Annotated in this window: 52 protein-coding genes (1 of these 52 running past the window's edge); 32 read left to right on the plus strand and 20 right to left on the minus strand. The window is 33.8% G+C overall.

Annotation, left to right across the window (positions count from 1 at the left end):
- A partial coding sequence (locus tag DUZ96_RS03390) for an endonuclease (protein WP_181855218.1) occupies nucleotides 1–2,178 on the minus strand: 2,178 nt, incomplete at its 3' end.
- Between the two features lie 284 nt (nucleotides 2,179–2,462).
- On the opposite strand from DUZ96_RS03390, the gene gmd reads away from it, so the two are divergent.
- The 18 genes from gmd (at nucleotide 2,463) to DUZ96_RS03480 (ending at nucleotide 22,732) form a co-directional block, all read left to right on the plus strand.
- Nucleotides 2,463–3,578 carry a GDP-mannose 4,6-dehydratase gene (gene gmd / locus DUZ96_RS03395; protein ID WP_114300556.1) on the plus strand — a complete coding sequence of 372 codons (1,116 nt, stop codon included), beginning with the start codon at nucleotides 2,463–2,465 and terminating at the stop codon, nucleotides 3,576–3,578.
- 1 nt (nucleotide 3,579) lies between these two features.
- Nucleotides 3,580–4,503 carry a GDP-L-fucose synthase gene (locus DUZ96_RS03400; protein ID WP_309484644.1) on the plus strand — a complete coding sequence of 308 codons (924 nt, stop codon included), beginning with the start codon at nucleotides 3,580–3,582 and terminating at the stop codon, nucleotides 4,501–4,503.
- A gap of 179 nt (nucleotides 4,504–4,682) precedes the next feature.
- Nucleotides 4,683–6,020, plus strand: a complete 1,338-nt coding sequence (locus DUZ96_RS03405; RefSeq protein ID WP_114300558.1) for a flippase — start codon at nucleotides 4,683–4,685, stop codon at nucleotides 6,018–6,020.
- A gap of 21 nt (nucleotides 6,021–6,041) precedes the next feature.
- Entirely contained in the window at nucleotides 6,042–6,800 is a 759-nt protein-coding gene (locus DUZ96_RS03410) for a hypothetical protein (protein ID WP_114300559.1), read from the plus strand.
- Entirely contained in the window at nucleotides 6,793–7,635 is an 843-nt protein-coding gene (locus tag DUZ96_RS03415) for a nucleotidyltransferase domain-containing protein (RefSeq protein WP_114300560.1), read from the plus strand. The genes DUZ96_RS03410 and DUZ96_RS03415 overlap by 8 nt, the downstream gene beginning before the upstream one ends.
- Before the next feature lie 74 nt (nucleotides 7,636–7,709).
- Nucleotides 7,710–8,453, plus strand: coding sequence for a class I SAM-dependent methyltransferase (locus DUZ96_RS03420; RefSeq protein WP_114300561.1), 744 nt, complete (start codon nucleotides 7,710–7,712; stop codon nucleotides 8,451–8,453).
- Between the two features lie 20 nt (nucleotides 8,454–8,473).
- Entirely contained in the window at nucleotides 8,474–9,436 is a 963-nt protein-coding gene (locus tag DUZ96_RS03425; RefSeq protein WP_114300562.1) for a hypothetical protein, read from the plus strand.
- A 34-nt stretch (nucleotides 9,437–9,470) separates the two neighbouring features.
- Nucleotides 9,471–10,535, plus strand: coding sequence for a glycosyltransferase family 4 protein (locus tag DUZ96_RS03430; protein ID WP_181855219.1), 1,065 nt, complete (start codon nucleotides 9,471–9,473; stop codon nucleotides 10,533–10,535).
- On the plus strand, nucleotides 10,535–12,427 hold the full coding sequence (asnB, locus tag DUZ96_RS03435) for an asparagine synthase (glutamine-hydrolyzing) (protein WP_114300564.1): 1,893 nt from the start codon (nucleotides 10,535–10,537) through the stop codon (nucleotides 12,425–12,427). Before DUZ96_RS03430 ends, asnB begins: the two co-directional genes overlap by 1 nt.
- 21 nt (nucleotides 12,428–12,448) lie before the next feature.
- Nucleotides 12,449–13,564 (plus strand): glycosyltransferase family 4 protein, encoded by a 1,116-nt coding sequence (locus DUZ96_RS03440; protein WP_114300565.1) that lies wholly within the window; start codon nucleotides 12,449–12,451, stop codon nucleotides 13,562–13,564.
- The gene (locus tag DUZ96_RS03445; protein ID WP_114300566.1) at nucleotides 13,557–14,756 is read left to right on the plus strand and encodes an O-antigen ligase; all 1,200 of its coding nucleotides are present in this window, start codon (nucleotides 13,557–13,559) and stop codon (nucleotides 14,754–14,756) included. Before DUZ96_RS03440 ends, DUZ96_RS03445 begins: the two co-directional genes overlap by 8 nt.
- On the plus strand, nucleotides 14,737–15,855 hold the full coding sequence (locus DUZ96_RS03450; protein ID WP_114300567.1) for a glycosyltransferase family 4 protein: 1,119 nt from the start codon (nucleotides 14,737–14,739) through the stop codon (nucleotides 15,853–15,855). Before DUZ96_RS03445 ends, DUZ96_RS03450 begins: the two co-directional genes overlap by 20 nt.
- On the plus strand, nucleotides 15,852–16,739 hold the full coding sequence (locus tag DUZ96_RS03455; protein WP_147267048.1) for a putative capsular polysaccharide synthesis family protein: 888 nt from the start codon (nucleotides 15,852–15,854) through the stop codon (nucleotides 16,737–16,739). The genes DUZ96_RS03450 and DUZ96_RS03455 overlap by 4 nt, the downstream gene beginning before the upstream one ends.
- Nucleotides 16,724–17,482, plus strand: a complete 759-nt coding sequence (locus DUZ96_RS03460) for a WecB/TagA/CpsF family glycosyltransferase (protein WP_114300569.1) — start codon at nucleotides 16,724–16,726, stop codon at nucleotides 17,480–17,482. Before DUZ96_RS03455 ends, DUZ96_RS03460 begins: the two co-directional genes overlap by 16 nt.
- A gap of 198 nt (nucleotides 17,483–17,680) precedes the next feature.
- Nucleotides 17,681–18,442, plus strand: coding sequence for a polysaccharide biosynthesis/export family protein (locus DUZ96_RS03465; RefSeq protein WP_114300570.1), 762 nt, complete (start codon nucleotides 17,681–17,683; stop codon nucleotides 18,440–18,442).
- Nucleotides 18,443–18,444: 2 nt separating this feature from the next.
- Nucleotides 18,445–20,790, plus strand: coding sequence for a tyrosine-protein kinase domain-containing protein (locus DUZ96_RS03470; RefSeq protein WP_181855220.1), 2,346 nt, complete (start codon nucleotides 18,445–18,447; stop codon nucleotides 20,788–20,790).
- Nucleotides 20,791–21,006: 216 nt separating this feature from the next.
- Nucleotides 21,007–22,110, plus strand: coding sequence for an MraY family glycosyltransferase (locus DUZ96_RS03475; protein WP_114300572.1), 1,104 nt, complete (start codon nucleotides 21,007–21,009; stop codon nucleotides 22,108–22,110).
- Between the two features lie 202 nt (nucleotides 22,111–22,312).
- Nucleotides 22,313–22,732: a CBS domain-containing protein gene (locus DUZ96_RS03480; protein ID WP_114300573.1), complete on the plus strand. Its 420-nt coding sequence runs from the start codon at nucleotides 22,313–22,315 to the stop codon at nucleotides 22,730–22,732.
- Nucleotides 22,733–22,757: 25 nt separating this feature from the next.
- Here DUZ96_RS03480 and rpe read toward each other — a convergent pair whose 3' ends face one another.
- The 4 genes from rpe to rpsO form a co-directional block, all read right to left on the minus strand.
- Complete coding sequence (rpe, locus tag DUZ96_RS03485; protein WP_114300574.1) at nucleotides 22,758–23,420, minus strand: ribulose-phosphate 3-epimerase; 663 nt, start codon at nucleotides 23,418–23,420, stop codon at nucleotides 22,758–22,760.
- 193 nt (nucleotides 23,421–23,613) lie between these two features.
- The gene (locus DUZ96_RS03490) at nucleotides 23,614–24,477 is read right to left on the minus strand and encodes an RNA polymerase sigma factor RpoD/SigA (RefSeq protein WP_114300575.1); all 864 of its coding nucleotides are present in this window, start codon (nucleotides 24,475–24,477) and stop codon (nucleotides 23,614–23,616) included.
- Between the two features lie 145 nt (nucleotides 24,478–24,622).
- Nucleotides 24,623–26,881 (minus strand): polyribonucleotide nucleotidyltransferase, encoded by a 2,259-nt coding sequence (locus DUZ96_RS03495; protein ID WP_114300576.1) that lies wholly within the window; start codon nucleotides 26,879–26,881, stop codon nucleotides 24,623–24,625.
- A gap of 197 nt (nucleotides 26,882–27,078) precedes the next feature.
- A complete protein-coding gene (gene rpsO / locus DUZ96_RS03500) occupies nucleotides 27,079–27,348 on the minus strand; it encodes a 30S ribosomal protein S15 (protein WP_114300577.1) in 270 nt (89 codons plus the stop codon).
- Nucleotides 27,349–27,545: 197 nt separating this feature from the next.
- Between rpsO and DUZ96_RS03505 the strand changes: the two genes are divergently transcribed.
- The gene (locus tag DUZ96_RS03505) at nucleotides 27,546–28,391 is read left to right on the plus strand and encodes a hypothetical protein (protein WP_114300578.1); all 846 of its coding nucleotides are present in this window, start codon (nucleotides 27,546–27,548) and stop codon (nucleotides 28,389–28,391) included.
- A gap of 169 nt (nucleotides 28,392–28,560) precedes the next feature.
- On the opposite strand, the gene accD is transcribed toward DUZ96_RS03505, so the two are convergent.
- The 3 genes from accD to DUZ96_RS03520 form a co-directional block, all read right to left on the minus strand.
- Nucleotides 28,561–29,418: an acetyl-CoA carboxylase, carboxyltransferase subunit beta gene (gene accD, locus DUZ96_RS03510; RefSeq protein WP_114300579.1), complete on the minus strand. Its 858-nt coding sequence runs from the start codon at nucleotides 29,416–29,418 to the stop codon at nucleotides 28,561–28,563.
- 217 nt (nucleotides 29,419–29,635) lie between these two features.
- Nucleotides 29,636–30,703, minus strand: coding sequence for a class II fructose-bisphosphate aldolase (gene fbaA, locus DUZ96_RS03515; protein ID WP_114300580.1), 1,068 nt, complete (start codon nucleotides 30,701–30,703; stop codon nucleotides 29,636–29,638).
- A 116-nt stretch (nucleotides 30,704–30,819) separates the two neighbouring features.
- Complete coding sequence (locus tag DUZ96_RS03520; RefSeq protein ID WP_114300581.1) at nucleotides 30,820–33,378, minus strand: BamA/TamA family outer membrane protein; 2,559 nt, start codon at nucleotides 33,376–33,378, stop codon at nucleotides 30,820–30,822.
- A gap of 125 nt (nucleotides 33,379–33,503) precedes the next feature.
- Here DUZ96_RS03520 and DUZ96_RS03525 point away from each other — a divergent pair, with 125 nt between their 5' ends.
- A complete protein-coding gene (locus DUZ96_RS03525; protein WP_114300582.1) occupies nucleotides 33,504–34,238 on the plus strand; it encodes an RNA methyltransferase in 735 nt (244 codons plus the stop codon).
- On the opposite strand, the gene DUZ96_RS03530 is transcribed toward DUZ96_RS03525, so the two are convergent.
- Together DUZ96_RS03530 and ubiE are read right to left on the minus strand one after the other, a co-directional pair.
- Entirely contained in the window at nucleotides 34,225–34,941 is a 717-nt protein-coding gene (locus DUZ96_RS03530) for a porin family protein (protein ID WP_114300583.1), read from the minus strand. The genes DUZ96_RS03525 and DUZ96_RS03530 overlap by 14 nt on opposite strands.
- 1 nt (nucleotide 34,942) lies before the next feature.
- The gene (ubiE, locus tag DUZ96_RS03535) at nucleotides 34,943–35,674 is read right to left on the minus strand and encodes a bifunctional demethylmenaquinone methyltransferase/2-methoxy-6-polyprenyl-1,4-benzoquinol methylase UbiE (RefSeq protein WP_114300584.1); all 732 of its coding nucleotides are present in this window, start codon (nucleotides 35,672–35,674) and stop codon (nucleotides 34,943–34,945) included.
- A 129-nt stretch (nucleotides 35,675–35,803) separates the two neighbouring features.
- On the opposite strand from ubiE, the gene trkA reads away from it, so the two are divergent.
- The 3 genes from trkA to DUZ96_RS03550 all read left to right on the plus strand — a co-directional run bounded on the left by trkA (nucleotide 35,804) and on the right by DUZ96_RS03550 (nucleotide 39,067).
- On the plus strand, nucleotides 35,804–37,153 hold the full coding sequence (gene trkA, locus DUZ96_RS03540; protein ID WP_114300585.1) for a Trk system potassium transporter TrkA: 1,350 nt from the start codon (nucleotides 35,804–35,806) through the stop codon (nucleotides 37,151–37,153).
- Nucleotides 37,154–37,155: 2 nt separating this feature from the next.
- Entirely contained in the window at nucleotides 37,156–38,658 is a 1,503-nt protein-coding gene (locus DUZ96_RS03545; RefSeq protein ID WP_114300586.1) for a TrkH family potassium uptake protein, read from the plus strand.
- A 160-nt stretch (nucleotides 38,659–38,818) separates the two neighbouring features.
- Complete coding sequence (locus DUZ96_RS03550; protein WP_114300587.1) at nucleotides 38,819–39,067, plus strand: hypothetical protein; 249 nt, start codon at nucleotides 38,819–38,821, stop codon at nucleotides 39,065–39,067.
- Between the two features lie 77 nt (nucleotides 39,068–39,144).
- Here the strand turns inward: DUZ96_RS03550 and DUZ96_RS03555 are convergent, their stop codons facing one another.
- Both DUZ96_RS03555 and DUZ96_RS03560 read right to left on the minus strand, forming a co-directional pair.
- Nucleotides 39,145–40,329, minus strand: coding sequence for a pyridoxal phosphate-dependent aminotransferase (locus DUZ96_RS03555; RefSeq protein ID WP_114300588.1), 1,185 nt, complete (start codon nucleotides 40,327–40,329; stop codon nucleotides 39,145–39,147).
- A 17-nt stretch (nucleotides 40,330–40,346) separates the two neighbouring features.
- Nucleotides 40,347–41,447 (minus strand): acyl-CoA desaturase, encoded by a 1,101-nt coding sequence (locus DUZ96_RS03560; protein ID WP_114300589.1) that lies wholly within the window; start codon nucleotides 41,445–41,447, stop codon nucleotides 40,347–40,349.
- A 145-nt stretch (nucleotides 41,448–41,592) separates the two neighbouring features.
- Here DUZ96_RS03560 and rsmG point away from each other — a divergent pair, with 145 nt between their 5' ends.
- Nucleotides 41,593–42,219, plus strand: coding sequence for a 16S rRNA (guanine(527)-N(7))-methyltransferase RsmG (gene rsmG / locus DUZ96_RS03565; RefSeq protein ID WP_114300590.1), 627 nt, complete (start codon nucleotides 41,593–41,595; stop codon nucleotides 42,217–42,219).
- A 9-nt stretch (nucleotides 42,220–42,228) separates the two neighbouring features.
- Here the strand turns inward: rsmG and DUZ96_RS03570 are convergent, their stop codons facing one another.
- Together DUZ96_RS03570 and DUZ96_RS03575 are read right to left on the minus strand one after the other, a co-directional pair.
- Entirely contained in the window at nucleotides 42,229–43,911 is a 1,683-nt protein-coding gene (locus DUZ96_RS03570) for a DUF6029 family protein (RefSeq protein WP_114300591.1), read from the minus strand.
- A 37-nt stretch (nucleotides 43,912–43,948) separates the two neighbouring features.
- Nucleotides 43,949–44,431: a TlpA disulfide reductase family protein gene (locus DUZ96_RS03575; RefSeq protein ID WP_114300592.1), complete on the minus strand. Its 483-nt coding sequence runs from the start codon at nucleotides 44,429–44,431 to the stop codon at nucleotides 43,949–43,951.
- Nucleotides 44,432–44,537: 106 nt separating this feature from the next.
- Here DUZ96_RS03575 and DUZ96_RS03580 point away from each other — a divergent pair, with 106 nt between their 5' ends.
- Nucleotides 44,538–45,620: an Omp28-related outer membrane protein gene (locus DUZ96_RS03580; RefSeq protein WP_114300593.1), complete on the plus strand. Its 1,083-nt coding sequence runs from the start codon at nucleotides 44,538–44,540 to the stop codon at nucleotides 45,618–45,620.
- Between the two features lie 94 nt (nucleotides 45,621–45,714).
- Here DUZ96_RS03580 and pruA read toward each other — a convergent pair whose 3' ends face one another.
- The gene (gene pruA / locus DUZ96_RS03585; RefSeq protein ID WP_114300594.1) at nucleotides 45,715–47,340 is read right to left on the minus strand and encodes an L-glutamate gamma-semialdehyde dehydrogenase; all 1,626 of its coding nucleotides are present in this window, start codon (nucleotides 47,338–47,340) and stop codon (nucleotides 45,715–45,717) included.
- Between the two features lie 36 nt (nucleotides 47,341–47,376).
- Here pruA and DUZ96_RS03590 point away from each other — a divergent pair, with 36 nt between their 5' ends.
- A complete protein-coding gene (locus DUZ96_RS03590) occupies nucleotides 47,377–48,495 on the plus strand; it encodes a DUF6695 family protein (protein WP_258774306.1) in 1,119 nt (372 codons plus the stop codon).
- Here the strand turns inward: DUZ96_RS03590 and apaG are convergent.
- A complete protein-coding gene (apaG, locus tag DUZ96_RS03595; protein ID WP_114300595.1) occupies nucleotides 48,492–48,878 on the minus strand; it encodes a Co2+/Mg2+ efflux protein ApaG in 387 nt (128 codons plus the stop codon). The genes DUZ96_RS03590 and apaG overlap by 4 nt on opposite strands.
- Nucleotides 48,879–49,183: 305 nt before the next feature.
- Nucleotides 49,184–50,434: a DUF5103 domain-containing protein gene (locus DUZ96_RS03600; RefSeq protein ID WP_114300596.1), complete on the minus strand. Its 1,251-nt coding sequence runs from the start codon at nucleotides 50,432–50,434 to the stop codon at nucleotides 49,184–49,186.
- A 163-nt stretch (nucleotides 50,435–50,597) separates the two neighbouring features.
- Between DUZ96_RS03600 and DUZ96_RS03605 the strand changes: the two genes are divergently transcribed.
- The 6 genes from DUZ96_RS03605 to nqrF are packed head-to-tail and all read left to right on the plus strand — an operon-like array spanning nucleotide 50,598 to nucleotide 56,671.
- Nucleotides 50,598–51,950 carry a Na(+)-translocating NADH-quinone reductase subunit A gene (locus DUZ96_RS03605; protein ID WP_114300597.1) on the plus strand — a complete coding sequence of 451 codons (1,353 nt, stop codon included), beginning with the start codon at nucleotides 50,598–50,600 and terminating at the stop codon, nucleotides 51,948–51,950.
- The gene (locus tag DUZ96_RS03610) at nucleotides 51,950–53,158 is read left to right on the plus strand and encodes an NADH:ubiquinone reductase (Na(+)-transporting) subunit B (protein WP_114300598.1); all 1,209 of its coding nucleotides are present in this window, start codon (nucleotides 51,950–51,952) and stop codon (nucleotides 53,156–53,158) included. The genes DUZ96_RS03605 and DUZ96_RS03610 overlap by 1 nt, the downstream gene beginning before the upstream one ends.
- Before the next feature lie 2 nt (nucleotides 53,159–53,160).
- Nucleotides 53,161–53,958: a Na(+)-translocating NADH-quinone reductase subunit C gene (locus tag DUZ96_RS03615; protein ID WP_114300599.1), complete on the plus strand. Its 798-nt coding sequence runs from the start codon at nucleotides 53,161–53,163 to the stop codon at nucleotides 53,956–53,958.
- Between the two features lie 2 nt (nucleotides 53,959–53,960).
- Nucleotides 53,961–54,605 (plus strand): NADH:ubiquinone reductase (Na(+)-transporting) subunit D, encoded by a 645-nt coding sequence (locus tag DUZ96_RS03620; protein WP_114300600.1) that lies wholly within the window; start codon nucleotides 53,961–53,963, stop codon nucleotides 54,603–54,605.
- A gap of 31 nt (nucleotides 54,606–54,636) precedes the next feature.
- Entirely contained in the window at nucleotides 54,637–55,359 is a 723-nt protein-coding gene (gene nqrE, locus DUZ96_RS03625) for an NADH:ubiquinone reductase (Na(+)-transporting) subunit E (protein ID WP_114300601.1), read from the plus strand.
- Nucleotide 55,360: 1 nt separating this feature from the next.
- On the plus strand, nucleotides 55,361–56,671 hold the full coding sequence (nqrF, locus tag DUZ96_RS03630; protein ID WP_114300602.1) for an NADH:ubiquinone reductase (Na(+)-transporting) subunit F: 1,311 nt from the start codon (nucleotides 55,361–55,363) through the stop codon (nucleotides 56,669–56,671).
- 61 nt (nucleotides 56,672–56,732) lie between these two features.
- Here nqrF and DUZ96_RS03635 read toward each other — a convergent pair whose 3' ends face one another.
- The 3 genes in view from DUZ96_RS03635 to DUZ96_RS03645 are tightly spaced (at most 58 nt apart) and all read right to left on the minus strand, a layout consistent with a single transcriptional unit that may run on beyond the window.
- Entirely contained in the window at nucleotides 56,733–57,182 is a 450-nt protein-coding gene (locus tag DUZ96_RS03635) for a Na(+)-translocating NADH-quinone reductase subunit F (protein ID WP_114300753.1), read from the minus strand.
- Between the two features lie 58 nt (nucleotides 57,183–57,240).
- Nucleotides 57,241–57,618 (minus strand): cupin domain-containing protein, encoded by a 378-nt coding sequence (locus DUZ96_RS03640; protein WP_114300603.1) that lies wholly within the window; start codon nucleotides 57,616–57,618, stop codon nucleotides 57,241–57,243.
- A 2-nt stretch (nucleotides 57,619–57,620) separates the two neighbouring features.
- On the minus strand, nucleotides 57,621–57,671 hold the 3' portion of the coding sequence (locus tag DUZ96_RS03645) for a DASS family sodium-coupled anion symporter (protein ID WP_258774307.1). Its footprint extends 1,401 nt past the window's final position; only the last 51 of its 1,452 coding nucleotides appear in the window; the start codon falls outside the window, past its right edge; the stop codon is at nucleotides 57,621–57,623.

Raw genomic sequence — 57,671 nt, forward strand, 5'->3', positions numbered from 1 at the left:
AAGGGTACCACCATCGCTGGTAGCGGCACGGTAACCCGTACCTGCGGTTATAACCGTACTGGCATCAGCCACAATATTATAATTGGTATAGTTGCCCGTTGTTTTATCAAAGGGTGCAAAGGCACGCAAATCGCCAGAGGCTAAAAGATTAGCATTGGCAGCATCATTGGCAAAAGCACCAAAGGTTTGCCCGCTCAGCGGTGCAGTGATCAGGTCGTTATCGTTGCTGTTACCATCATTGGTATAAGCATTGACCGCGCGGTTGTAGATAACAGTTCCTGCTATGATTGTGTTGTCTACAATAAAACTAGCATAGGCTGTACTTGTTGAATTTAAAATTAGGGTTCCTTGATTTTCAAGGGTAGAGGCTATAATACCTTTACCCGGACTTACTGCTACACTAGCATTAGATTCTAGTAAAAGTGAGCTTAGGTTTATATCATCTGTAATGGTAATGGTTTCATTACTACGTATTACTGCATTTTTAGATCCTGTAGCCATTGAGGGTGGGTTATTCCAGGCACCATTAGCATAGACCAAATAGTCTAAAATCTGTTCGTTACCCATGAGACCAGGGGAGCCAAAATCAGTATCAATGTTTTCAGAAGCGGTTGCCGTACGCCATAAGTTAAAGGTATTATTGTTTTCAGTAGTACTACCTATATAGATCATTGCAGCGCCAGTAGGATCTGGCCAGTTTATACCTCCGTCATATGCTACACGGTCTACTTCATTAGTATTAGTATCTGTGAGAATAATTTCATCAGCACCATTAGATAAGTCTATTCCGGTATATTCATAATCTACAAGAACACCACCATTAGTGTTTGAATCATTGTTCCTTCCAAGAACAATAAAATCTTCACCAGGAATTATTAAATCACCCACAATGCTATGCGAATCACCGTCATTATCACTAATGGTCCATCCATTTAAGTTTACAGAAGTGGTTTCAGCATTGTACAGTTCAAAATATTCACCATCGCTATCAAAAACTGCATTGGGGTTTTGCATGATCTCGGTGATTACTATATTGGGGATATCATTATCTATTATGGTAATGGTATGCTGCAATACCCTCAAAATAGCATTACCAGAGCTAATAGCTAGATTTAAAATAAGGGTTTCGGTATCATAGTCTGCATCGTCATTAATATCTAATGCTATATGCTGTGTGCCATCTGCTGTAAATGAAAGACTGCTTGTTATAAGGTTATAATCCGTTTCTTCTGCGCTAGATGCGCCATCAACGCTTACTGTTACAGACGCAGGGGCTTCATAATTAGAAAAAGTAACAGGTATTACAATAGTGTTGCTCGTATCCGTCTCTATGGTTGTAGAGTTATTGGTGACAAATCCTACACTTGGGCCTTGCGTATTTCCCCAAGTATCTGTAACGCCTGCAGGGCCACCCCAAATAATCGTAGCGAGGTAAGGATTGTCTATAAAAGGGTTTCGGTTGCCTTGATATCCATAAATAATCTCGTTTCTATTAATCTCATAGGCTGATACAGGATCATCCTTGTTCCATTCTAAAAAAATATCTGGGATATTAGCGTTGTAACTTTTAGGACCATACCCCACGGCATTGGCTAGGCACTGGACAGGATAGCGCGTGTACATATACATAATAATACGCGCCACATCCCCTTTATATTCATCACCAGGGTAAAATCCGTTTGTAGTTAAACCAGCATTACCGCTTCCTTCTTCGTATACATTGTTGTTTCTGGTAGAATTCATTTGAGTATCTGCAGCACGCAGGTTATGTACATCTGTCCCTGGGCCAGCACTACCGGTTTCTAGGATAGGATTGGCCAAAGATTTAGGGTACACATGTTCACGGTTCCAATAGCCGTTACAAAGGCCAACAAAATTACATATTAAACTTTTATCCCTAAGCCTATCAGTTTCTGGATCATTGTCATTATCATTATAACCGTACAGCAATAGCACATCTGTAGTGGTAAGGGTATCGGATTGTTGAAGTATATCCCAAGTATCGGTGCTGTTAGAGCTGTATGGGAATGCGGTTTGTACTGAAATTAGAGCGGTAAGGTCGTCTTTCACAGACGCACCTGTTTGGTTAAAGTCTATGCTATTATAGTATTCTGGTATTTGTGCCAGGAGCGCATTGACCAGAAATAGAAAAAGTATACTTAGCGCTTTACTTTTCATAGATGTAGGTTAGTATTTTAAACAATTTGGGTTGTTTAGTTCAGCGAAGATAAGAAAATATTAAATCTTACGACTTTATATTCTAGTCATACTCCGATAGAGCCTATGATTGGATTGATAATTTTCTTTTTATCGAGGGGTTTATTTTTTTACTTCAAGATTAATTTTCGTTTATAAAATCAAAGCTATGTTAATTAGTTTAGTTGCTATTATAATGTAAGTCCATTAAAATATTTTAGCTTTGTCGAGAATCAAGGTTTCGATGTAAAATTTAACTTTTTATAATGAGCAAAGTAGCATTTATTACTGGAGTCACAGGGCAAGATGGTGCCTATTTGAGTGAATTTTTGCTGAAAAAGGGTTATCAAGTGCATGGATTAAAGCGACGATCTTCCCTTTTTAATACTGATAGAATCGATCACTTATATCAAGATCCGCATGTCGACGATAGAAATTTTTTCTTGCATTATGGTGATATGACCGATAGTACAAATCTTATCAGATTAATCAAGGAGATTCAACCTGATGAAATCTATAATTTGGCGGCGATGAGTCATGTGGCAGTATCTTTTGAAATACCCGAATACACTGGTAATGCGGATGGACTTGGGACACTTCGAATTTTAGATGCAGTACGCCTATTGGGTCTAGAAAAGAAAACACGAATTTATCAAGCTTCAACTTCTGAACTCTATGGTAAGGTACAAGAAGTACCACAGTCTGAAACAACGCCATTTTATCCACGCTCTCCTTATGCTGTTGCTAAAATGTATGCCTTTTGGATTACGGTAAACTATAGGGAAGCTTATGGCATGTTTGCTTGTAATGGTATTTTATTTAATCACGAATCTCCTATACGAGGTGAAACGTTTGTTACGAGAAAAATCACTCGTGCGGTTTCAAGAATTGCTCTTGGATTGCAGGATAAATTTTACCTTGGAAATTTAGATGCACAGCGCGATTGGGGTCATGCTAAAGACTATGTTAGAATGATGTGGATGATACTACAGGCAGATGAGCCTGAGGATTGGGTAATAGCAACAGGTAAGACTACTAAAGTTAGGGAGTTCGTGCGTATGAGTTTCGCGGAGGTTGGTGTTGAGTTAGAATTTCAAGGAAAAGCAGAGGATGAAACGGCAATTGTTGTAAAATGTAATAATCCTAATTATCAGATAGAAATAGGAAAAGAAGTCTTAGCTGTAGATCCACGGTATTATAGACCAACGGAGGTAGATTTATTAATAGGTGACGCTAGTAAGGCAAAAGAGAAGTTAGGATGGGAATGTAAATATGATTTAAAAGGCTTGGTTAAGGATATGATGCAAGGTGACTTAAAGGTTATGCAAGAACAGCAGTTTCTTGAAGATGGAGGCTACAAAACCATGAATTACTATGAATAGTATTAATAAAAGCACCAAAATATATATTGCAGGACATAGAGGTATGGTTGGTTCTGCAGTTTGGAGAGCTTTAGAGCGTGAAGGACATACTAATCTTATTGGTAAAACAAGTAAAGAGTTAGACCTTAGAGATCAAAACAAGGTGTTAGACTTTATAGAGCATGAGCGACCTGAGATAATCATTGATGCTGCTGCAAAAGTTGGTGGAATTTTAGCCAATAATGACAACCCATACCCTTTTTTAATGGAGAATTTGCAGATTCAAAATAATTTAATAGATGCTGCTCATAAGCTTGATGTTAGTAAATTTATTTTTCTAGGCAGTTCTTGTATATATCCAAAATATGCTGCACAACCATTAAAAGAAGAGTATCTGCTCACCGATAGCTTAGAGCCAACAAATCAGTGGTATGCAATTGCGAAAATTGCTGGAGTTAAAGCTTGTGAGGCCATTAGAAAGCAATATGATAAGGATTTTGTGAGTTTAATGCCAACCAATCTTTATGGGCCAAACGATAATTTTGATTTACAGAGCTCACATGTGTTGCCTGCAATGATTCGAAAGTTTCATGAGGCTAAAGAGAATAATCACGCTCCAGTAATGCTTTGGGGAAGTGGTACACCTATGCGCGAGTTTTTGCATGTTGATGATTTGGCGGAGGCCGTGCTTTTTGCAGTTGAAAGTAACCTGCCTGAGCATTTATACAATGTTGGTATGGGAACAGATATTACTATAAAAATGTTGGCAGAAACCATACAGAAAACGGTAGGTCATCAAGGAGAGATTCATTGGGATAGTACTAAGCCAGATGGAACACCTAGAAAACTTATGGATAGCTCAAAACTGGAACAATTGGGTTGGAAATATAAAATTGATTTAGAAGAAGGGATATTAAGGACCTATGGATGGTATCTTAAAAACTAAATATAATTTGAATGCAAGAATTTTTGAGATTTGTTCGCGAGTACCTTGAGCCTGTTTTATACACTATTTTTTAGTTGTTTGATAAACGGTAAGGATATCCTATTTAAAAATTTCTCTAAAAATAGATTTGATAGAATGCCCCAGTTGTCAAATAAAATATTACTGTTAACAATCTTAGATTGATAAAAAAAATTACAAGACTAACCAACTTAGATCAAAATACCTCGGAGGTATTTAAGAAATCTATTCCTACTGCCTTTGTTAAGATCCTAGGGATGGTTTTGTCAATACTTATCAGTATTTTTTTAGGTAGGATGCTTGGAGCTGATGGTTTAGGTGTTATTAATCTATCTAATCGTATCGTAGCCATTTTACTAGTAGTATGTTTATTTGGGATGCGTCAGGTTTTGATTAAGGAAATCGCTATTGGTTACAGTGGAAATGATAATAAACGGATTGGCGATTCATTAAAAACGGCATATTTCTTCAATTTAATTTTATCGATTTCAGTATCTCTAATACTGATTCTTTTAAGTCCATGGCTAGCTAACAACTTTTTTGAAGTTCCAGAATTAGAAATGGTTTTGGTTATCAGTTTTATAGTTTTTCCATTTCAAATTTTAACTCGAATATTTTCATCAGGTCTAGCGGGATTTAGGAAAATTTGGCAGGCGAGTTTGGTGGACCAGACCCTTAGTACTTTTGTAACATTTTTAGTGTTGATGATTTATTACATCATTGATGTTGAAATCACTATTATTAATGTAATTATTGCTTATGTCATAGGTCGTTTTGTGGCAACAGTTGTCTTAGGGATTTATTGGAATACTATTTTCTCTTCAACAGAGAAAAACGAAAGAAAAACAAAAGAACTTTTAAAAACAGCTTTTCCAATTTTATTAGTTACTGTCACAGAGACTATATACAAAAATGTCGATATCATTATGATAGGTTGGTTGTGTTCAGCCAAAGAAGTTGGTATTTACACTGTGGCGTCTAGAATAGCAATTATATCAGGGTTTTTGTTGAACGTTGCTCATTCAGCCGTAGCACCGAAAGTAGCCGTTTTATATAATGACAATAAGAAAGAAGAGCTACAAACGCTTATTCAATATTTAACAGGTGCCTTATTTATTACTGCATTACTAATTTTGGTCATTTCTGTTGTGTTTAGCGAATTGATTCTTGCTATTTGGGGAACAGAATTTAAAAGTGGATATCTAGTTTTAATCATTTTGGCAATAGGGCAATTTTTTAATGTTTCTACCGGAACTGTGGGAACGATTTTGACTATGACTGGTTTTGAAAAGAAATTATTATCGGTTAATACATTTTTCATGATATTAAATTTAATTTTAAACTGTATATTTATTAATGCCTGGGGTATAGAAGGAGCAGCAGTTGCATACATGATTCTTATAATAGGTATGAATTTTACAAGAGTGTTTTATGTATATAAGTTTGTAGGAATTAGGATATTACCATGGGATAAAGTCTTAAACAGACTTAAACTTTAAATTTATTAGAAGTGCTATTATATGAATGGTATTAAATATGCTTTCGTTACAGGGGTTGGGAGATCTGGAACTACTTTTTTATCTCATTTATTATCACATTGCAAGGATGCGAATGTTCATCATGAGTTCGAACGAACTCGTGAGTTTCAATTATTGAGCTGGTACTTAGGCACTTCATATTGTCGGCCATATTTAGAAAAATTAAAAGCTGAGATAGAAGCGGATAACCTAAAGAACGATAGGTTTATAGATGTTAATGGTGGTTACAGGCACTGTACAGATGCTCTTGAAGAGGTTTTTAATACTAAAGAGATATTTCATATGGTGCGGCATCCAAAAGCTGTTGTGAGATCTTTATATACTAGACGAGATGAAAGAAATGTTCATTTTGTACCTAAAACGGAGTCAGAAATAGAGTGGTGGATTAAATCAGATAAATTTAGTCGCATTTGCTGGAATTGGAAAACGGACACAGAATTACTTTTGGAAAAGGGCCTAGATGTTTTACATTTTGAAAAGATAATAAGTGATTATGACTATTTTAAAATTCACCTTTTAGATAAAGTTGGCCTATACATGGATGAAAGTAGTTGGCAGAATGCAGTGGGTGTAAAAAAGAACAAAACTAAATCAAAGGTATACCGTTTTTTATATGCCAAATATAAGGGCAAGGCCTTTGTAGAAGATCGGTTGCCTGAATTTGAAGACTGGCCTTATGACTATAAGAAAACTTTTACAGACATTTGTGGTGAAACTATGACAAAGCTTGGCTATGAATGAGAATTCAGGACATGTAAAGGTAATAGTTGAGACGTATAAGGGTAATGCCTTAATTGTTGACCAAATAAGGAAACTAGTCATAAAAAAATACTCAGATGTATTTTATGCTGTAATTGTTCATGGGAGTGTCGCTACAAATGAAGTGGTTTCTTACAGTGATTTCGATGGGTTACTCATTGTAAAAGATGAATATGTTGATTCTAAGATTTTGAAACGTTTTGAGCAACAATCATTACGATTAATCTTCAATTTCGATCCTCTGCAGCATCACAAGTGGTTTAAAATTTCAGAACGTGATTTAAGTAATTATCCTGAAGATTATTTTCCAAATGCCATTTTAAATCATTCTAGACTGATGTATCCAATGGACGATGGCCTCGAATTGCAATTAAAGTTGAAGTCTAATTTGAATTACAATCTCACACTGATTGGGTTGCTAGATAAATTAGACGCTCAGCTTGAAAGAGGTTGGAGACCGCGCAATAGTTATCAGCTTAAAAGTTTTTTGAGCGAAATAATGTTATTGCCAAGCTTGTATTATAGTTTAAAAACAAACCGAGGGATTTTTAAAAAAGAGAGTTTTACCGCAGTAGCTCATGATTTTAGTGAATTGGAATGGATGCCTGTCGTAACGGCTTCTAAAATAAGAAACAATTGGGGCTATCCAATGAATCGCGTTCAAAAAGCTCTGCTAAGTATTACCAATTGGCGTGTAAGAAAAATTTCAGCTCGATTATTCGCGCCAGCCATAAAGGATGAAATAAAGGCAGAGTTGTCAGACAATTTTTACGCAAATCTTAGCTTATTTATCCAAAGAATAAGAAAAGACATTTAATTATATTTTTATCCTATGCTTTTCAATATATTGCGATTATTAGTCATCAAGTTTATTTTAACCTATTGTAGATTATGTTAGCAATTAGACATAGAAATGGGAAGTACTATTATTCTATTTTTCACAACCCAATATCGCGAGTTTTAAAGGCGAAATTATTTATAAAATATTTTGATTTTGTTGATAAACGAGATACTGTTTTAGATTATGGGTCTGGAGATGCACCTTATAAAAAGATGCTTATAGAATACTTCGATAATTATGTCTCGGCAGATTACGAGGTTACAAACATGAAACACAACAGGAGGCCTGAAATTGGTATTGATGATGATCAAAAAGTTGATGTTGGGGATAATACCTTCTCTTGTGTTGTATTGTCTGAAGTCTTAGAGCATATTTATAAACCACACGAAGCCTTACAAGAAATAAGACGAATTGTTGTTCCAGAAGGATATGTTATTGGCACAGTGCCATTTTTTATGTGGGAACACGAGAAGCCTTACGATTTTCACAGGTATACGTATTTCTGTTTAAAGCACATGTTTGAAGAAAACGGTTTTGAAATCGTAAAACTCGATTATGTTGGAGATAATTTAGGAGTTCTTACTTACATTCATAGTAAGTTTTTTGGTGTTTTTATAAAGCCTTTAAGAACAATAAAACCACTACATTTTATTTTAAAAACCCTTATTAATCTTCCAGGCTTTATCTATTATCTTTTAATAAAAATAAAATTTGTAGAACGACTATTGAAAAAGTATTTTGGTGAGTATCCGTTTGGATTTGCTTTCTTAATAAAAAAATCAAAAGACCAGTAGAAGGCGTTAACAACAAACAAATGGGATTAAAATTTATAGATTTTCCGACGTTTATTGAGGCTGACAAATACGACATCTTAAAAGCGAAAATCGTATCAGATTTAAAGTCTAAGGATGTTATAAAGAGTATTTATCAAATGGGTTCTGTGAGAGAACCTGGCATTTCTGATTTAGATATTATTTGTGTATTTAAGAATGGTTCTAGTTTGGATTTGGATTATAGAAGCACCCTAAGCGAAAATGAAAAAGCCATATTAACTCACGGTTTGTTTGGAATTGAGAAGCGTTTTTTCGCTCAATCTATGAACTATGGTTTAGTTTCTAATTTAAATTTGCTTCATGGTGAGAATTTAAACTACCAAAATCAAGATTCTCAAATTGACCATGCCATAAAAATTCAAATAGCCTTTGAATATCTAGTTAAAATGTTCATCTCATTAGATGTTCAGGTGACATTGGGAATTATAAAATTGAGATCTTTTTTATTAGAGGCTAGAGCTATTTTTTTTGATTTAGAACTGTTAGGTGTTAAAGAAGGAAAACTATACGATTGTGTTGAAACGGTTATTGCGTATCGAAAGGCTTGGTTCGAGAAGGATTTTGATGTATCGACCCTATCTGAATTAATACTACTGTTTCATAAAGAGCTAGGTGACTTTCTGAAATCAGAATGTAATGCCAAGAACTTTTATCTACCTGTACCTGATGTTAAATTGCCCCTTAATTACAGAATCCTTATGGCTCAGAAGTTTTATGTAAAGCATAAAGGAATAGTGCTTCCGAATCTGCTAAGTTTTTTAGGAAGAAAATATATAAATCTGCAAACACGGTTTAACACATTTACTTATCATATACCATTTGATTTACCTAAAAATGATTCAGCAGTGGAAATGAGATTTAAGTTTTATGAAAATTTGGTTAAAGTGAATACCTCATCATATAGACACTTTATACCCTTAACAACAAGTTTATCGATTTTTTAATTAAAATTTAGTATTGAGAGTTGTACATTACATTGTGAGCCTAGGATTCGGCGGTATCGAGCGTTTAGTCTATGATTTGGTATCTGAACAGAAGATATATTCAGAGATCAAACCATCTGTTGGAATTGCAAAACTAAAAGGTGAGTTTAAAACTGAATTTGATGCTTTGGATGTACCTTTAATAAACTTAAACCTTAATTCGGGATATGATTTTAACCCTTTAAAAATCAATAGAATACGAAAAGTTTTTAAGCAGCAAGATATAGTTCACTTGCATGGATTTCATCTCAGTGTGGCTGTTGCAGCCTTGTTATCTAGGACAAAGCTTATTTACACGGAGCATGGAAATTTTGGTTTCGGCAGAAATCACACACGTTCTGATAAGTTTAGTTTTTTGTTTAGACGACTTTTTTTTAGATGGAGCTCGGTTAATATCTGTTGCAATTCTAATTTTACGAAATGGTATTTAAAGAAGCATTTTTATGATGGTCCAAGATCCATTACAGTACATAATGGGGTGTCGTTTAATAAAAAGATTAAGTCAGGTATTGTTGATGTGCTAAAATCGGAATATTCAGATAGTTTTGTTATTGGAACAACAACTAGACTCGCTGGATTTAAAAGAATAGATCGGTTAATTGAAGTGTTTGCGGCATTTTTAAAGGTCCACAAAAATGCCATTTTAATGATTGTTGGTGATGGACCGAAAAAGGAGCAGTTAATGGAAAAAACAAATGCCTTAAATATAGCATCTAAAGTTGTATTTGAGGGATTTCAACAAGAAGTTACAAGCTATCAATCCTTTTTTGATGTTGCAATTTTTCCATCGCAAAACGAACCTTTTGGCTTAGTCGCCGTAGAATGCCTAAAATTGCAAAAACCGGTATTAGTATTTAAGGATGGTGGTGGAATCTGTGAAATTATAGACCGATTTACTCCAGAAGATGTATGTGAAGATTATAATGTTATGCTAGATAGACTGTTGTATTATTCTAAAAATAAGTATGAATGGAGTGATGAGAAGTCAGCAGAGCTTGATTATTTTAGTGTTAGTAGAATGGAAAGAATGTATTTTAATCAATATAAAAGTATTTTGTAATGTGTGGAATTAATGGTGTTTTACAGTTTTCTGATTTTAATATTGATTTAGGAAGTGCTATTAATAGTATGAACAAAAGGCTTGACCACCGAGGTCCAGATGATAATGGTTCATGGATAAGCAAATCTAAAAATATAGGATTGGGTCAAACTCGCTTGAGTATTATTGACTTGTCTTCAGCAGGGCATCAGCCGATGCTTGATAATGAGAATATTATTGTTTACAATGGTGAAGTCTTTAATTATCAACAATTGAACAGCTCTCATCTTAGTGACGCAAAGTTCTTTTCGAGCTCAGATACAGAAACCATTTTAAAGCTATACAATAAGCTAGGAATAAAGGCTATTGAAAAGCTGAATGGCATGTTTGCTTTTGGCATTTGGGATGCCAAAAAAGAGGAATTAATTTTAGCGAGAGATCGTTCTGGTAAAAAGCCACTGTACTATACGAATATGGGTGGGAAATTTGTCTTTTCATCTGAGTTGAAGGCTATTTTTGAGCTACCTTGGATTGATAAATCATTAGATAACGAAGCACTTTATGATTTCTTAACCTTCAATAATGTCTTAACTCCTAAAACCATGTTTAAGGATATATTTAAGTTTATACCTGGACATTATATGGTGGTTAATAAAGATGGTATAAGGACCTATGAACCCTATCAAAATTTAACTCAAAGTACACTTCATTTTTCTTCCGAGAAAGAACTGGCTAACATTGTCTATAATAAGCTTGAAGAGTCTGTATCTTCACGTATGATTTCGGATGTTCCTGTTGGGGCTTTTTTAAGCGGCGGTGTAGATTCTTCGGCCATTGTGGCTTTAATGCGACAAAATACCTCTAATGATATCAAAACCTTTACAATTGGTTTTGAGGGGCAACCCGATTATAATGAATTGACCTATGCCGATCAAATCTCAAAGACCTTTGATACTAATCATTTTGTAAAAACAGTAACTCCAAATGATTTACTCGATTTTATTCCGAAAATAACAGAGATTTACGATGAACCTCAGGCAGATACAACAGCAATCCCTATTTATTTTATTTCAAAACTAGCCAAGGAAGAAAATATAAAGGTCGTACTTAATGGTGATGGGCCTGACGAATTATTCAGTGGTTATAGTAGTTATGAACGCTATGTAAAGCTCAATACGTATTTTAAAATAGCAGAAAAAGCGCCACAATTTGTTAAAAATCTTGCGCCTTCGTTTACCAAAATGATTAATGAAGGTACACCCATGCATGAAATGGCCAATAGATTAGCTAATAATCAGGATTTTTATTGGCCTGGAGCCAGTGGATTTAAAGAGGGAATTAAAGCAGATCTAATATCTAAGAATTTTAAAGAAAAAATTGGTAATCATTCGTCATATCATTATGTAGAACAACTCAAAAAAGATTATAAGCAATTTTTAAATGGCAACACCTATGATTATATTAATTGGTTGTCGTATTCCGGATATAGAAATGCGATTACAGAACGATTTTTGTTTAGAGCAGATCGGCTAGGAATGGCTAATTCAATTGAAGCTCGCAGCCCATTTCTCAATCATGAAATGGTGCATTTGGCCTTGGCTATTCCTGGTAAGTATAAAATTAAGAATGGCATTAATAAATACATTTTAAAAAAATCCTTAGAACGTATTTTACCACATGATATTTTATACAGAAAGAAGATGGGGTTTTGCTTACCAATTAAAGAATGGGCCAATGACACCATATATTATGCCGTTAAAGATAATCTCAAACAGTTTAATAAGGACACGGGATTTTTTAATAGTGAAACCGTCAACATACAGTTAGAGTTATTAAAACAAGGCAAGGAAGAATACACTAATAATATCTGGACCATTTATTTTTTAATGAATTGGTATAAACGTTGGTTTTAGACCCAGTAAGATTTTAAAAACATGGTAAAAGTACTCTGGCTAACGCCTAATTTTAATCACTATAAAGCTAGATTTCTAAATCATCTAGCAAGTGAATCAGATATTGATTTACACCTAATTAGTGGTACAGGTAGAACAGGGTATGGCGATAAAGAGTTGCATAAGAACTGGTTGTTTAAACATAATCAATTACCAGTTTCTAAGAAAAGATTTGGATTTTCTGTGAAGGCTGCTAAAGCAATTAAAAGTGAGTTTTCAGAATTTGACTGGGTTTTAATTTCTACAGAGAAAAAGAATTTACTTCTTTTTATATATTTAATATGGCTTAGGTTTTTAGCCCGTAAAAAAGGTGAAAATACAAAGCTATTTACCTACTGTCATCCATTAACCAAATCAGGTGGTGGTAAAATCACCATATTTGATTTGTGGATAACAAAGTTCTATTTTAAACATTTTGATAGGGTAATTTTTTATACTGAACAAAGCCATGACCTTGCTGTAAAACATGGCTATATAAATAGGGAAAAGGCGTATTGGGCGAATAATACAATTGATACAACAGAGATTGACAAGGTTTATTCATTTTCGTACCCACCAGATAAACCGTTGCATATCGTTTTTATTGGCCGATTAATCCCATCTAAAAAGGTCAGTTTAGCGATATCTTATTTTGAAGAATTGCAAAAGCGTTTAGATGGCGAAGCAATTATATTAGATGTCATTGGCGATGGGCCAGATGTAGAAATTGTAGAAAATGCAGCAAAGGCAAATACACATATTGTTTGGCATGGAGCATTAATAGAAGAGCATGAGATTGCACCCATAATGCAGAATGCTAGTTTCGTTTTTTTACCTGGTGATTCTGGACTTTCCATAAATCATGCATTTGCTTATGGACGGCCCTATTTAACACTAGAGTCTGATAATCATGGTCCAGAAATTAGTTATATTGAGGATAATTTAAACGGTATGATATTGCCTCAAGTTAAAAAAGCATCTAATCTAGAGAAAATAAAGACTCTCGTTAAAGATAAGGCGCTACTTCATAGGTACTGTGATGCCGCAAAAAAGAAGAGCTTAGAAATTTCTTTGCCACACTGGATATTAAAAGTTAAAAATACGCTTTTAGATGATTAGTTTAAGTAAGAAATATAAATTACGAAGTTATGCACTATTAATTTTAGTGATATTATTTGTGTTCAGAATCACTTTACTAATTAGGACAAGAGATGCTGGGTCGTATACGAGCTTAGACTTATTTAATTTAATTCAAATAGGCAGTGTACTGATTCTAGCCGTTCTATTATTAAAATACAAAAGCTTATTTGTTACCTTTAAAAAACAGTCTATAAATTATTTCATCGGACTGTTCCTATTGGGCATGATTTCAGGTATTTGGTCTGAGAACTTTTTTTATTCGTCCTATCGTGCGTTTGAAGCCTTCGTATTGTTTATGGCATGTATCTCAATACTAAATTATAGCAGTTACGATTTTAAGATAATTGAAAAGTCATTTTTAAGACTAATATTACTTGTTGGTGTGTTGAGCTTTCTTGGTCTATTAGCTAGACGTAGTTCAATATCACTTGCAGGATTACATAATAATAGTTACACCATAACAGGTGCAATTATGGCTTCATATTGTTTTGGTAGCTTATTGGGCCCAGAGTACTACGATAACCGAAAGAAAATCCTTAAGCGTTATTTTGGTTTTGGTTTATTTCTCACCATTATAGGTACTAGCTTGGGTTCATTTTTATCATTTTTAGTTGCTGTGGTAATTATCATGGCACTCTCTCCTAAAAAGAACAAGAGTTTTATATTTATTATGGCTGCAATCATTGCAGTAATAGTTGTAGGTATTGTAAACGCTGATGTTATTCAGGATTTAATACTAATTAATAAAGATGCAGAGGAAATAGAAGGCTTAAATGGGCGAACTAGACTTTGGGAAATGTATCTTGAAATGATTTATGAAAGACCATTCCTGGGCTGGGGATTTGACATTATAGCCAGAAGTGCAGAGTTTTATACTACAAATACTCACTTTTTTCTAATTTCTATTTTAGGAGGTATGGGACTACTAGGAATCTTCGTGTTTTTTGTGGGCTTTATTAAACTAATTTTTGAGCTATTTAAATATAATAGACACAAACTGCCATCTCGACTCGGATTTATGGGTGGGCTAGCAGCGGCCTTTATAAATGGCGGCAGTAAGGGATATATTGGCGAACATGTATATCCTGAAACCTTGAGTTTCCTTTTATTGCTAATCTTTTTTTCAATTTGTTATCAGAGACTTTATTTGCATGCAAAACAAAAACCCTAAATCTAAAATATTATTTTTGGCGCAGTTACCACCACCTGTTCATGGTGCTTCACAGCGCAATTTATCTGTAGCACAGAGTAAAATAATAAATGATAATTTCGACTTAATTTTACTTCCATTGAGTTTTTCCAAGACTATTAAGGAGCTAGGAAAAACATCTACAAAAAAGTTCTTTTTATTCTTAAAGTTTGTAGCTAGATTATTAGGACTGTTACTAAAGCATAAGTTTTCATTTGCGTATTATACTATATCGGTAAGGCCTATTGGTATTCTAAGAGATGCGCTCATTATATTTATTTTGAGATTTTTTAGAGTTAGATTATTATATCACTTACGTAATAAAGGTGTTAAAAACTACAGCAAGAATATAATTTTAAGACAAGTTTACCAATGGGTGTTTAAGAAGAGTCAGGTTATATGTCTTAGTAAAAGCATTTCGTTAGATATAGTGAATTTTATTAAGGATGAACAGTTATTCATTGTACCAAATGGAATAAAAATTTCAAGTGTTAATATAAAGGAGGACCCCTCTGCAGAAGTACTTAACTTCATATACCTTTCACATCTAAGAAAATCTAAGGGTATCTTGGAGTTTTTGGGCGCGTTTAAGGAGCTTAAAAATCAAGGTTACAACATAACGGCAACAATCGTTGGGGATGAGGGTGATATTGGATTTGATGGGGTTAGTGATTTTTGTGTTAACAATGGAATTGAAAATGATGTCAATGTTGAAGGACCACTTTACGATAACCAAAAATTTGAAGCATTAAGCAAGGCCGATGTGTTTGTATTTCCAACGTACTATTACAATGAGATTTTTCCAGGAGTTATTTTAGAAGCTATGCAAATGCAACTTCCAATTATTACAACTAATGAGGGTGCTATTGGTGACATAATTCAACACAATATCAATGGCCTAATTGTTAAAAGAAGAGATGTGAAATCAACTGCAGATGCAATGACCTACCTTATTGAGAATCCAGATATTAGAACTAAAATTGCACGTCAAGCTAATGAAGATTTTTATAATAAATATACCATGAAAGTATTTGAAGAGAATATGCTCAAGGTGTTTAAAGTGGTTGACAGTAAAAGGTGAATTTTCGAAATACAAATACTGGTATATTATTGCGTCGATGGATGGCTAAATGGTTGTTTTATCCTGTATATGTGTTACAATATCTTGTCATTTATTATAGACTTTTTGTTACCAATACGTCCAAACCTTTAGTTATTGTGCTTACCATCGGAAAGGTGGGTTCTTCCTCAATTTATTACAGTTTAAAACAGCAATTGACTAATCGTATTTTTCATATTCATTATTTATCTGATAAAGGCATTGAGACATCTTGGAAAAAACATAAAACATCAAGTAGAAAGTCCGTACCATTGCATTTAATTACAAGTAAAATTCTAAGCAAGCTTCTAAAAAAGGTAAATTATAAAACGTATATCATTACCGTGTTCAGAGAGCCTGTTCAACGTAAACTATCCTCTTTTTTTCAAAACTTAGATCAGTTTAAAAATGAGGTAGATTTAAAAGGTCTCAATTTTGATGAAACTAAGATTAAGGCAGTATTAAATGACGATTATATCAATAGTATTATAAACGAGGAAGATCAATGGATTAACCAAGAACTTAAATCAACATTTAATTTTAATGTTTATAATATGGAGGACATATTGAAAGATCATTTTATAATAGAAAGACTAAATAATTTTGAACTTCTTGCCTTAAAGATGGAAAGCCTCAATTCGTGTTTTATTCAAGCGATATCTCAATTTTTTAACACTAAGGAAGACATTGTTCTAGAGACTTTTAATGATGGAGGTGAAAAATATTATAACCAATCTTATAAAGAATTTAAGGATTCCTTTAAATTAGAAGCGGCAACATTAGATCGTATATGTAATACTACATATTTTAGGACTTTTTATAGTGATGAAGAAACTAAGGTTAGGAAAAAATGGGTCAAAAGTTAAACGACAGAATTGAAAGTATAGAGCTTTTCGGATTTAATATCAATACATCAATAAATGAGTTAAGTGTTGATAGCGATCAAAAAATTGTGGTCAATACTATAAATCCACATTCTTATTGTATTTCAAAGCGCGACAAGTTATTTAGTAATGCTTTGCATGCTAGTGATATACTTTTACCTGACGGTGTTGGCATTGTAATTGCATCAAAATTTGTAAATCGAAAATCAATCAGAAAAATAGCAGGTTACGATTTATTTCTCCATCTCATGCATACCTTAAATAAGAGTAATGGATCTTGTTTTTTTCTTGGGGCGTCACAGAATACGCTTGATTTAATAGAAAGTAAAGCCAAATACGAATATCCTAATGTGACTGTACATAGTTATTCGCCTCCTTATAAGAATAGCTTTTCTCAAGAAGACTCGGATAAAATGTGCATGATGGTCAATGCGCATAAACCTGACGTATTGTTTGTTGGAATGACAGCTCCGAAGCAAGAAAAATGGGTATTCAATTTTAAAGATCATCTCGATGCGAATATTATTTGTTCAATTGGAGCTGTATTTGATTTTTATGCTGAAAATGTGAAACGTCCCCATCGGTTTTGGATAAAAATAGGTCTAGAATGGTTTCCTAGATTTATTAAAGAACCTAGAAGATTGGCAGAACGGAATTTAGTTTCAACACCGAAGTTTATTTTAGAAATGTTGAGTCAGAAGCTCTTTGGAAAAGGTATTCTGTGATTTCAAGGATTTAGTATTTTGAAACAACGAATCAAGTAGTATTTGTAACTTTTTTAATAATCTTAATCCGTTATCATTACCCTAAAAAAAATAGAAAATTTAATAAGATCTAACGGGATCAATATTTAAAAAATGAATCTACAATATCACTTTAGTAATAATTCCAAATACCTTATCTTTGGGCATAAAATTGAATTAATGAAGATAGTATATAGTTATGCCTTAATCATCTTGTTTCTAACGTCTTGTGCCTCAAAAAAGGACATCTATTACTTACAAGATGCCCCTACTAATGGGGTTGGTACCTTTAATTACGCCTCTGCAGACATACAACCCAATGATATTTTAAAAATTACCGTAGAGAGTGATGTACCAGAAACCGCATTACCTTACAACAGAGGAGCTGTTCAGGGTGGGATAGCCCAAAATATTCAGGTACTGCAGCTCGATGGTTATTTGGTAGATGTTGATGGTACTATTGACTTCCCAGTACTAGGAAAAATTTCAACAACCAATAAAACAACCGCAGCCTTGGCAGACGCTATAAAATCAAAATTAATTGCGGGTAGCCATTTGGCCGCACCCAATGTTAACGTGCGTTTAATTAATGCCAAGGTGACAATTTTAGGCGAGGTCAATCAACCCGGTACCTATAACTTTACAGAGCAAAACATAACCCTAATGCAGGCCTTAGGCTATGCTGGGGATTTAACGATTAATGGGAAGCGTAATGATATATTACTTACCAGAGAAATTAATGGTATGCGCCAGATTACGCATATTGATTTGACCTCTGCTAAATTTATGAATAGTCCTTACTATTTTGTAAAACCCAATGATCTTATTGTGGTGAATCCCAATAACCCCAGAGTAAAAAACGCAGGCTATATAGCCAATGTAGGGACTGTATTAACTATTGCTTCACTCGCCTTGAGTGTTAGTATTTTATTAACGCGTTAATGATGGAAGTACCAAACACTAATTCGTTTTTAGTTGAAGAGGACAACCTTGATATAAAAAGGGTGGTAGGGCGTTATTTACGTTTTTGGCCTTGGTTTGTATTTACAGTGGTTTTTGCCTTGTCTACTGCCTATATTTACCTTAAGTATGCCCCGCGTATTTATGAGACCACAGCTAAGATTAAAGTATTAGACGAGGGTGACGGTTTAGAGTTACCAACGGCAGCCTTTATCTTTAAACGTAGTAATATCAATTTAGAAAATGAAATTGAAATACTTAACTCCTACATTATTAGCGAGCGCGTGGTACGACAACTTAACTTGAGTACGCGTTTTTATGAGGAAGGGAGAATACAGACCTCGCCTGTTTGGGAGTTGCCCTTTGCGTATACGGCGCTTACATCTATGGATAGTATAAAAGGCAACTTAGCGTATAAGATAGAGATAGAAAACGCTGCATTAGAGATTACAGATCTTAATACTGAGGCAACCATAAGTTTTCCAGATTTACAAACGGCGAATGTAGCGCACAGCCTACCATTTGACTTGCGGTATGAGCCTTTGGCAGATATGCCATTAGAAAAATTAGAAGGAAAAACCTATCTGGTCTATTTGACTTCGGTGAAACAAGCGACCTTAAATTTAAAAAAGCAATTATTAGTGGAGTCGGTAGGTGAGCAGAGCGATTTGCTACAAATCACGATCAAAGCTGAAAACACAGAACGATCAGAGCACATATTAAACACCCTTATTGATGTGTTTAATAGTGACGGTATTGCAGATAGACAGTTGGTCTCTAAACGTACTATAGATTTTATTGATGAGCGCTTTGTCTATTTGGCAGAAGAGCTAGATTCTATTGAAGTGAATCGTCAGGATTTTAAGCAAGACAATAATTTGACAGATCTGGTAGCTGATGCCCAAATAGACCTTGAACTGCGCACCCAATCTGAAGGTGAGGTGTTTAGGATTGACAATCAGCTGGTGTTAGCCAGATTGCTCCAAACCTCATTAAACGAGGTCTCCGAGACCGATTTATTACCTGCTAATATTGGACTAGAAAATGGGGGGATCAATACTTTGATTACAGATTATAATTTAGCTGTCATCAATAGAGATAAACTTACCAAAAGTGGTGGTGAAAACAACCCAATGGCAAAGGTAGCCGCCTTACAGGTAGAGGATTTAAAAGCCAATATTAATCAGTCCATTAAGGCGTACATTAGGCAGTTAGAGGCGTCACAAAACCAGCTTAATACAAGAAATAACAAGTATACCAGTAGAGTGGAGCAATTGCCTGAAAAGGAAAAATTGTTACGTGCTATTGAACGTCAGCAGAAAATAAAAGAGAGCCTATATTTATTGCTACTTCAAAAACGTGAGGAAGCGGCCATTAACTTAGCCATTACTGAGCCCTCTATAAAAGTGGTAGAATATGCCTTAACGGGCCTATTACCGATTTCTCCAAAATCTAGTATAGTGTACGCAGGTGCTTTACTCGGGGGCTTACTTATACCGTTTGGTGTGATGTACCTTATGTTTATGTTAGACACCAAGGTGCATACCCGAGAGGATATTGAGAGTGTTACCGCACAAATACCGGTATTGGTAGAGCTACCAGAGATAAAAAAGGGTACGCATGCTATATTTAGTGACCCTAATGCTACAAGCGTACTCGCGGAGTCGTTTAGAATATTGGCGGCCAATGCGGATTATATGTTGCCAAAAGCTGAGGGATCTGGGAGTCAAGTTATTTTTTGTACCTCTGCTATTAAGGGTGAGGGTAAAACCTTTACAAGTCTCAATTTATCATTAGCCCTGTCTAGTTTAAATAAGAAGGTGTTGCTTATTGGGGCAGATATGCGTAATCCGCAAATACATGGGTATATAGGTGCCTCTAAAAAAGACTTGGGTTTATCTAGTTATTTAAATGATACGGACACCGATTGGAAAGCCTTGCTTAAGCAGGGTTTTGAAAATCACCCTTGTCATAGTATACTTTTATCGGGTCCCATACCACCAAACCCTGCGCACTTGTTAACTAACGGCCGTTTTGAGCAGATGTTAGCGCAGGCTAAGACCATGTTTGATTATATTATAGTAGATACGGCACCTACAATTTTGGTAACGGATACCTTTTTAATATCTAAATATGCAGATTTAATTCTGTTTTTGACGAAGGCCAACTATACCGAGAAAAAATTATTAGACTTTTCTAAAGCGTTGCAAGCTTCTGGTAAGCTGAAGAATATGGCCTACGTTATAAATAGCGTCGGTGCAGGCAAGTCTTATAGCTATGGCTATGGGTATAATTACGGGTATAATTACGGTTACGGTAGTACCGCTTAATGTGTTTTATAATTATGGGAAACTATGATATACCTTAAAAAATGATTGAAATACCTATTTTTTATCTGAATTTGACCAGATTTTAATAGAAATTATCATAGATAGTTTTTAATTTTATGTTTTATAATGACCTTATGAAAAAAGATTTTTTTAATGGAATATTAGTAATAGGCTGATTGGATTTATCTACCTTTAAGTGTATTATGTCATAAGATTATGTTTAAACTTTTTTTTGAAGACTTCAATCCACAAGACCATCTTTTTTGGTGGTTGTTTATCGCCTTTTTTTTTGCGTTTATAATTGCATATACAACGTTCCCAACGGTCATTTATATAAGTAAGCAAAAACAATTAATGGATGAACCCGGAGGCAGAAGTATGCACAAAAACACGACACCAACCTTAGGGGGTATAAGTATTTATTTTAGTCTTATCGTTGTAATGACCATCGTTGGTGCCTTTTTAAATACCAAAACCTTAGTATTGGTAATGGGGGGATTGACCATATTATTTTTTATGGGACTTAAAGATGATTTAACAATCATTTCACCAATAAAAAAGCTTTTTGGACAATTACTCGCAGCTGGTCTACTTATCGTTTTTACAGATACGCGTATTTTGGGCTTTTCTTCTATTATGGGTGTTAATGAACTGCCCTATTGGATATCTATTGCTTTTACTCTATTTGTATATGTATTAATTATTAATGCCTATAATCTTATTGATGGTGTAGATGGTTTGGCAGGTTCAATTGCTTTGGGAGTATGTCTGGTTTTTACATATTTATTTGTTGATGCAGGAAAATTGAGTTTGGCAACACTAGCTATAGCACTTGTTGGAAGCTTACTCGCTTATTTAAGATTTAATTTTTCTGGTAAGAATAAAATTTTTATGGGTGATACGGGCACTATGGTTGTAGGGTTTTTGCTAGCTTTTTTTACGATTAGTTTTATCAATTTGGCACAAACTGATAGTAGTTCTGTCTATTTTAGATATGCACCTGTTTTAGCATTTGCACTATTGTTTTATCCTTTAATAGATACATTACGCGTCTTCTTTTTACGTATTGTAATTTACAAGAAAAGTCCCTTTGCAGCAGACAGAAAGCATATACACCACAAATATTTATTTTTTGGTTTCACCCATGCCCAAACGACACTATTGATTGCATCCTTTAACGTTATCATTGTGTTTTTGACGTTTTTTATAGCCATTGAATATGATCTTACTTTAAACAGACAAATTTTACTACTTATGGTCTATGGATCTTACTTATATTTGATACCAGTGTTTTTTAAATGGTTGTTTAAAACATTCTAGGCTTAAAAATATAGCATACGTATTAAATAGTGTAGGAGCCAGTAAATCCTATGGCTATGGTTATAATTATGGCTATAACTATGACTACGGCACCAAATCATAATTTTATACTGTTATCTAAATGGCTTAATACATGATATTTATCATACTATTTTTTGGTTTTATAGGGTACTTTTAATAGTGAATTATAAAACCGATAGTCATGAGATATGTTCCGTTAATTTCCGAAATAATGACCAAAAATATCATCGCTCTCAATAGAGATGATGATCTTGAAACAGCTGAGATGCTTTTTAAGCGCAATAAAATAAGACATATTCCTGTTGTTGCTGAAGAAGTAATAATTGGTATGCTCAGCTATACTGATCTTTTAAGAATCAGCTTCGCTGACGCTGTTTATGAAACCGAAGAAGAAGTGGATACTTTAGTATATAATATGTTTACTATTGACCAAGTGATGGCTAAAAATGTCGTTACCGTATCATCAACAGCAACCATAAAAGAAGTAGCAAAAATTTTAGCAGAAAATGAATTCCATGCTTTGCCAGTAGTTGATGATGGCAGACTTGTTGGTATCGTAACTACTACAGATTTAATTAATTATCTCTTGAAACAATTATAATTAAAAAAGCGCCAGTGGCGCTTTTTTATACATTAGATAAGGCTTTTAATCTTTTAATGGCTTCTGTGGGATTAGGACTCTTAAAAATATGGCTCCCAGCTACAAAAGTATCAGCACCTGCCTCAACTAGTTTTTCAATATTCTTATCGGTAACACCACCATCTATCTCAATCCGTGTATCTAGTTCTTGTTCATTGATCATTCTCCTTAGTTTTTTAACTCTCTGATACGTTACATTTTCAAATTTTTGGCCTCCAAACCCTGGATTTATAGACATTAATAGTATCATGTAACACTCGGGTAAAATATCCTCTAGTACCGAAATAGGTGTGGTGATATTTAATACAATACCAGCCTTACACCCTGCATCTTTGATTTGTCTTAATGTTCTGTGAAGATGTACTGTAGATTCGTAATGTACAGTAATGATATCGGCCCCAACATTAGCAAATTCTTCAATATAGCGTTCTGGTTTTTCAATCATTAAGTGCACATCTAAAGGTTTTGTGGCATGTTTTTTAATGGCTTGTATAACTGGCATGCCATATGATATATTTGGCACAAAATGACCGTCCATTACATCGATATGAAACCAGTCCGCCTCACTATTATTAACCATTTCTGTATCACGTTGAAGGTTGCTAAAATCAGCAGCAAGCATTGAAGGAGCAATAATTTTTGAAGCCATTTGTTAAGTTAAAATTAAGTTTAGGGCAAAGGTAATTAAAAAAGAAATCTATTCTCTTTATATAGCAATGAGAATATGTAAAAAGTGAACCCACGGTAATCAGCCGTGGGTTCTTTCATCAATCAAAAAACGAACAGTTATGTTTTGTAACTGTTGTTACCTTTATAAGGTTGGTTGTTAAATATACAAAATACTAACCTAAATATGTCTTTAATATCTTACTTCTAGAAGTATGTTTTAATCTTCTAATTGCTTTTTCTTTTATTTGTCTTACGCGTTCACGTGTTAGGTCAAATGTTTCACCAATCTCTTCAAGTGTCATTGGGTGTTGATTGCCTAAGCCAAAATAAAGACGAATTACATCTGCTTCACGTGGTGTTAGTGTTTCTAATGCACGTTCAATTTCAGTTCTTAGAGATTCATGTAATAATTCCTTATCAGGATTTGGTGATTCACCACTACGTAATACATCGTATAAGTTTGAATCTTCACCTTCAACCAGTGGAGCATCCATGGATACATGACGACCAGAATTCTTCATTGATTCCTTAACATCATTAATTGTCATATCTAATTCCTTTGCAATTTCTTCGGCAGAAGGAGGACGTTCATGACTTTGCTCTAAAAAGGCAAACGTCTTATTTATTTTATTAATTGAACCAATCTTATTTAATGGCAATCTTACAATACGAGATTGTTCAGCCAATGCTTGTAAGATAGATTGTCTAATCCACCAAACAGCATATGAGATAAATTTAAATCCACGCGTTTCATCGAAACGTTGAGCAGCCTTAATTAAACCTAAATTACCTTCATTAATTAAATCTGGTAATGTTAAGCCTTGATTTTGATATTGTTTTGCCACAGATACAACGAAACGAAGGTTAGCCTTGGTTAACTTCTCTAAAGCGATTTGATCACCTGCTTTAATACGTTGTGCCAATTCAACTTCTTCATCAGCTGTAATAAGGTCTACCTTACCAATTTCTTGTAAATATTTATCTAAAGATGCAGTTTCCCTATTGGTTACCTGCTTAGTAATTTTAAGTTGTCTCATTTAAATTTAAGATTTGTGCAAATTGTTTTAGCAATGGGTTGCTTTTTATTATACGTAACAAGTTTTAAAAATGTTACAAAAAAGTGATAAAAATAAAAAGTCCATCAACTTTTGATGGACTTTTATGACCTTTATAATAAGAAAATTAATCTTCTTTCTTGTCTTCTCTCGGTTTTCTATCGTCCCTGCGATGATCTCTATTGCGATTATCACGTCCACGATTATCTCTACCTCGGTTGTCTCTGCCACGATTATTATCGCGTTTTGGAGGTTGCCACCCTTCGGGCTTTGGTAAAATAGCCTTTCGAGATACTTTTTCTTTGCGAGTTCTTGAATCTACACCAAAGTATTTCACATCAAACACATCTCCCATGTTTACAACATCAGATACATTTTCTGTACGTTCCCATGCTAATTCACTTACGTGCAATAGGACTTCGTTTCCTGGTGCATCCATGTATTCTACAACGGCACCGAAATCAAGCATTTTAATCACTTTGACTTCATATATACTACCGACTTCTGGTTTAAATAGTAAAGAATCGATCTTAGCCATTACAGCATCAATGCCAGAACTACCAACACCTAAAACTTCAACAATACCCTCTTCGGTTACAGGATCTTCGTTTATAACGATGGTTGTATCGGTTTCTTTTTGTAATTCTTGAATTACTTTTCCACCAGGACCAATCAGCGCACCAATAAATTCGTTAGGAATACGTCTAGTTACCATTGTAGGTGCGTGTTCCTTTACATCTTCATTAGGGGCACCGATGGTATCTGTAAGTTTACTTAGTATGTGCAAACGACCATCACGTGCTTGGTTTAAAGCGTTTACTAGGATTTCATAAGAAAGCCCTTTTACTTTAATGTCCATTTGACATGCCGTGATACCATCTTCTGTACCTGTTACTTTAAAGTCCATATCACCAAGATGATCTTCATCACCTAGGATATCTGATAATACGGCATATTTTCCAGAATCTGCATCAGAAATTAATCCCATTGCAATACCAGATACAGGTTTTTTAAGCTGAACACCTGCATCCATTAATGCCATTGTACCTGAACAAACAGTTGCCATTGACGATGAACCGTTAGATTCTAATACTTCAGATACAACACGTACTGTGTATGGGCAATCATCTGGCACCATACCTTTTAAGGCACGTTGTGCTAAATTTCCATGGCCAACTTCTCTACGAGAAGTCCCACGAATAGGCCTCGCTTCACCTGTTGAAAATGGTGGGAAGTTATAATGTAAATAGAAACGCTCCTCACCTTCGTAAGATGGCATATCTATTTGGTTAGCTTCTCTAGATGTTCCTAAAGTAACTGTTGCTAACGCTTGAGTTTCTCCACGAGTAAAAATTGCAGAACCATGTGTTGATGGTAAATAGTCTACCTCACACCAAATTGGTCTTATCTCATCTGTTTTACGCCCATCTAAACGTAAGCCTTCGTTTAAGGTTAAATCTCTTACAGCAGCTTTTTCTGCTTTACTGTAATATTTAGATACTAAACCACCTAAATCTTCTAATTCTTCTTCAGAAAATGAGGCTTTAATGTCTTCTTTTATTTCAGAAAATGCTGCGCTTCGTTCATGCTTAGCAGATCCTGCTTTTGCCACAGCATATACTTTATCATATGCCATGTCATGTATTTTCTTTGCTAATTCTTCATCTGTTCGCTCAGGATCGTACTCGCGTACTTCTTTTTTACCAACAGCTTCAGCTAATGCAACTTGTGCAGCACATTGTACTTTAATAGCTTCATGAGCAAACTTTATTGCTTCAGTCATTTCCTCCTCAGAAATCTCATCCATTTCACCTTCTACCATCATTACTGAATCAGCAGAAGCACCAATCATCATATCAATGTCAGACTCTTCTAATTGAGCGCGTGTTGGGTTAATTATAAATTCACCATTAACGCGCCCCACTCTTGCTTCAGATATAGGACATTCAAATGGAAAATCTGATAATTGAATAGCTGCAGACGCCGCCAAACCTGCCATAGCATCTGGCATTACATCATCATCATGAGACATTAACTGAATCATCACTTGAGTTTCTGAATGATAGTCTTTTGGGAATAATGGACGTAATACACGATCTACTAAACGCATCGTTAATACTTCTCCATCACTTGGTCGTGCTTCTCTTTTAAAGAAACCCCCTGGATAACGACCGGCAGCAGCAAATTTTTCTCTGTAATCTACTGTTAAAGGTAAAAAGTCAACATCTGCTTGTTTGTAATTGGAAACTACTGTACATAATAACATACATTTTCCTGATTGCACAACAACGCTACCATGCGCCTGTTTTGCTAGTTTTCCGGTTTCGATAGATATTTCTCTACCATCACCTAGGTCAATGACCTCTTTGTAAGTCTTTGGAATCATAAAATTTAATTCTTAAAATTGGGTATACTATTGATGTTTCAATACTATACGCGTTAAACAATGGTCGTTGTGTTGTTGTGTAGTTGTTTGTGACCAATGAAAAACTAAAAGTAGCTTCTTCAATTCTAATTTTATTCTCTTTAGATTGAGAGGTGTAAAAATAAAAAAACCACGCCAAAGCGTGGTCTTATATTTAATTATTTTCTTAATCCTAGTTCTTTAACTATCGCACGATATCTTAAGATATCTTTCTTAGTTAAATAATCTAGAAGTGCTCTACGCTTACCTACCAGCTTAACAAGAGAGCGTTCAGTGTTAAAATCCTTACGATTCTTCTTTAAGTGCTCTGTTAAGTGATTAATTCTGTGCGTAAATAACGCGATTTGACCTTCAGCTGAACCGGTATCGTTTTTTCCCTTACCGTATTTAGTGAAGATGTCTTCCTTTTTTTCTTTTGATAAATACATTCTAATATTATTGTAAATGATTGTTATGTACTATGAAAGTCTCTCTTTCAGGGCGCAAATATAGTGTTTTTTTAGAATTTGCAATTTTTTTTAACTTTAATACCATAGATAGCGATTTTTACAAAAAAAGAGATCTCCCATTAAACCATTTTTATTTTGAGCGGTCTTATTACTATTATAACTAAAAATAAGTAATCATGACAAAATTTAATACATTTAAAAAAGGGGTGTTCAGCCTTGTCGTTTTAGGTTTACTCGTTACATCGTGCAGTGAAAGTGAAGACATTTCAGAATCAGCCAACCAAGTAGAAGACACATTTGAAGTAAAACGTTCAGCTGAAATTGATCAGGTAGACAATATTTTGGGTGATTTGGTTATCGATGCTTATGAAGGCCAAGAGGTAAGCGAAGATGGTCGTGGCACATATACTGGTGACATTCCAGAATGTGTTACAATTACTGTTGTAGCACAACAAGGTTATCGACAGGTAACATTAGATTTTGGTACGGATGGTTGTGTTGTAAATGGTCATATTTTGAAAGGACAAATCATTTTTGATTATACTAGAGACCCAGAAGCCCAACAAATTTCCATTAATTATAATTTAGTTGACTTTTATTTTGACAATAAAAATTTAATAGGAAGTCGTTCTATCCTAAAAGAGCTTTCCAATGAAAATGGTAATCCGCAGTTCACACATAATTTAGAAATTACTGTAATTTGGCCAAATGGTGCACAAGCATCTAGAGAAGGTACAAAAAGTAGAGAATGGGTAGAAGGATTTGGTAGTGGAATATTTAGTGATAATGTATTTGAAATTACAGGAAATTGGACTGCAACTTTTGTTAATGGTAATGCACATACCAATGAGGTATTGGTACCATTACGGAGAGAAGTAATTTGTGCATATTTTGTAAGTGGATCATTAAATGTGCAACGCACAAATTTTGGTGGTGTTTTTGATTATGGAGATGGAGATTGTGACAACCAAGCGACATTTACATATAATAATGGACAAGAAATTGATATCACCTTAAATTAATGGTTTATTATAGGTTGATGGAAAAAAGAGCTACACAATCGTAGCTCTTTTTTATTTTTTAAAAATCGTCTTGAAAAACTATCCTTCTCAGTTTGAATTTATAGGATAGATAGTCTTGAAACCAATCCAGATATGTCAATTGGATATTGGTTAATTTACTCTTTTGAAATTAGGCTCTTAATGGTTGATTTTTAATCAAATCAATGTAAAGATTTATTTTACGTTTTAAATCTTTTCTATGAGAGATGAAATCTAGAAAGCCATGTTCCAATAAAAACTCTGAAGTTTGAAAACCATCAGGCAATTCTTGTCCTGTAGTATCTCTTACCACTCTTGGTCCAGCAAATCCAATTAAAGCTCCAGGTTCTGCAATATTTATGTCCCCTAACATTGCAAATGATGCAGTTGTTCCACCTGTTGTAGGATCAGTACATAATGAGATATATGGGATTTTAGCTTCTGCCAATTGTGCAAGCTTAGACGAGGTTTTAGCAAGTTGCATGAGAGAATAGGCCGCTTCCATCATTCTAGCACCACCAGATTTACTTATAATCACAAACGGGATTTTTTTCTTTAGAGCATAATCCGCTGCACGAGCTATCTTTTCACCTACAACACTACCCATTGAACCACCAATAAATGAAAAGTCCATACAAGCTATGACTATATCTTTTCCCTTAGATTTTCCTACTGCTGTTCTTACCGCATCTTTAAGTTTTGTTTTAGACTGTGCGGCTTTTAAACGTTCAGGGTATTTTTTAGTATCCTCAAATTTCAGAGGATCTTTTGAACCCAAATGCGTATCTAATTCTTTGAATTTGTTATCGTCAAAAAGTATTTCAAAATACTCCTTACTGCCAATTCTAACATGGTATCCATCTTCAGGACTCACATAGAAGTTTTGCTCTAATTCTTTAGTGTCAATTATTTTACCAGTAGGGGATTTATACCAAAGCCCCTTGGGTGTATCTTTCTTTTCTTCGGTTGAAGTTTGTATTCCTTTGTCTTTTCTTTTAAACCAAGCCATTTGATTTATTCATTTAGATAATTCAACTTTAGAAATAGAAGCTCTAAAATCGAAGGTTTTAGTTAGTTAGTTTTTTGGTATTTTAATACATACAAAATTACCATATTATTATTAACCACAAAAAAATGAATGTTAACATCCATTTTACCTTACAAATAAAAAACCCATTGATATAAGTATGATATTTCAATGGGTTTGTTCAATTAAATAGTAGATATTATAAGGTGTCTACATTATTTAAATCTTCAAATGCTTTTTTAAGTCTAGTTACAAATGCTTCTTCGCCTTTGCGCAACCATACTCTAGGATCATAGTACTTTTTATTTGGTACATCATCACCATCAGGATTACCTATTTGAGTTTGTAAATAGTCCGTGTTTTCTTCTACATAATCTCTTACACCACTTAAGAAAGCCCACTGCATATCCGTATCGATATTCATTTTAATAACACCATAGCCAATTGCTTCTCTTATTTCTTCAACAGTTGATCCAGATCCGCCATGGAAAACAAAGTCTATGTGGTTGTGCTCAACACCGTATTTTTCAGTAATATATTCTTGTGAATTCTTTAAAATCTTAGGTGTAAGCTTAACATTTCCTGGTTTATATACACCGTGCACATTACCAAAGGCTGCAGCAACTGTAAATTGATCACTTACCTTACTTAATTCTTCATAGGCATAAGCAACTTCTTCTGGTTGAGTATATAATTTAGAATCATCAACATCTGTATTATCTACACCATCTTCTTCTCCACCTGTAATACCAAGCTCAATCTCTAAAGTCATGCCCATTTTACTCATGCGTTCAAGATACTGCTTACAGATTTCGATATTTTCTTCAATTGGTTCTTCAGACAAATCAATCATATGAGAACTATATAGAGGTTTACCAGTTTCTTTGAAGTGTGCTTCACTAGCATCTAACAAGCCATCTATCCAAGGCAATAATTTTTTGGCGCAATGATCCGTATGTAGTATAACAGGCACACCATAAACTTCAGCCATTTCATGCACATGTTTTGCTCCAGCAATTGAACCTGCAATTGCGGCTTTTTGACCTTCATTACTTAATCCCTTACCTGCATTAAATTGTGCGCCTCCATTTGAAAACTGTATTATTACAGGTGCATTTAATGTCTTTGCAGTTTCTAGAACACCGTTAATAGTATTAGAACCAATTACATTTACAGCTGGTAATGCAAATCCCTTTTCTTTTGCCAAGTTGAAAATGTCCTGTACCTCTCTTCCTGTTGCAACACCAGGTTTTATATTGTGACTCATATTATTATGATTGTAAATTAGACGTCAAAAATAGGCAATTTTGAAATTTAATTCATCAGATTATGAAGATAAATGCAGGATAAAAAGCGAAAACGATGTCGTTAAAAGTAACTAGTTTAGAAAGGATAGTTGATGCCAATATTATATACAGCATTTCTAAAATTGTAATCCCTAAACCATCTATTATCTATTTCTTGTGCTGGGTCGTAAGTTTTAAAACCAACATCAAATCTCAGAACAAAAAAGTCAAAGTCATATCTTAATCCAAAACCAGATCCAATAGCAATATCTTTCAATGATTTAAAACCATTAAAAGTTGCGTCTTCATCCTCAACATTGTCTAGGATATTCCATATATTTCCGACATCTACAAAAAGTGCACCTCGCAAGTTTCCGAATAAACCAAAACGTTGTTCTGCACTTAAATGAATTTTAAAATTTGCTTCGTTAAATTCATCGGTATTATTTGAGCTACCTGGCCCCAGGTTATAAGCAGTCCATGCTCTATTGTCATTTGGGCCACCTGCGAAAAAACTTTTTGCAAATGGGATACTATTGGAATTTCCATATGGTATAGCAATACCTGCATAACTCCTAAAAGCAAATATATTATGCCTACCAAAGTCAAAGTACTTTACGTAATCAATTTCAGTTTTTAAATATTGAGAAAATGCTACACCAAAAATTTCATAATTATCATTATCATTTTTAGAAGATCCAATTAACTTAGAAAAGTTGGTCAATAAATTACCTGCAAATTCAATACGCCATTTAAAGACTGAGAAATCATTGTCAAAGATGTTTTCTCGTTTATTTATTTTATAAGTATAACTCGATGAAAATATTAAGTTGTTTTCAGTAAGTCTATCTTTACGTTCATTAATATTACTAACTGATACATAATCCTCATCTTGAGGTGTAAGTGATGTATTGCCATTTATTACATCATCTATAAATACATCGGCAGGATCAAAATTATTCGCAGGATTCTCCAAGCTCTCATTTTGATCTATATAATCAATATCTCGTGCTATATCATTTAACCGATCAAAGGAATTAGTATAAACTCCAAAATAGTTGTCTGTATTTAGGTTTTTGACAAATTCTACATTAAATAAATCTAAAGTGTTAGAAACGGTATTAGATGGGAACCAATTATAACCTAAAATTCCTGCTAAAGTTTGCTTATCTAACCCAATATTTTGTTGGCTCGTGGCAGATAAGTTAATCACTGTATTTGGTGACATATATTTTGGTATAATCTTGTCCGTGTTAAATGGTGTGAATAGTCTTGGTAGAGTTAACCTAATATTGCCGCCGTACTCATTAATATCAAAAAATGCTGAGGCGTCATCTGATCGATCTTTTGATGCACCGATTGCAGCAATGGCTGTTAATTCTAGTGTTTCTGCACCTCTAAAAATATTTCTAATTTTTAAACCTGTGTTAAACGAAAAACCAATGGTCTGAATATTACTTTGATTTATTTCTGGGTCAAAATTTAAAGTGTATTTCTTTCTAGGCTCTAAATATATATTAGCAGTCAAGGTTGAATCTTCCTCATTTTCAACATAGTCAATACTAGGATATCTAAACATTTGTAAATCGTTAAGATATCTAGATGTTCTACTTCTTGCTAAATCACTATAAATATCACCTTTATTCATAAAAACAGCATCTGTTAAAGCCTTAGGTCTAAACTTTAATTTGTTTTTGCTGTAAAGGGTGTAATCTTTAAAAGTAGTAGTATCAGAAATAGCTTTAAATCTATTGTCAAAATTATCATCTGTAAAGATATTTATTGCTTTAATCTTATAAATTTTAAAGGGTCTTATAATTACTGAATCTTCAGCTCTGATTGACCTATCGGCTATTATTAACTCAGTATTTACCTTGTTGTTTGTTCCGATGGTATCAATCACCATACGTATGTAATCTTGGCCAAAATGATAGAAACCAGAATTTCTAAGGTAAGTATTAATGCGCTCTCGTTCACGTTCATAATTGTCCTCGTCGAATTGATCTCCTTTTTGTAAGTAGGATCCCTTGCTGAAATCATTGTACAATGAGTCAATGGCAGGACTGCTAATAAAGGGTGTTATTGAATCTATTAGATAGGGTTTGTGCTTTACAATTTTGTAGGCCACCTTTGCTATTTTATTACTGTCTTTATTTACCTCAAAGTCAACTTCATTATTAAACCAACCTCGTCTGGCGTAATATTTATTTAGGTTGCTTGCCGTTTTTTCTGTTTTGTCTATATTGTAAATAACGGGCGCTTCCCCCGTACGTTTCAACCAGCTATTAAAATTGCGCTTTGAATCTATATATTTATCAAATTGTTTTTTTGATAACAAATTTGTTTTCCGTCTTACCTTATTGGGATTACTTAAAATATTTGCTTCAATAATCGAATCGATATTAGGTCTCGCAAGATTGTAAATATGCAGTTTTAAAGGAAATTTGAACATGCCCTGCATCCCAGAATTAGTTTTTTGGATAATTATATTGTTGACACGTTCTTCATTATTTTTCTTACCGTCTTCTAAGATCACATTTTCAGTAACTAAGTACTCGTTGGATTTTACTCTTTTAACAATACTGCACGAACTTAATAGAGATATGAAAATCACAAAACCTATAGTATTAGAAATAGTTCTGTATCTTAATTTCATTAAAGCAATGCAATCTGCTAGTCTCAAAAGTCTTATTGTTAATTTAGATATGAATCTGTTTGAACAAAAATTAGTCCAAAAAAGGTTTTCTTTGTACTTTCTCTAACAAAAGTAAAGACATTTTAATGTTATCAAAGAATCAAATAAAGTTAATTAAAAGTTTAAGTCAAAAAAAACACAGGCAACAAGAAAGATTATTTGTTGTTGAGGGTATAAAGGGCATTAATGAATTTTTAAACTCCGAATTTGAATTAGTGTGTCTTTACACTACTAAATCGATATTTGAGGTCATAAATGATAAAGTAATTTTGATTAGTAATAATGAACTTAAAAGAATATCAGTGTTAAAAAATCCAAATACTGCATTGGCTATTTTTAAAATACCTGCATTACACAAAAAATTAGATTTTGATTTGGCTGTTGTACTAGATGATATTAGAGATCCAGGTAATTTAGGTACAATTATAAGGCTTTGTGATTGGTATGGGATTCAACAGCTTATATGCAGTGAAAACACAGTAGATTGTTATAATCCAAAAGTAGTGCAAGCGACAATGGGATCGTTAGCAAGAGTTAATATTAACTATATCAATTTGTTAGAGTATTTAAAAACAACTGATGTAGAAATATTTGGCACTTTTATGAAAGGTGAAAATATTTATACTGCAGACTTGCCAAAAAAAGGATTAATAATTCTTGGTAACGAAGCTAATGGGATATCTGGAGTAATAGAAGATATGGTTGATAGAAGAATTACCATTCCTCAATTTGGTGATGTAAAAGATACAGAAAGCTTAAACGTTGCAAATGCAACAGCTATTGTTTTAAGTGAATTCAAAAGACGATTTACTGAAAAGTGAAATTTATAAAAATGCCTCTTGTTTGCATTTTTGCAACATTACCTGTCCAAGGACTATTCGGGTCGGTATCCCTAATAATTTCATCATTAATAGCAAAAACTCCACGTATTGAAGGCGTGAATTTAAAATAGAGTAAGTAAAGATCTATACCAAAACCAATTTCATAAAAGTAGGTTCCTTTCTTCATTCTAAACTCGCCTGAGCTGTTATCGTCAGGATTATCTTCATTACTAGAGAGATTTAGAGCGGTCGAGAACCCTCCAACTAAAAATGGTTTAAAATTATTAATTCGTTTGGTTGATACCTTTAATAATAGAGGTATATGGACGTAGGTTGATTTTACTTCTCTCAACAAATCAGCATCCGAAAACGTCGTGCCGTTAAAGTAACTTTCATCGTACATTATATTTCTAGTAGTAAAGTAAACACCTGGCTCTAACCTTAAGTTCATGTAGTCATTTATGCGCATATCACCAATTAGACCAAGGTGAAATCCGAAAGATTTGTCTACCAAAATATCCTCAAGATTTTCATTATATTCAAACTTAAAGTCGTACTGGTTAAATCCTAAAAAATAACCCCAAGTCAAAAATTTCTGATCAATATTGTTAATATTATTTGGTACTTTTTCTTTTGTAAAAAGTTGTGCTGAAGCATCTTGAAATACCAATAGAAATCCTATAATGAATATTATTCGCCTCATATTATGCTTTAGATGCTGTGTAAATAGTTGCTACTCCCATAGTTTGTGGTTTGTCTACCACATTAATAAACCCTATTTTTCTCAAAATATTGTTTAATTCTTCGCCATACGGAAAAACTGAGGCAGATTCACTTAAATATTTGTAAGCAACTCTATCTTTGGAGAATACTTTACCTATCACTGGCAAAATATATTTTGAATATGTGTTATATCCAAATTTATATATAGGATTTGTAGGTACAGATGTTTCTAGAATTACGAAAATCCCGTTCGGCTTAAGGACTCTCAAAATTTCTGCCAGTCCTTTTTCAAGGTTTTCAAAATTCCGCACTCCAAAAGCTACTGTTATGGCATCAAAAGAATTCTCTTTAAATGGAAGGTCTTCTGAATCGCCAATAACCATAGATATTATACCATCAAGGTTTTTTGAACTAATTTTTTTACGACCTACTTCTAGCATGCCGTCACTTATGTCTAATCCAACAATTTCTTTGGCGTTGGTTTTAGATAAATTAATGGCTAAATCACCAGTACCTGTGGCAATATCTAAAATATTTTCAGGATTAGTTTTAGAAACTAAATGAACAACCTTATTTCGCCATTTAACATCAATTCCAAAGGAGATCACTCTGTTGAGTCCATCGTATTCTTTTGATATGGTATCAAACATTTTAGTGACCTGTGCTTTTTTAGAAGCCTCACTATCCTTATAAGGTTTTACTTTTTCAGCCATTAAAAATTTTTTGCAAATATACAGTAATAAGAGTGTTCTATATAATTTGTCATTGTATTATATCATTTTAAAAATTGATACTAGCATTAAATAATATGTATATTTGTACGCCTATTTGAAACAAATTCGATGAAAATAATTATCGCAGGTGCAGGAGAGGTAGGATTTCATTTAGCTAAATTATTATCCTACGAGTCGCAAGAGATAACACTTATTGATACTAGAAAGGACAGCCTTGGCTATGCAGGCGAACATTTAGATATTAAAACAATAAAAGGTGATGCTACTTCCATTTCTATTTTAAGAGAAGCCCGCATTGGTACTGCTGCACTTTTTATTGCCGTTACATCTTCAGAAACAACCAATATTACAGCTAGTGTGCTTGCCAAGCAATTAGGTGCAAAAAAAACTATTTCTAGAATATCCAATACAGAGTTTATTGATGACAAGGAGACCATTGGGTTTTCCAAATTTGGAATTGATGAACTTATTTCTCCAGAGTCTTTAGCTGCTAGTGAAATAGAGTTATTATTAAATCAATATGGATTTAATGACACCTATGAATTTGAAGAAGGTGCACTGACCATGTTAAGTTTAAGATTATCAAGAACTGCAACTTTTGTTGATAAAACTGTACGTGAAGCAGCAGAATTATATTCAGAATTACATTTTATACCTATCGCTATACAAAGATATGGAACACAATATACGATCATACCAAGAGGAGACACTCAGTTTAAAGAAGGCGATACAGTAGTTTTTATGACCTCAAAAGGAGGAGATGAAGAATTATTTGAATTGTCTGGTAAGGTCAAGGTTGAGATAAAAAATGTAATGATTCTTGGAGGAAGTAAAATTGGTTACAAAACAGCTAGGGATTTATGTGCAAGTAAGTTCAACGTAAAACTTATAGAAAATAAAAAGACTGTTGCAGAAGATTTAGCTGACCAATTGCCAAATGCCTTAGTTATTTATGGAGATGGTAGAAACGTTGAAATACTGCAGGAAGAGAGTATATCCGAAATGGATGCCTTCATTTCTGTAACAGGTAATTCTGAGACCAATATAATGTCGTGTCTTTTAGCCAAATCAAAGGGTGTAAAAAAGACAATTGCTTTAGTTGAAAATATGGACTATTATCAATTGTCTCAGTCCATTGGTATTGATACCCTTATCAATAAAAAATTACTAGCAGCAAATAACATATTTAGATATATAAGAAAGGGTGAAGTAGTTGCAATGACTAAACTAACCAACATGAATGCTGAACTTTTGGAGTTTGTTGTTAAACCTGAATCTAAAATTACTAATAACCAAATAAAGGATTTACAATTTCCTAAATCTGCCATTTTTGGCGGAGTAATTAGAAATGGTGAAGGATTAATACCTTTAGGAAGTGTTACCATAGAAGCGGGTGACAGGGTAGTTGTTTGTTGTTTGCCTCGCTCTATTTCTGAAGTAGAAGCATTTTTCTCATAATTATGTCGCGACTGCACTTAAATTATAAAATCATTTTTCACTTTTTTGGCTTATTACTGCTATTTAACGGTGGTTTTATGATGATAGCTACATTAATTAGTTTGATCTATGAAGATGGAGTTACGGTGCAATTATTGTTAGCTGGTTTAGCAACCTTATTAATTGGCTCTTTTGCCATGGTGGGTACAAGAAATCACCGCAAGGAAATGAATAAACGCGAGGGATACATTGTTGTAGCTTTTGGTTGGATCGTTATGTCATTAACAGGGACTTTGCCTTATTTAGTTACTGAAACAATACCTTCGTTTACCGATGCTTTTTTCGAAACTATGTCTGGTTATACTACAACTGGTGCCAGTATACTCAATGATATAGAAATAATACCAAAAGGCGTATTATTTTGGCGTAGTACAACACATTGGATAGGTGGTATGGGAATAATTGTATTAGCCATTGCAATTCTACCCTTACTTGGTGTAGGTGGTATGCAGTTATTCGCAGCTGAAGCACCAGGTCTCGGAGGTGATAAATTACATCCTAGAATTACAGATACAGCTAAGCGCTTATGGTTGATTTATGTTGGTTATACAATCGCTGAGACTATATTACTTCAAATTGCTGGCATGACTTTTTTCGATGCCATTAATCATGCTTTAAGTACATTATCTACAGGTGGTTTTTCAACAAAAAATGCCAGTATTGCCCATTGGAATGATAATCCCGCCATTCAATATATCATAATGTTTTTTATGTTTTTGGCAGGAACCAACTTTGTTTTAAGTTACTATCTGTTTAAAGGAAAGGTATCTAAGATTACAAAAGACGATGAATTTAAATTATATTTTAGATTCATATTGTGTTTTACGGTTGTTGCGGCATTACTCATTTATTTTAGAGCTGATGTCTCTCAATCTTCGGTTGATCATCCTATGGTATTTGGTGAAGGCGAAAGTGCTATTAGACATGGATTGTTTCAGGTTTTGGCAATAGTCACTACAACTGGATTTGTTACTGCAGATTATACGATGTGGACACCGTTCTTAACAGTGTTTTTCTTTGGTTTAATGTTTTTAGGAGGTTCTGCTGGTAGTACAGCAGGAGGTGTTAAAGTTGTACGTCATTTAATACTTATTAAGAACGGCTTTTTAGAATTTAAACGTGCTCTTCATCCTAATGCAATTTTACCTGTCCGGTATAACAATAAATCTATTTCTGGTGATATTGTTTTTAACATACTCGGTTTCTTTATTCTTTACATGCTGTCATTTATTATTGGAGCTGCAATATTTTCAATGTTCCAAATAGATTTTGAATCCGCAATTGGACTTTCTGCATCAAGTTTAGGAAATGTTGGGCCTGCCCTTGGGGAATTTGGCCCAGTAAATAATTATGCTACACTTCCGGCGCTCGGTAAATGGTGGGCGTCATTTTTAATGTTATTAGGACGTTTAGAACTCTTTACAATTTTAATTTTGTTAACACCTTTCTTCTGGAGAAATCGATAATTTCAAAGAAATATTTTATAATTCTGAAATTTTCACTAGCCTTTAATTTTACTTATATTTTGTGTTAAGCAACTCAATATTTATCTATAGTTGAGATGTAAGATGTAACATTTTTGATAATTGTCCGTCATATTTACGTAACCAATTAAAATCATCAATCATGGAATTAGTATTAAATCAAGAATTAGAATTTGTACCAGAACCCATTGAGGTACCTCGTTTTACAACGCAAGGATTATTAAATTCGAACTATAAATCCTTGGTGAAGAAGAACTTCAGCGAGACTTCAACAAAATCATTGTTTGGAATACGACGCAGACTTAGATCTTCACAATTGAATGTTGTGAACCATACAGCGACCATTTTAAGAATATCAATATTCGCAACCATCTTGGTAGCAATTTTCTAAAACTGAATCATAAAAAAAAGCTATAACAACACAAAGACTGTTATGGCTTTTTTAAAAAAAGCGATAGATGTGTAATATTAATTTAACACATCTTTTATACGTTTAATTGCTTCTTTAATGTTTTCCTCTGAAGCAGCATAAGAAATCCTAATACAATCAGGGTTTCCAAATGCTTCTCCAGTAACGGTTGCAACTAGAGCTTCCTGTAATAAGAACATTGACATGTCAGTTGCGTTATTTATGGTTGTTCCTTTAATTGTTTTTCCAAAATATGCTGAAACGTCTGGGAATACATAAAACGCACCTTCTGGCTCATTTGATTTAAACCCGTCAATCTCATTTAGTAAATTCAATATAAGTTTACGTCTTTCCTTAAATTTTTCTACCATATACGAAATGCTAGAAGGATCAGTTTCTAAAGCTGTAATTACGGCTCTTTGTGCAATACAGTTAGCGCCACTGGTTACTTGTCCTTGCATTTTATTGCAAGCTCTGGCTATCCAATCTGGTGCACCTATATACCCAATTCTCCAGCCTGTCATTGCAAATGCTTTCGATACGCCATTTACAGTTATAGTTCTGTCGTACATATGGTCAATATTGGCCATGCTAAAGTGCCCACCTTTAAAATTTATGTGTTCATATATTTCATCAGAAACCACAAATATATTAGGATATTTTTCAAGAACTCTGGCTAAAGATCTTAGCTCTTGCTCACTGTAGACAGACCCACTTGGATTACATGGTGAACTATACCAAATCATTTTTGTTTTTGGTGTTATCGCTGCTTCAAGCTGTTCAGCTGTCATTTTAAAGTCTGTATCAATGGACGTTTTAACTTCTACCGGGATTCCACCATTTAATTTTACAATGTCGCTGTAACTTACCCAATAAGGACAAGGTAGGATAACTTCATCACCTTCATTAATTAAAACTGCGGCCACATTTGACAACGATTGCTTTGCACCTGTTGAAACAACAATTTGAGCAGGTACATAATTAAGATTATTGTCTCTTTTGAATTTAGTAATTATAGCATTTTTTAGATCGCCATAACCATCTACAGGAGTATAACTATTATAATTTTGATTAATTGCGTCAATAGCAGCGTCTTTAATAAAATCTGGAGTATTAAAATCTGGCTCTCCTAGGCTTAGTCCAATAATGTCTTTACCCTCTGCTCTCATTTCTCTGGCTTTGGCAGCCATGGCAAGGGTTGCTGAAGTCGATAGATTGTTAATTCTATCTGAAAGTTGGTTCATGATATATTATAAATATTTTATGCTTGCAACGCTGGACGCATTCCCATTTCCTTAAGAAACTTGAAGTGCGCTGCAATTGCTTTTCTTGTAGTTTTATATTCTTTATAAGGTAAATTAAATTCTTTAGCTGTATCCTTAACAATTTTGGCAATTTTGCCATAATGAATATGGCTGATATGTGGGAATATATGATGCTCAACTTGATGGTTTAAACCACCAGTATACCAATTTATTAGCCAACTTTTTGCTCCAAAATTAACAGTTGTTTTTAGCTGGTGAATTGCCCAGGTGTTTTTCATTGTACCATCTTTCTCTGGCATTGGCATTTCTGCTTCGTCCATAACATGAGCCAACTGAAATACAACACTTAAAATGAGACCAGCAACATAGTGCATTATAAAGAAACCTATTAAAATTTTATACCAAGCAATATCAGTTAATACAATTGGTAAAATGATCCACATGGATAAATAAATAAGTTTTGTTATTACCAGTTTACTCCAATTAACAAATGGATTTGGTAATTTTCCATAAGACAGCTTACGTTTCATGTAACGATGCATTTGCTGAAAATCAGTGGTTATAGCCCAATTAATTGTCAATAAACCATATAAGAAAATTGAATAGTAATGCTGAAATTTATGGTGTTTGCGCCATTTTGTATGTTTAGAGAATCGGAGTATTCTTCCAGCTTCTAAATCTTCGTCGTGACCATGAATATTTGTGTAGGTATGATGTAGAACGTTATGTTGAACCTTCCAGTTGTATACATTGCCAGCTAGGATATAAATACTACTACCCATTAACCTATTTATCCATTCTTTGTTGGAGAAGGAACCATGATTTCCATCATGCATAACATTCATACCAACACCAGCCATTCCAATACCCATTACAATGGTTAAAAGAATCTGAGCCCAAGTAGGAATGTCTAAGGTTAATAATAAAAAATAAGGTGTTAAAAATAAAGCAAACATAACTATGGTTTTTACCCAAAGTTGCCAATTTCCGGTTCGTCTTATATTGTTTTCCTTAAAATAGTTATTCACTCTTTTATTAAGAGTTCTGAAAAATTTTGCCGAATCGGATCTTGAAAAAGATAGGGTTTGATTTGCCATGTAATTCCTAGTTTTTTTATTCTAACGTTTAGGGATAAATTGCATTAAAACTTGTCAAAGATAAATAATAATTAAAATCAACCATTATCCTTAAACGTTAATTTTGTCCAAAGTAAAAAATGTATTTTTGCCAAAAATCAATTAAGTGGAATTAATATTAAAATACTTTCCTCATTTATCTGACCATCAGATTCATCAATTTCAGGCTTTGGAAGCCTTATATAAAGGCTGGAATTTAAAGATAAATGTTGTTTCGAGAAAGGATATCGATAAATTGTATTTGAAGCATGTTTTGCACTCACTAGGGATTGCAAGGGTTATTGAGTTTAACGACAAAACATCAATTTTAGATGTTGGAACTGGAGGTGGATTCCCAGGTATACCATTAGCTATTTTATTTCCTAAATGCCAGTTTCATCTTGTAGATAGTATTAATAAGAAACTAAAAGTCATCAATGCAATTGCAGAAGCGATTGAATTAAAAAATATAAGAACCACGCATAGCAGGGTAGAAGCCATTGATGAAACTTATGATTTTATAGTTAGTAGAGCTGTGACTGCAATGCCGGAATTTACCAAATGGGTAAAAGGTAAAATAGCCAAAAAACAAAAGAACAGCTTGAAAAATGGAATTTTCTATTTAAAAGGAGGAGACTTGACTGATGAATTAAAGCAGTATACGAACGCCAAAGCTTATTTATTGTCTGATTATTTTGAAGAAGATTTTTTTAGGACAAAGAAGGTGATTTATTTACCTTTAAAATTTAAATAAGCTTAATCTTTAAAAAGACATTAATAAACTCGCTGAAAGACCTGTGGCCTCAGGTACAAAACGGCAAACACCACCAACACATACCAATCCTGCACGTTGCCTTCCGTAATTTAACGAAAAGCGTGTTGTCCCCTTATTATAACTTCCACCAAAATTGTAGTAATGGTTTTCAGAAGTGCTATTATCCATTCCACTGTTATAAATATCATTGACATAAAACGATAGTCTTGGACTGACGTTATATTCAAAAGTACCTCCAATCCAATCATGATTGTCAGAATTAGACCAGAGCTTTTGAAATTCTAAACGTATTGATTGCCCAATCCTACCAAATTTGTAAATAGTCTCACCAACAACAATGTTCGTTTTAATCTGTTCTCCTGAAAAGTTGTCTTCTATGGTTCTTTGATTATAATACTGATTGACATAATAGAAAATGGAATTAACTTTTTTATTCCATTTTTTTCTGATTTCCAAACTTATATCAGAGAAATACTTCTCACCAAAGCCAAAATAATCGACATCATAAGATAAATTATTATAATCATAATCTCCTTTTAAACCAGCCCAATAAGATGCATTAAAAGCTAATTTGGTACCGTATTGACCACCTAAACTAGTCCCTTTTTTTATATTATAGAATAAATCTACTTGCCCACCTATTTCGCCAGCTTCCATTAGTTCGGGATCAGCAAAAACAACTTGTGATTGAGCTTGATAAACAAATATATTTGTCAATAAATAGTCGTGTTGTTTCGTTAGAGCAGGTGTAAAGTTGATATTGTTTTCTAAAAATACATTTCCTGTCTTTTCACGCTCAGAGTAGAATCCCATATTTTCTAATCTCCTAAAAGTAGCGTCAATACCGAATCCTTTTTGAGAAAAACCTGTATTTAACAATAATGCGTTACCAGGATTAACAAAGTTATCAATGAGCTGACCTGCGATCACAGCCACATCATCAGTTTTTGCTACATATTCTGCATTGGCGTAAAAATTGCCTTCAGTAAAATCAATACGGCCAGAAAAAGCATTGGTTAAATCATCAAAATTTGGATCCTCGATATCTGTTGATTCATTTCTGCCCACATAACTAAAACCTAGATTTAATGATGAGTTTTCAAAATTGAAGATGTTAGATAAGTCTAGTTCGGTATTAAATCCAAAAATATCGCTATCTGCTGTTTCAAAACCTACACGTTGTTTGCCGTACAAGGCTGTAAGTGCTAAATAGTCTAGAGGCATATATTTTATACGTCCACCCAAAAGTGCATTGTTTAATCCTAGTTGCCGATCTTCCCAGTTTCTCAGAATCATTCCGCTACCAAATTGTTCATAGTAATGACCTACGCTTGCTTTAAGTTTATTGCTTTTATAATTTAAAGAGTATATACCAATATTAGTACCTTCAAAGTTTGGTGAATAATTCAATAATGCTAATGGTTCATAAGATTCTATCTGAACTGTAGCAGTGAAATTTTTTAGAAAATCATAATCTAATTTCAAATAAGAATTTAGTCTAACGTGCTCGTTGCCATCATTATTTTCTTCATCAAAAAAGGCACCTGTTCTCTTATCATCATTATACCAAGCCATATTGGATTCTAGTCCTAATCTTAAATTATCTAATAACTGAGCAGAAGCTTGATTTAATGATAAACAAAAAATTAATAACAATATTAATGTTCTCATGTGTGCGTTTATTTAATCTGGTAATCGCAATTAGCTTTTATAATTGGGCATTTTCCTTCACAACTTCGTAGAGTTCATCTTCACTACCGGGTGTATATCCTGTTCTGGCGTGAACAATTTCGCCATTTTTTACTACCATTATATAAGGTAAAACATTGATATTTAATGCACGTTTTAGGTCTTGGTTATCATCAATTAGTATTTGATATTCCCAATCTTTTCCATTAACAAGTGGAATTACTCTATTTTTAGTTCTTGCATCATCAGTGGAAATCGCTATAAGTTCCACATTGGTTTCATCTTGCCATTCTTCATAAACATCAGCAATAGCATCTAATTCATTAATGCAAGGTACACACCAAGTCGCCCAAAAACTAAAGACTTTTATGTTGTTGGAATTTGCCAGTTTTTGAATCGATACGGATTCATTCTCTAAATTTTTTAAGATGACATTTGGTATGTCTTGAGCATATGATAATGAAAAAGTAAATAGTGAGATCAGAAGGAAAGTACGCTTCATATTGATTGTAAATTGTTCTTATTTTTGACAATTATACAATAATAATACCAAAAGATTTAAAATACATTATATTAGTGTTTCAATTAATATAAATAATCTCTAAATCATGAAAATTAATTATATTTTTAAATCCTTATTTATAGCATTAGCTTTAGTTTTTACGAGTTGTGGTAGTGATGGAAATGATGACTCTGATGATGGTGAAACCAATGCAATAACTAGTATAACGATATCTTTGAAATTTGATTCAGATGTTTATGCTGGGGATTTAATTTTCTTTGATGTAAAAGGAAACAATAGTGAAGTTGTTACTAACTCAGCAACGATAACTTTAAACGGTGAAGATATAGGTGGCAATATCTATACAACTCAAGCACCAGGAGTTTTAAATTTTGTTGCAACTTATGGGAATATGACTAGTAATACATTACAAGTTACCGTATTAGAACCACCTTTAAAGTTCGCTCAGAATGTTCTAATAGAGGATTACACTGGTACATGGTGTGGATATTGCCCAAGAGTTTCTTATGGTATTGAACAAGTAAATCTAGCAACGGACAGAGCGGTTACAGTAGCAATCCATAGAGGTAACACAAATCCTAACGGTAATAATTATGATCCATACAATTTTAGTGCGGGTCCATTAGAGAATATGATTAATCTCTCTGGATATCCAACAGCAATGTTAAACAGAACTACGGAGTGGGCTTATCCAGAACCAAGTAATATTAGTCAGGTAGTTGGGTTGACAAATTCTGATGCAGACTTGGGACTTGCTTTATCACCAACATTAGATGGTAATACTATTTCAGTTGATGTTGATATCAAGTTTGGTCTTTTGCCAACAACTAACGCAAAGCTCGTAGTCTATATTTTAGAGGATGATTTAATTTATGACCAGGTTAATTATACCAGTTATTATGGTGGTGGCAGTATCATTTCAAATTTTGAGCACGATCATGTTTTAAGAGATGTGTTAACGGATTTGTTGGGTGATACAATACCTACGGATCAGGTTACTGAAGGGAATGTTTATTCTACAAACTTTTCAGTGCCAGTACCGTCTAATGTGTCAAACACATCTAAAATGACCGTTGTTGCTTTTGTTGTAAACGGTAATACTAATGCAGCATATAACGTGAGATCAGCAAACTTTGGAGATACTCAAACTATAGAAGAAATAGACTAAGAAAGTAAATTTGAATATTAAAAAAGACCTGTAAATTTTTACAGGTCTTTTTGTTGTTTCCTATTATTGTATTAATTAATAATGTCTACTTAAGTTACCCTAAAAATGGGTACCTGTAGTCCGTTGGTGTTACAAATGTTTCTTTTATCAACCTAGGAGATACCCAACGCAATAAGTTTTGAGCACTACCAGCCTTATCATTAGTGCCTGATGCTCTCGCTCCTCCAAATGGTTGCTGGCCAACCACAGCACCTGTTGGTTTATCATTTATATAGAAATTACCGGCAGAATTTTGAAGAGCTTTTGTAGCTTCGTCTATAGCATATCTACATGTGGATAATACAGCTCCTGTTAATGCATATTCACTTGTTTCGTCTACAAGTTTTAAAGTAGTGGAATAGGCATCATCTTCATAAATATAAATAGTAATTACAGGTCCAAACAATTCCGTACACATCGTTGTATATTTAGGATTAGTTGTAATCACTACAGTTGGTTCGATAAAATACCCTTTAGATTTATCGTATCCACCACCTGCAATTATTTCAGCGTCAGAATCTGCTTTAGCCTGATCTATGTATTTGGCCAATTTGTCAAAAGAGCCTTCATGAATAACCGCAGTGATGAAGTTACTCATATCTTCAGGTGAACCCATTTTAAATGATTTTATATCATCTAACAAGTATTGCTTTACATCACTCCATAAACTTTTAGGAATATATGCTCTTGATGCTGCACTACACTTTTGTCCCTGAAATTCAAATGCACCACGAGATATTGCAGTAGCTACTTGTTTTGCATTTGCAGATTTATGTGCAATGATGAAATCTTTACCTCCCGTTTCTCCTACAATTCTTGGGTAAGTCTTATAGTTGTGAATATTCTCTCCAATTTGTTTCCATAATTCCTTAAAGATAAATGTAGATCCAGTAAAATGGAGACCAGAAAAATCTGGATTTGAAAGTACCGTATTTGTAATCATTACAGGATCTCCAAAGACAACATTAATAACGCCATCTGGTACACCAGCCTCTTTAAATACATCCATAATTACTTTAGCCGAATAAACTTGGCTGTCACTTGGTTTCCAAACCACTACATTACCCATTAATGCCATACAGGCTGGTAAATTACCGGCAATTGCTGTAAAGTTAAAAGGTGTCACAGCATAGGTAAATCCTTCTAAAGGTCTATATTCAACTCTGTTCCATGCATCACTTGTACTTTCCGGTTGTTCCATATATATGTCCGTCATAAACTGAACATTGAACCTTAAGAAATCTATAAATTCACAGGCGGCATCAATTTCTGCTTGATGAATTGTTTTTGATTGAGCAATCATAGTCGCTGCGTTAATTTTTGCTCGGTAGGGTCCAGCAATTAATTCAGCTGCCTTAAGGAATATTCCAGCACGGTGTTCCCATGGCATTTGAGACCAGATTTTACGGGCTTCTAAAGCTGTGGAAATAGCATCTTCTACATGCTTTTGTTCTGCTAAATGATACTCTCCAACGACAAGTTGATGGTCGTGAGGAGGAGACATTGTTCTGGTATTACCAGTTTTAATATCCTCACCATTAATATATAAAGGAACTTCAACTTTGCTGTTGATCATTGTTTTGTATGCCTTTAAAACAGCATCGCGTTCAGGTGATCCTGGTGCATAAGATTTAACGGGTTCGTTAACTGCAATAGGAACATTAAAGAAACCTTTTCCCATGATTTAAATTGATTTTTTGTTTTTAATTTTTTGAAAGTGCAAAGTTACGATTTTTATCATTGGTTTTATGATTTGAAACGTTATAGAAATCATAATGAGACATTATTATTTTTTGTAAGTTGCTCATCGAAAAATAAAATCGATTTGGGAGTTAAAAACGATGCCTTTATTTTAACGTTAGCATATCCTGAGACTATTGTTTCTCATGCTGATGAGTGGTATTCTAAGTTTTTGCAATATGCAAATATTGGTAACAAGAACCATGTAAGGGCCGGACATGCTGCTTTAATTTTAATTGATAAAATAACGGGAGAGTTAGAATACCATGACTTTGGTCGTTATATTACTTCTGAACCCAATGGTCGCGTAAGAGGTAAACAAACCGATTTTGAATTACATTTCCCATTAATGGCTCAGATTGAAAATGACCAAATTGTAAACTTGGAAGCAATACTAAAATTTTTAGCTACTAACCCAAAATTAACACATGGGGAAGGTCGTTTATATGCATCGGTTTGTAATGCTGTAAATTATGAATTAGCCAGAACACATATTGATATTATGCAATCTACTGGCCTCATCAGATATGCTGCTTTTATAAAAGATGCTTGTAATTGTGCGCGGTTTGTTACAGATACCTTAATAGCATCAGTTACGGATAAAAAAATCAAGAAAAGATTAAGACGTTCTAAGTGGTTTACACCTAGCACAATAGGCAATGTTGTAATCGCTGATACGGAAAATCATGTATACCTCTTAAATGAAAGTGGAGATATCAGAGAGTTTCAATCTAGTGTTAGTAAAGAAAATAGACGTCTATTCTTAGATACCTTAAATGGTTACAAGCCAAGTTTGGTAGGTACAATGTTACCACGAAAAAATAATGTTGTTTTAAATCATGCACAGTGGTTAAGTGGAATCGCTGCTGGAGCGTGGTTTGAGATATATGATTTGGATCATGATAAAGAATTTAGATTTAGAAGGATTTCACCATATGGAAACATTGATTGTGATGCAATTTATGAAATAGACGAATCTTCATTTAATATTAATTCAGAATACCAATTTGTACATTATTCTAATTGTGCATTCTTTCATGTAGAACAGAATGAAAGTCTTTATAAATTTGAATATTTAAAAGATTTTAATTCTTAGTTAAGTGCAAAAGGTGCACTTAGCTTAAAGGCAGGGATATATACTTTGAATTTACTTGCCTTTGTGAAATTTACCATGTTATAGTGTCCTTGCATAGCGCCAAATGGAGAGGATAATAAACAACCAGAGTTGTAAGTATGAGATTCTCCTGGCTTAAGTACAGGTTTTTTGCCTATTACACCTTCACCTTCAATAGTCTCTTCCTTGTTAAGGGCATCTAGTATTTTCCAGTACCTAGAATTTAACTGTACAGAATCTTTACTTTGGTTTTCAATAGTCACCTTATAACCAAAGGCAAAGTGCACTTTATAATTTTTATAAAATGTCCCTTCGAAATTAGTTTCGACTGAAATCTTTATGCCACTAGTGACTTGTTGTACCATAGTTCTCGAGAAAAGAATACGCTAAAATAAGATATTTTTTGAATGAAGCCTTTATTTTAGGCTAACTGACAGGTTTTTTTAACAATTTTTCAGTCACATGTCGCTCTAATGTTGTAAAGAAGTGGTCAATATCAGGTTTTTTAAAGCCGTATTTATAGTAACCATTCTTACAAATTCTACTTGTATTGAAAAGCTCATCACGTAATAGAGAAAATAGGGCAATATTATTTTGCATTTCAGAAGATTATTTGTCGATTTGAAAAATAATTGAATATTTATCAAATAAAATTTAGAAGTTTAGACTTCTAATTTGAAATATTAACAGAACTTGCTTCACCATAACCAATTAACCTGTCGTACCTAGCACCTAGATCCCTATAATAAACTAGTACCTTATAGTTGTTTTCTGTTTGCCAAAAATTGCCGCTAATAAACCCTTCGTCTAACTCATTGGTTTGCTTATCAACTGCAACAAATTTGTAATTATAAAATCCTTGTTTTAGCCTTAGCCTCCCCTCATATTTACTACTCTCACGATTATAGTAAAGCTTAGTTAAAGGTTCTATGGCAAAGGCATTAAAATTTCCATAAACATGAATGTCTTTATCTATTAATTCCTCGTACAACAAAGAAAAGTGAACCATTGTATAATCGGCCTCAACATCAACATCGCTTCGGTCTATAGCAGTAATCTGAAAATTACCATTAATGTCAGGATTGTAAGTATATGGTCTATCATATCTAGCAATATTGGTAAATAAATAACTGTGATAGATGTCTTTTAGATCAATAAATTGAACGCCAACATTTGCAGCCCTAACATCTTTATTCTCAAAAAAGAGATATTCATTTCCTCCCCAAAAGGCCGACTCGTCAACGTATTTATAAATTAGCCTATTACCTAAAGTATATTGCGGTCTTAATCCTGAGATTGAAGAATTTAAATTATTGTTTTGAATAATTACAGTGTTAATGGTTTCGAGAGGGTTATTAAAATTGATACTATTGGTCGAAATTGTCATATCAATAGATTGCTTTTGTGCAACGTATTTCACATCTCTTGATCGCTTTACATTAACGCCAACATTAACAAGGTCTTCATAAACCATAAATTTTCTGCTAAACATTAATTCGTCATAATCATCATAAATGGAAATCATATAGTTTCCGGTTTTAAGAATAGCACGTGTTTGAATATTGGGAATCTGTAATTTGTAATGTGAATAAACTTGATATGTGTTGAATGAATTGTAATATTCTAAGATTCTTTGATTGTCCAAACCACGCAAATATTCAGCTTTTGCAAGTACTGAAGGGGTCCAGTCATAATTAAAATGTTCAATTACATAATAAAAATCCTCTTCGTTTGCATTAAGTGCATCAAATTCTAATACTAAAGGCTCCCCAAGTTGTAAAATAGGAAGTTGTCCTTGTGTAGTATTACTTTTAAATTTTATCGTTTTTATAAAATCCGGAGGACTAACTTCTTCTACCTGTCCGGTCAATATAATTGGTAAAATCAAAAGAAATAAAAGGGAATACGCCTTATTAGTCATGTAAATATAAATTCAAAGTTTAAAGATAATCAAAATCTGTGCCTATCATATATTTAAGTTATTTATAATCACTATAAATAAAAAAGATGTTTTAGAATGAAATATTTTTAATCATTAATTCGTAAATTTGCACGGATTTTTAGATAACTAATCGTTAATATATATGTCAAAAGACATCAGAATTAAGAAAGGTTTAGACATAAAGCTAGTAGGCGAAGCCGAAAAAACTACAGAAAATGCTATAATTAGCAACTTTTACTCAGTCAGACCTGAAGATTTCCACAGTATCATCCCAAAACTTGTTGCAAAAGAAGGAACACGTGTTAAGGCAGGTGAAACCTTATTTTATAATAAGGATATAGAGGCGATGAAATTTGTATCTCCTGTTTCTGGAGAGATAACAGAGGTACAACGTGGACCAAGGAGACGAATTGATGCTATTAAGATAACTGCTGATAAAGAGCAAAGTTATGTAGAGCATGGAAAGTTTGATTTAACTAGTGATGCAGATAAAGTAAAAGCACATTTACTAGATTCAGGCTGTTGGGCATTTATTAAGCAAAGACCTTACGATGTTGTTGCAAATCCAGAGAATTCGCCAAAAGCGATTTTTATTTCTGGTTATGCAAGTGCACCACTGGCTGCTGATCTTGATTTTACATTAAAGGGTAAAGAAGCAGAGTTACAAGCAGCTGTAGATGCCTTAGCTAAATTGACGGATGGTGGAGTTCATATTTCAGTAGGAAAAAATTCAGATTCTCCCTTGACAGGTTTAAGTAATGTATCTATTTACAAGGTGAGCGGACCGCACCCTTCGGGTAATGTAGGCACGCTTATTAATAAGGTAAATCCTATTAATAAAGGCGAAGTTGCTTGGACTGTAAATGCCCAAGACTTGGTTATTATTGGTGAATTGCTTTTAACTGGAAAGTTTAATGCGCAACGTGTAATTGCATTTGCAGGATCTTCAGTTAAAAAACCGAGATACTTTAAGACTAAAATAGGTGCTGAGGTTTCAACAATGATTTATGATAATGGTGTTGAAAAGGACGCTAATGATCGAATAATTTCAGGGAATGTATTATCGGGTAAACAGGTTGCGCCAGATGGTAATCTTGATTATTACAGTAACGTTATTACTGTAATTCCAGAAGGAGATGATTATGAATTCTTCGGTTGGAACAAACCTGTATTTAATAAGATTTCTACTTCAAGAGCATTAACTTTTTCATGGTTGAGCCCAAAGAAAAAGTACGATTTAAATACAAATACAAATGGTGAACATCGTGCGTTTGTTACTACTGGTACCTACGAAGAAGTTTTTCCTTTAGACATATATCCAATGCAGATTCTTAAAGCTTGTATGTACAAAGATTTGGATGAAATGGAAGCACTAGGAATGTACGAGGTGGCACCTGAGGATTTTGCGTTAACAGAATTTGTGTGCGTATCTAAACAACCACATCAAAAAATAATAAGAGAAGGATTAGACTTAATGCTTAAAGAGATAGGATAATGGGTTTAAAACAAAATTTACACAATTTTAAAGTAAAGAATAAAGACAAGAAGTGGCTTCCAGGTTTTAATGCCTTATTTACGTTTTTATATATGCCAAATGAGACAACTCATGGAGGAACTCATATTAAGGTAGCAGATGATTTAAAACGAACCATGAATACTGTAATCATGGCATTAGTACCATGTTTGATTTTTGGTATGTTCAATGCAGGTTATCAGCATTATTTGGCATTAGGTGAAATTGATGTTGCAAATGGGTTTCTAGGAGCCTCATTTTGGACATTGGACAATCTTGTTATTGGATTATTAAAAGTACTGCCATTAGTAGCTGTTTCATACGGTGTTGGGCTAGCAGTAGAATTTGTTTTTGCAATTATAAAAGGTCATGAGGTAGAAGAAGGATACTTGGTGACAGGAATGCTTGTGCCGTTAATTGTGCCTATTGATATTCCACTTTGGATGTTGGCTGTTGCCGTAATCTTCGGAGTTGTTATTGGCAAGGAAGTATTTGGGGGTACAGGGATGAATATCTTGAACCCTGCATTGACAATACGTGCATTTTTATTCTTTGCTTACCCAACATGGATGTCGGGTGATAAAGTATGGGTTCACGGTGCTGTTGAGCGTGCTGGTACACCAGATGCAATTTCGGGTGAAACCCTTTTAGGTGCCTATGCACAAAACACATCTCTGGCTGGCATTGACTACTGGGATATGTTTTGGGGATTAATACCTGGATCAGTGGGTGAAACGTCAAAATTCTTAATAATTATAGGTGGACTTTTCTTAATATTCACAAAAATTGGAAGTTGGAGAATAATGTTAAGTACCTTAGTTGGTGCCTTGGCAATGGGATTAATTTTTAATGGAGTTGTAGATGCAGGTTGGATAGGAGAATCTAGTAAATTCTATGGTTTAATGAGTGTACCATTCTGGCAACATTTAATTATAGGAAGTATACTATTTGGTGCTGTTTATATGGCTACAGATCCTGTGACAGCTTCACAAACAAATAAAGGTAAATGGATTTATGGATTCTTAATTGGATTTATATCAATTATGATTCGTGTTTTTAATCCTGCATACCCAGAAGGAGTGTTCCTTGCAATCTTATTAATGAATGTATTTGCGCCAACAATTGATCATTATGTTGTTCAAGGAAATGTAAAACGAAGATTAAAACGTGTAAAAGTTAAAACAGCATAATTATGGCAGTTAACACAGATAAAAATTCGTACACAATATTATTTGCAGTTATAATGGTATTGGTTGTAGGCTCTTTACTTGCATTTACGGCATCAGCATTGAGGCCAAATATTAAAGAAAATGAGCGTATAGAAAAGCAACAAAATATCCTTTATGCTATGGGTATAAATGGAAATGAAGGAACTGGAGACATTACTTTTGTTGATGCTAAGCAAGCTGAAGCTGAATTTGCTTCTAATGTTTCTGAGCAAATTGTTTTAGAAGTCAAAGATGGTAAAATCATCAATGAAATGACAGGTGAGGAATTTGCAAACTCAAAAGATTCTGATAAGGGTATTGAGCCTTATTTGATAGATGTAAAGAAACAACAAACAAGAGTTAAAGAAGGTAAATCGAGATATTTGCCACTTTTTATTTCAGATAACAATGGTCAAAAAGTTTATGTAGCTCCAATAAGGGGTAAAGGACTTTGGGATGCTATTTGGGGATATGTTGCAATAGATAAAAAAATGGTTGTCCAAGGAGCATTTTTTGACCACAAGGGTGAGACGCCTGGTTTAGGTGCAAATATTAAGCAACGATACTTTATGGATGATTTTACTGGTGAGAGATTATTGAGTGATGAAGGTGTCTTTAGAGGCATTACTGTAGCAAAAGGAAATAACGATCCAAAAAATGAGAACAAAGATGATAATGAAGTTGATGCCTTGGCAGGAGCAACGATTACAGGTGATGGTGTATCTGCAATGATAAAGAAAGATTTAAAATTGTATTTACCTTACTTTAAAAACTTACAATAACTATGGGAATACTTTCAAAAAAAGACACGAAGTTAATTACCGACCCATTAGCGGATAATAATCCAATTACAATTCAGGTACTTGGAATTTGTTCTGCTTTAGCAATTACCGCAGAGCTTAAAGCATCTTTAGTAATGGGTATTGCTGTACTATTCGTTTTAGGTGTAGGTAATGTTGTTATTTCTTTATTAAGAAATCTAATTCCGTCAAAAATTAGAATTATCGTTCAACTAATTGTAGTTGCGTCATTAGTAATTATTGTTGACCAAGTGTTAAAAGCTTTTGCTTTTGAATTAAGTAAAACGCTTTCAGTATTCATAGGTTTAATTATTACCAACTGTATTATTATGGGACGTTTTGAAGCTTTCGCTTTAGGAAATGGGCCTTGGAAATCTTTCCTAGATGGTATTGGTAATGCGTTAGGATATGCTGTGATACTCATTGTTGTTGGTTTCTTTAGAGAGTTATTAGGTTCAGGTACTTTGTTTGGAATTCCAGTTCTGGGAGATCCGATTGAAAAAACAGGAGTGTATTCTATAGGCTATGAGAATAACGGTTTTATGTTGATGCCTCCAATGGCATTAATTATAGTTGGTCTTATAATATGGGTTCAACGTAGTAGAAATAAAGATTTAATAGAAGATTAAGCTTCAAGGGTTTTAATAAAAGTATAAGAAAATGATAGAGCATTTAGAATTATTTTTCAAATCCATCTTTATAGATAATATGGTATTTGCCGTATTCTTAGGGATGTGTTCATACTTAGCAGTATCAAAAAAGGTAGCTACAGCAGTTGGTCTAGGAGCAGCTGTAATATTTGTATTAGCAATCACAGTACCATTGAACTGGTTATTAGATCAGTATTTATTACAACCAGGAGCATTAAAGTGGTTAGGAGCAGAATATGCCGATTACGATTTAAGCTTTCTGTCTTTTATTATGTTCATAGCAACAATTGCTACTATGGTGCAATTAGTAGAAATTGTTGTTGAGAAATTTTCACCTTCATTATATAATTCACTAGGTATCTTTTTACCACTAATAGCTGTAAACTGTGCTATTTTAGGTGGTTCATTATTTATGCAATCTCGAGAAATTGAATCTTTTGGATTGGCTTTAAACTATGGGGTTTCTTCTGGAATTGGATGGTTTTTAGCTATTCTAGCGATTGCAGCTATACGCGAAAAAATTAGATACAGTGCAGTACCAGCACCATTAAGAGGTCTAGGAATCACATTTATCATTACAGGATTAATGGGGATTGGTTTCTTGAGTTTTGGAGGTATGTTAACTGGTGGTGATGAAGAAGCCGAGCCTTCAACGGAACCAATAACTAAAGTTGAAAAACTTGAAGTTAAAGAAAAAAACAAATTAGTTGAAAATACTAAAACTATAGATTAATATGATTTTAGCAGCAGGAACAACAGGAACAGTTATAGCAACCGTAGCAGCATTTTTATTAATTACGTTGGTATTAGTTGGCTTATTGTTATTTGTAAAACAAAAATTATCGCCATCTGGTCCAGTAAAAATTCTGATTAATGGTGAGCGTGAGATTGAAGTTGCTTCAGGTAGTACACTATTATCTACATTAGGAACTAATAAAATTTTCTTACCATCAGCTTGTGGTGGTGGTGGAACTTGTATTCAATGTGAATGCCATGTGCTTTCGGGAGGTGGCGAAGCTTTACCTACTGAAACACCTCATTTTTCAAGAAAAGAATTACAGCATGGTGCACGTTTATCTTGCCAAGTAAAAGTAAAACAAGATATGGAAATTACGATTCCAGAAGAAGTTTTTGGAATCAAGAAATGGGAGGCAACAGTTGTACGTAATTACAATGTAGCATCCTTTATTAAGGAGTTTGTTGTTGAGATTCCTGAAGATATGAATTATAAGGCTGGAGGGTATATTCAGATTGAAATTCCTGAATGCGAAATCAAGTACGCGGACATAGATATTACAGCACATCCTGAGGAGCATGAAACTCCTGATAAATTTCAAGCAGAATGGGATAAGTTTGGTCTATGGCCATTAGTGATGAAGAATACAGAGACAGTTGAGCGTGCATATTCTATGGCTTCTTACCCAGCAGAAGGTAGAGAAATTATGTTGAATGTTCGTATTGCTACGCCACCATGGGATAGAGCTAAAAACCAATGGATGGATGTAAATCCAGGTATAGCATCGTCTTATATTTTTGCCCAAAAGCCAGGTGATAAAGTAACTATCTCTGGTCCCTATGGTGAATTCTTTATAAACGAATCTGAAAGTGAAATGCTATATGTTGGTGGTGGTGCAGGTATGGCTCCAATGCGCTCACATTTATATCACTTGTTTAGAACAATCAAAACTGGTCGTAAGGTAACCTATTGGTACGGCGGACGTTCTAAAAGAGAGTTGTTTTATATTGAACATTTTAGAAAACTAGAAAAGGACTTCCCTAATTTTAAATTCTATATGGCACTTTCAGAGCCGTTAGAAGAAGATAATTGGAAGGTTAAGAAAGATATTAATGATGTAGCTGGTGATGGTTTCGTTGGATTTATTCATAATTGTGTAATCGATAACTACTTAAACCATCATGATGCTCCTGAAGATATTGAATTGTATTTCTGTGGACCACCATTAATGAACCAAGCTGTTCAAAAAATGGGAGAAGATTTTGGTATCCCAGATGAGCATATCAGATTTGATGATTTTGGAGGATAAAATTAAAGACAAAAGAAACCAGCTTATTAAAGCTGGTTTTTTTATTTAATTCTTTCTTGGATTAGTTTTGACATTTAAGAGACTGAGATTCAAATTTAAATAATTTAGAACAGTCCATAATATCAACTATTCCATCTAATTCGCATAAATAAGTAACTACTGAATTCAGTCCATTAAAAAGTGTATTTTTATCCGTTAAATTCTCTGGTCTATAAAGTCGATTGTCTTTACTAAAACCTTTATAACCACATCCTTTTAAAAATGCCTTTTCAATAGAGAGAAGTTCTAGTGGGCTATAACCATTAAAACGTCTTCCTAAATTTTGATGCAATTTACCCAGGTAATTGAGTTTTGTTGAGCCATGTTTGTCGGTTAAATGTTTCCAATTGTCATTATTATCTAAGATGTTACCAACAGCACATAGCTTGCAATCATCTGGATTTAGCGTATTATTATGAAAAGCCTGATATAATTTTTGGATGGCGAGATCAAATCTTTTGGTAGTTTTCATTTTCTTTTTTTTCATACTGAAGATACAAAAAATTGATTTTAGATTTAAAAAGGCATTCTTATTTGTATTCCATGATGAGAAATTCTGCAGTTGTGTCACCTATATTTAATACTTCGTGCCAATCTATTCTGTCATTCTCAAAACTAAATCCTGTTGGAATATCTACCTCTCTTGTACCAGTGGTGTCTACAATTCTGAATTTACCTCCTGCTAATGTATAACCAACATGTGCATTATGGTAATGACGTTCATGACCAACATTAGGGGGTAATTTGCATTTAAGGACACGCAACTCGGAATTATCTGAAATAACTTCGCATATTACTTCACCTTTCCAACCAGCTTCTAATGGATCAGGCAGGTTTGATGATTCATTACAATTGTTAAAAAAAACAATATAAATAAAGCTTCCAAGTATATAAAAGAATTGTTTCATAATTAGAAAAATAGAGGTACAAAGTATTTAAACATCAAAATAAGAAGGATTAC

It is taken from the genome of Winogradskyella sp. KYW1333, from assembly GCF_003335675.1.
In the GTDB taxonomy this organism is placed as follows: Bacteria; Bacteroidota; Bacteroidia; order Flavobacteriales; family Flavobacteriaceae; genus Winogradskyella.

Excerpts from the sequence above, each read along its gene's own strand:
- DUZ96_RS03470 (WP_181855220.1), top strand. The coding sequence starts at position 18,445 with ATGGAAGTACCAAACACTAATTCGTTTTTAGTTGAAGAGGACAACCTT.
- DUZ96_RS03440 (WP_114300565.1), top strand. The coding sequence starts at position 12,449 with ATGGTAAAAGTACTCTGGCTAACGCCTAATTTTAATCACTATAAAGCT.
- fbaA (WP_114300580.1), bottom strand. The coding sequence starts at position 30,703 with ATGAGTCACAATATAAAACCTGGTGTTGCAACAGGAAGAGAGGTACAG.
- pruA (WP_114300594.1), bottom strand. The coding sequence starts at position 47,340 with ATGGGAAAAGGTTTCTTTAATGTTCCTATTGCAGTTAACGAACCCGTT.
- DUZ96_RS03525 (WP_114300582.1), top strand. The coding sequence starts at position 33,504 with ATGTTATCAAAGAATCAAATAAAGTTAATTAAAAGTTTAAGTCAAAAA.
- DUZ96_RS03605 (WP_114300597.1), top strand. The coding sequence starts at position 50,598 with ATGTCAAAAGACATCAGAATTAAGAAAGGTTTAGACATAAAGCTAGTA.
- rpe (WP_114300574.1), bottom strand. The coding sequence starts at position 23,420 with ATGGCTTCAAAAATTATTGCTCCTTCAATGCTTGCTGCTGATTTTAGC.
- nqrE (WP_114300601.1), top strand. The coding sequence starts at position 54,637 with ATGATAGAGCATTTAGAATTATTTTTCAAATCCATCTTTATAGATAAT.
- DUZ96_RS03635 (WP_114300753.1), bottom strand. The coding sequence starts at position 57,182 with ATGAAAACTACCAAAAGATTTGATCTCGCCATCCAAAAATTATATCAG.
- asnB (WP_114300564.1), top strand. The coding sequence starts at position 10,535 with ATGTGTGGAATTAATGGTGTTTTACAGTTTTCTGATTTTAATATTGAT.
- apaG (WP_114300595.1), bottom strand. The coding sequence starts at position 48,878 with ATGGTACAACAAGTCACTAGTGGCATAAAGATTTCAGTCGAAACTAAT.
- DUZ96_RS03475 (WP_114300572.1), top strand. The coding sequence starts at position 21,007 with ATGTTTAAACTTTTTTTTGAAGACTTCAATCCACAAGACCATCTTTTT.
- DUZ96_RS03465 (WP_114300570.1), top strand. The coding sequence starts at position 17,681 with ATGAAGATAGTATATAGTTATGCCTTAATCATCTTGTTTCTAACGTCT.
- DUZ96_RS03600 (WP_114300596.1), bottom strand. The coding sequence starts at position 50,434 with ATGACTAATAAGGCGTATTCCCTTTTATTTCTTTTGATTTTACCAATT.
- DUZ96_RS03450 (WP_114300567.1), top strand. The coding sequence starts at position 14,737 with ATGCAAAACAAAAACCCTAAATCTAAAATATTATTTTTGGCGCAGTTA.
- trkA (WP_114300585.1), top strand. The coding sequence starts at position 35,804 with ATGAAAATAATTATCGCAGGTGCAGGAGAGGTAGGATTTCATTTAGCT.
- DUZ96_RS03545 (WP_114300586.1), top strand. The coding sequence starts at position 37,156 with ATGTCGCGACTGCACTTAAATTATAAAATCATTTTTCACTTTTTTGGC.
- DUZ96_RS03530 (WP_114300583.1), bottom strand. The coding sequence starts at position 34,941 with ATGAGGCGAATAATATTCATTATAGGATTTCTATTGGTATTTCAAGAT.
- DUZ96_RS03570 (WP_114300591.1), bottom strand. The coding sequence starts at position 43,911 with ATGAGAACATTAATATTGTTATTAATTTTTTGTTTATCATTAAATCAA.
- DUZ96_RS03575 (WP_114300592.1), bottom strand. The coding sequence starts at position 44,431 with ATGAAGCGTACTTTCCTTCTGATCTCACTATTTACTTTTTCATTATCA.
- DUZ96_RS03550 (WP_114300587.1), top strand. The coding sequence starts at position 38,819 with ATGGAATTAGTATTAAATCAAGAATTAGAATTTGTACCAGAACCCATT.
- DUZ96_RS03480 (WP_114300573.1), top strand. The coding sequence starts at position 22,313 with ATGAGATATGTTCCGTTAATTTCCGAAATAATGACCAAAAATATCATC.
- DUZ96_RS03420 (WP_114300561.1), top strand. The coding sequence starts at position 7,710 with ATGTTAGCAATTAGACATAGAAATGGGAAGTACTATTATTCTATTTTT.
- DUZ96_RS03445 (WP_114300566.1), top strand. The coding sequence starts at position 13,557 with ATGATTAGTTTAAGTAAGAAATATAAATTACGAAGTTATGCACTATTA.
- gmd (WP_114300556.1), top strand. The coding sequence starts at position 2,463 with ATGAGCAAAGTAGCATTTATTACTGGAGTCACAGGGCAAGATGGTGCC.
- DUZ96_RS03555 (WP_114300588.1), bottom strand. The coding sequence starts at position 40,329 with ATGAACCAACTTTCAGATAGAATTAACAATCTATCGACTTCAGCAACC.
- nqrF (WP_114300602.1), top strand. The coding sequence starts at position 55,361 with ATGATTTTAGCAGCAGGAACAACAGGAACAGTTATAGCAACCGTAGCA.
- accD (WP_114300579.1), bottom strand. The coding sequence starts at position 29,418 with ATGGCTTGGTTTAAAAGAAAAGACAAAGGAATACAAACTTCAACCGAA.
- DUZ96_RS03615 (WP_114300599.1), top strand. The coding sequence starts at position 53,161 with ATGGCAGTTAACACAGATAAAAATTCGTACACAATATTATTTGCAGTT.
- DUZ96_RS03460 (WP_114300569.1), top strand. The coding sequence starts at position 16,724 with ATGGGTCAAAAGTTAAACGACAGAATTGAAAGTATAGAGCTTTTCGGA.
- DUZ96_RS03415 (WP_114300560.1), top strand. The coding sequence starts at position 6,793 with ATGAATGAGAATTCAGGACATGTAAAGGTAATAGTTGAGACGTATAAG.
- DUZ96_RS03425 (WP_114300562.1), top strand. The coding sequence starts at position 8,474 with ATGGGATTAAAATTTATAGATTTTCCGACGTTTATTGAGGCTGACAAA.
- DUZ96_RS03520 (WP_114300581.1), bottom strand. The coding sequence starts at position 33,378 with ATGAAATTAAGATACAGAACTATTTCTAATACTATAGGTTTTGTGATT.
- DUZ96_RS03490 (WP_114300575.1), bottom strand. The coding sequence starts at position 24,477 with ATGAGACAACTTAAAATTACTAAGCAGGTAACCAATAGGGAAACTGCA.
- DUZ96_RS03495 (WP_114300576.1), bottom strand. The coding sequence starts at position 26,881 with ATGATTCCAAAGACTTACAAAGAGGTCATTGACCTAGGTGATGGTAGA.
- DUZ96_RS03560 (WP_114300589.1), bottom strand. The coding sequence starts at position 41,447 with ATGGCAAATCAAACCCTATCTTTTTCAAGATCCGATTCGGCAAAATTT.
- DUZ96_RS03410 (WP_114300559.1), top strand. The coding sequence starts at position 6,042 with ATGAATGGTATTAAATATGCTTTCGTTACAGGGGTTGGGAGATCTGGA.
- DUZ96_RS03505 (WP_114300578.1), top strand. The coding sequence starts at position 27,546 with ATGACAAAATTTAATACATTTAAAAAAGGGGTGTTCAGCCTTGTCGTT.
- DUZ96_RS03610 (WP_114300598.1), top strand. The coding sequence starts at position 51,950 with ATGGGTTTAAAACAAAATTTACACAATTTTAAAGTAAAGAATAAAGAC.
- rpsO (WP_114300577.1), bottom strand. The coding sequence starts at position 27,348 with ATGTATTTATCAAAAGAAAAAAAGGAAGACATCTTCACTAAATACGGT.
- DUZ96_RS03580 (WP_114300593.1), top strand. The coding sequence starts at position 44,538 with ATGAAAATTAATTATATTTTTAAATCCTTATTTATAGCATTAGCTTTA.
- DUZ96_RS03640 (WP_114300603.1), bottom strand. The coding sequence starts at position 57,618 with ATGAAACAATTCTTTTATATACTTGGAAGCTTTATTTATATTGTTTTT.
- DUZ96_RS03620 (WP_114300600.1), top strand. The coding sequence starts at position 53,961 with ATGGGAATACTTTCAAAAAAAGACACGAAGTTAATTACCGACCCATTA.
- ubiE (WP_114300584.1), bottom strand. The coding sequence starts at position 35,674 with ATGGCTGAAAAAGTAAAACCTTATAAGGATAGTGAGGCTTCTAAAAAA.